The sequence below is a fragment of the Flavobacterium cryophilum genome, assembly GCF_048286555.1.
Classification (GTDB): Bacteria; Bacteroidota; Bacteroidia; order Flavobacteriales; family Flavobacteriaceae; genus Flavobacterium.
Map to the genome: position 1 here is coordinate 173015 of NZ_JBLVPZ010000004.1, position 57671 is coordinate 230685.

The window sequence follows — 57671 nt, forward strand, 5'->3', positions numbered from 1 at the left end:
AAAGGCTCTCTACATTCAACCGATGCTCCCATAGTACAACGGTCATTCCTATCGAGAAGGGAGCATAAATAGGTATGTTGGTCAAAATAAAGTGCTTGTCGGCGTAAATTACCGGGATACAACGATTTAGCCTCTTTGTAGATTTTTTTCCTGTATTCGTTTTTTGGAGGCGTGTTAATTCCGAAAGTCTCTGCAATATCATTTGGATAAATGTTGGAACCATTGAATAGGACCAAGTCAGATTTTTTTACGATTCGGGCATAACGCGTTAATTTTTCGTACCGTGGTTGTTTTGTAAAAACATCCAGATTTCCAATGGTGGCTATAGAATTCAATAAAGATGGATATTGTAAGGCTTTGTACCGCACATACCCTCCCATTAACTCATCCGCGCCTTCACCTGAAAGTAACACTTTTACGGCAGGTTTTGCTATTTGTGAAACCGCTAAAAGATGTGGTTCGCTTAAATGCATGATAGGTTCATCCTGAAAATAAGTGGAATTTATTAACTGTTCATAAAGATTTTGATCTTCTAATTGCATGGTTTGAAATCCATAATCGAATTTTTCTGCCATCATTTTAGCTAAATGTGCTTCATTGTGTTCTTTCTCTTTAAAACCAATATTAAAGGTTTGAATATCTTTATATTTTTGATGGTGTAGTGAAGCTAAAATAGACGAGGAATCCAGTCCGCCACTTAACATAACGCCCACAGGAACGTCGCTTACCATTCGCATTTTTACAGCATCATCAAACGTTTCTCGAAACCACTCTATCGGATTTTTTATTTCCGGTTGGTTTTGAATTTCCTTTTTTAAATTCCACCATTTGGAGGTGGTGGTTTTTCCGCCTTCATGAACGGTCATGATGTGTCCAGGTAATACCTTTTTTACATTTTGATATAACGTATTTTCACCGGCAACAAATCGGTTAAAAATGTATTCTTCCAGTCCGTCGTGTGCCATTTTGAGTGGAACTCCAGCGGTGAAAAGTGCTTTTTGTTCGGAAGCAAAATAAAAAGTGTCGTTGTAAAAAGCGTAATATAAAGGCTTGACGCCCATTCGGTCCCGAACGATGGTTAGCTTTTTTTCTGATTTATCCCAAATGGCGAATGCAAACATACCGTTGAGGCGGTTGAGCATTTTTAAACCATGCAACTGAAATAATTTCATCAAAACCTCGGTGTCCGAAGTGGTTTTGATGTCAAATCCATTGCTTTTTAACTCTGGATAAAATTCTCTAAAATTGTAGATTTCACCATTATAAACCAGTACATATCTTCCATCTTCCGATAGGAAAGGTTGGTGTCCGGCTAAGGAAATATCCAAAATTGAAAGCCTCCTGTGTCCAAAACCAATATTGTTTGCGATGAACAATCCTTTATCATCTGGACCTCGATGTTCCAGCGAATCGCGCATCTTTGTAAGAACACGTTCGTCAACTTTTTTTTGTGATTGTAAATGCAAGATTCCATTAATTCCACACATAGTTAATTGGGGCTATTTGTGCTAATTAATTCGTGGTATTTATTGGCAATGATTTTCATATTTATGTTGTAATCTGCATTTTTTTCTAAAAACATTCTATTTTTTATGACGGCTTCGTTTCGGTGTTTATTGTTTTCAAATGCCCAGATTAATTCGTCTGCCAACATTTTAAAATTATCAACTGTAACCAATTGCCCGTTTTTGCGGTGTTTAATCCAACTCTGATTTCCTGGAATATCGGTTACAATTGGATAACAATTAGTAGCCATAGCTTCAAATAATGAAGCTGAAACACCTTCTGTTATTGGCATGCTAATGTAAATATTAGATTGCTGTAATAGTTTTGGTAACTCAGTATTTGGAATTCTTCCGGTAAAGTTGACTTTATTTTCAATGCCTAAATCTTTTGCTAAATCTTTTAATTTAGAAAGTTGTGTTCCGTCTCCTATAATAGTAAGTACAAAATCTATTCCTTTTTGGTTTAAAATAGCAAATGCTTTTAAAATAATACTATGACGATATTCCGGTAATAAAGAACGAGTGACTATGGCACAAATTTTTTCTGGATTGGCAGTGTTTTGGTTTCCAAATTTAGCCAAATCAATTCCCTTTGGTAAAACCAACACTTTCTTCATGTCCACATTGGCTTCTAGCATCGAAATGGTCATTACGGGTCCCCAAGCATGAATTAAATCTGCTTTTTTAAAAGCGTAATTCTGAATGAGTTTTTTTAGAGGTAATGAAATCGATTTTTCAGGCCATAAATCGGTTTTGCCTTGTTGTGCAATTGCAAATGGTTTTACACCCGATAATGCAGCAAGAAAACCATAACTTGTAGTTCTTTCCGCAATCACCATATCCGGCTGTTGGGCTTTTATTATTTTCCTAATTTTAAAAATAGCTAATTCAAATTCGAAAATCCTTAAAATTCGGTTGTGAATACAATTGCTGGGGGTTTTTAATTCCCAGGTAATAATTTCAAAATCACCAAATTCCTTTAAACCATTCATCCATGTGATGGCATCAGCTCTGTAGGATTCTCCCAGAAAAAGTATTTTCTTTTTTTTCATCAGTGTAAATTATATTTACTCAGAGGTTAAAGCTCGATTTATAAAATCGTTCAGGGGTTTAAGCACAATTAATTTTTTACTCATTGTAGCAACAAAATCTTTTTTTGTCGCTTCTGAAATATCAATTCTTTGAGAAGATTCAAAGCTTTTTAGTTTTAGGAATTCAATCGCTGGATGTTCTTTTTCGAAACCTCGAGGTGGATTTTTCAGCATATTTTTTTCATTGCGATCGAAATCTTTAAATTCCTTTTTGAAATCTTTTTTATTAAGAATGGTTTCTAAATCATCATGGAAATAAGCAATTTCTTTACGCATTTTTTTTAAATCTTCTGGTTCGGGGCAATACAATCCTCCGGCAATAAAACTGGCTCCTTTTTCTAAATGAAGGTAATAACCAGATCGATTCATGCCTTTTGCACCTGAAGAAAGCCAAACGCCCAAGTGCGATTTATACGGAGTTTTATCTTTAGAAAACCGTATATCCCGATTGATTCTGAAGGTGCAATTTTTTACTTCCAGCATTTCCAGCGATGGATCCAGTGGTTTCATAGCATCAAGAAAATCGCCAACCAATTGTTGATAATCTTTCTTGACCGCTTCGTAGCGTTTTTTATTGTCCAAAAACCAATCTCTATTGTTGTTGGCTTTTAAATCATCCAGAAATTGTAACGTATCTTTTGACAGCATTTTGAAGCTATTGTAATTGTTTTTTTAAATCATTTTCACTTATAAAACCAGAATGTTTCCATTTTACGGCTGCGTTGTCATACAATAATAAGGTAGGAAGTTCAATGATTTTCATTTGAGAAATCAAGGTTTTATTTTTATCGGCATCCAATCGAATGATCACCACTTTGTCTGCTAAATCTTTTTGCATCTGTAAAACATAAGGGGTCATTTTTTTGCAGGGCGCACACCACTCCGCATAAAAATTAATCAGCACTTTTTTATCGGTATCTAACAGTTTGTTGTACTCTGGAACGGATAGGCCTATAATTTTATCACTCGGTTTAGCGCGTCCGGAAGCGTCCCATTTTAACATTCCTCCATCTAATTGATAAATGGTTTTGAAACCTAATTCATTTAGTTTTTCAGCTGCTTTCTGACTTCTTCCGCCACTTTTACAATACACAAAAACAGGTTGTGATTTGTCCAGTTTTTCTACTTCGGAAGCAAAGGTGTTTCCTAGCCAATTTATATTTGTAGCATTGTCAATATGATCAGGAGTAAATTCTTCAGGAGTTCGTACATCCAGAATTTGTGGATTTGGAGTTGTTGCAATTTTTTCTGCAAAGGCTTTTGAATCAATTGTTTTGATTTCTTTGGAATTTTGTCCGCTGCAGGATAAAATAGCAAAGCATATGATTGCCATGAATATGGAATGAAATTTCATTGTGATCGCGTTTAAAATTGAATACGCTAAAATAGGTATTTTTTAAATTTTCGAACCCTATAAATTATTAAATAAAAGTTATAAGTTGAAAATTTTATACGTCTGATGCGTGGATTTCACAATGGCTTCCGTGCGTTCCGGATGTGTATCTGAAATAAAAAGCTGACCAAAAGTGTCGCTGTTGACCATTTCGATTATTTTGGCTACGCGACTTTCGTCCAGTTTATCAAAGATGTCATCAAATAATAGAATCGGTTTTACGCCGCTTTGCTTTTTTAGAAACTCAAATTGAGCTAGTTTTAAAGCAATTAGAAATGATTTTTGTTGGCCTTGCGAGCCAAATTTCTTGATTGGATATTGGTCAATTTCAAAGGCTAAATCGTCTTTATGAATTCCCACACTCGTATAATGCAAAGCTCTGTCTTTGTTGATGTTTTCCTGTAATAAAGTCAATAAATCTTTTTCGAATAAATGACTTTCATATACCATCTGAACTGTTTCTTGTGAACCTGTTATGGCTTGGTGATGTGAGTTGAAAATAGGAATAAACTGGTTGATAAATTCTTTTCTTTTTTCGAAAATATAATCTCCAAAACTATTAAGTTGCTCATTATATATGGAGAGCGTGTCGGTATCGAAAACATGATTCAATGCAAAATATTTCAACAAAGCATTGCGTTGACTCATTACTTTTTGATATTGAATGAGTTGCTGTAAATAATGAGAATCCAATTGCGAAATCACGCTGTCCATGAATTTTCTTCTGGTTTCGCTGCCTTCCACGATCAAATCCCTGTCGGCAGGAGAAATGATAACCAAAGGAATAAAACCAATATGATCTGAGAATTTGTCATAGGCTTTTCCATTGCGTTTCAATATCTTCTTTTGCCCTTTTTTCAGACTGCAAATAATTTGTTCATTTCTTTCATTTTTTTCAAATTCGGCATCAATCACAAAGAATTCTTCTCCATGCTTAATATTTTGAACAGCTAATGGGTTAAAATAGCTTTTTCCGTAAGATAAATGATAGATTGCATCAAGCACATTTGTCTTTCCAATACCATTTTTACCTACAAAACAATTAATTTTGCTGTCAAAATCGAAATTTGCTTCCGAAAAATTCTTATAATTGAATAATGAAATCTTTTTTAAATACATCTGTAAGGCTTGCTGGTATTGAGAACTTTGATGTTTTTAAATGAGTTTTTCAAAGTGGGTGCAAATTATTGAAAAATATCGATAAAAATGACGTTTGGCTTTTTTCTATGCTAATTATTTTAGCATTGGAAAGAAAGAACCTCCTATAATTTTTTTTTTGAATATAAAAGCATATTTTTTATGTCGGTTTGAATAAAAATTTTATTTTTGCGATTCACTAAATTAAAAATAAATGGCTACGTACAGTAAAAGAGGATATAAAGCACCAAAAGAAAAAGAAGTAAAAGACGGAGTTGAAGCTGTAGTCATTGACGGAAAAGACAGCACAACGGCAGAAGTTTTTTCTAAATTAGATGAGACTGCTACAATAACCGAGGATTGGGTAGCTAAAAATCAAAAAATTATTATTGGTTTAGTGGCCGCCGCCGCTATTTTTACAATTGGTTACTTAGGATACCAACGATTCATTGCTATGCCGCAACAAGATGAAGCAGCAAATGAAATGTTTGTAGCACAGCAAAATTTCCAAAAAGCAACTGATGGAGTAGCAAGTGACTCTTTATATAAATTATCTTTAAATGGTTCAGAAGGTAAATTCGGGTTCTTAAAAATTGCGGATGAATATTCTGGAACTGATGCAGGAAATCTAGCTAATTATTATGCAGGAATTGCTTATTTGAATACTGGAAAATATACTGAAGCGATCGATTACTTAAGTAAATTTAAATCGGATGATATAGTTTTGGGCGCTTTGGCAAAAGGAGCAATTGGAGATGCTTATTCTCAAAAAAATCAACCGAAAGAAGCTCTAGAAAATTACGTAAAAGCAGCTGAATCAAATAAAAACGATTTTACTACGCCACGTTTTTTGTTAAAAGCTGGAAAAACAGCTTTAGCTTTAGGTAATAAAGCAGATGCTTTGAAATATTTCACAGACATTAAAGACAATTTTGAAGGAACTCCAGAGTATGCTTCAGTTGACGTTTTGATAGGATTAGCACAATAGTAAAAAATGAGATGAGTTTGGTGGTTTAAGATTGTAAATTTTTGATTTCAAAATGCTACCTTTAATATCTGAAATCAAAATTCTAAAATCAAAATTCTAAAATCAAATGGCTACCGTAAATAAAAACTTATCAGAGTACGATAAAAATTCAATCCCAAACGCAAAAGATTTTCGCTTTGGGATTGTTGTTTCAGAATGGAATGATTCTATAACTGAAGGCCTTTATAGAGGCGCTGTTGAAGCCCTTCTGGAAAACCAAGTTCCAGCACAGCATATTATTCGATGGAATGTTCCAGGAAGTTTCGAACTTATATATGGTTCAAAGAAAATGTTGCAAACTCAAAATGTAGATGCGGTGATTGCTATTGGATGCGTAATTCAAGGGCAAACTAAACATTTTGATTTTGTATGCGAGGGCGTAACTCAAGGAATTAAAGACTTGAATGTTCAAACGGATATTCCTGTTATTTTTTGTGTTTTGACTGATAATACGATGCAACAATCCATTGATAGAAGTGGAGGAGTCTATGGAAATAAAGGCACTGAAGCGGCGATAGCAGCTATTAAGATGGCGTATATTCGTCAACAAGCATCATTGTCACATCAAATAGATAATAATCATTTATTGTCGTCAGGAGCCATTCAATTAGCAGAAGGAACACCTTTAGAGTTGAAGGAATAAATAATTGTACACAGTTTTTTTTTAAATATAAACAAAAACCTACTCCGATGGAGTAGGTTTTTTTATGGATTCAAATAAGGATATTAAGGATTCAATTCAGGTATCGTGATAGAACTAAGAAATCGGTTCAAATCGCTTATATAAAGTACAATGTACCAGCCGAAAATATTAGGCTTGTGCGTGCGCTGCATCAAGATTAATCTCAGATAGTGCAATTTCTGTTAACGATACATCTGCATTTTTTTCTTCTTCAAGAGTTTTCGCTAATAAAGCTGCTGCTTTATTTTCGCCGAGTGTCACGGCATAAGCGCGTAACGTGCCATAGGTTGCAATTTCATAGTGTTCTACTTTTTGTGCTGCGGCAATAATTGCTGCATCTCGTACTACTCCTAATTCGGTTTCTTCCATAATGCCATCGGCTTCTTTTAGTAATCCTTCCATTGCATCACATTTTTTGCTGACGGGTTTCAAACCCAAAGATTCAAAAACTTTTTCTAAGCGAACAACGTGTTCTTCTGTTTCTTTTAAATGATTTTCAAAAGCATATATTAGTTTAGAAGAGGTGGCATTTTTCGCCATTTTAGGTAGTGCTTTGGTCAGCGCATGTTCTGCCCACAAAATATCTTTTAATCCGTCTTCAAAAAAATCTCGTAATCCTTGTGCCGCATCTGGTTTTGCTTTTACAGCTCCTTTTTTAGATTCTTCTTTTGCGTTTTCTTGTTTTTCACTGCTCGCTTTCATAATAAATGTTTTTAGTTGTTAACTCGTTTGAAGAAACAAATTTAACTTTTAAACCTGTACAAGGAGTATATAATTTTGTTAAAAAGTTGTAAAATTTTTATTTTATAATCTTGTATATCAGTCATTTGACTTTAAAAATGCGCTTGTTATATTTGATATTTCATTTGGAATTAAATGCAGTTTTTGCACGTGCATTCTGTTTTGGATTATGGCAAAATTAAAAGATTAGGCTGGTTAAAATTAGTTCTGGACAAAGTCGACTATACCGAATTTTTAGGTTGTGTTTTTTTGTTTTTTAAACGTACTTTAATAATAAAACCCAATAGAAATTCATTAAATTTGTGCCACTTGGTTTTAAAAAACCTTAAACTTTAAACCTAAATTTTTTAATGTCGAGTATAATCCAATTACTTCCTGATCATGTTGCCAATCAAATAGCTGCTGGAGAAGTTGTTCAAAGACCTGCTTCAGTTGTCAAAGAGCTGCTTGAAAATGCAGTAGATGCCAGAGCAACGGATATAAAATTAATTCTGAAAGAGGCAGGGAAAGCATTAGTGCAAGTTATAGATAATGGTTTAGGAATGAGTGTTACTGATGCACGTTTGTGTTTTGAACGGCATGCCACTTCTAAAATTCGTCACGCGGAAGATTTATTTTCTTTACATACTAAAGGTTTTCGTGGGGAAGCGTTAGCGTCTATTGCGGCGATTGCTCATGTAGAAATGAAAACCAAACAAGATCAAGAAGAACTAGGAACGCACATTATCATTGAAGGCAGTAGATTCGTATCACAAGATGTTGCTGTTTTGCCAAAAGGAACTTCTTTTGCAGTCAAAAATTTATTCTTTAATATTCCGGCGCGACGCAATTTTCTGAAATCAGATACGGTGGAATACCGCCATATTGTAGATGAGTTTCAACGTGTGGCTTTGGCTCATCCAAAAATACATTTTACGTTTTATCACAATGCCAGTGAAATGTTCAATTTACCGCCTTCTACTTTAAGGCAACGAATTGTCACTATTTTTTCGGGTAAAACCAATGAAAAATTAGTGCCAGTTCAAGAAGAAACTGAAATAGTGATGATTCAGGGATTTGTAAGCAAACCTGAATTTGCTAAAAAAAATCGCGGTGAACAGTTTTTCTTTGTTAACGATCGTTTTATAAAAAGTGGGTATTTGCATCATGCCGTGATGGCTGCCTATGACGGAATCTTGAAGGATGGTGCGCAGCCTAGTTATTTTCTATATTTATCAGTGCCGCCTAATACTATTGACATCAATATCCATCCCACTAAAACGGAGATTAAATTTGATGACGAACATGCGTTATATGCTATTTTAAGAGCTTCAATAAAACATAGTTTGGGTCAGTTTAATGTAGGTCCGGTTTTGGATTTTGACCGGGATTCTAATTTAGATACCCCGTATCATTACAAAGATTTAGCGGGAGCTACACCGACGATTCAGGTGGATGGTACCTTTAATCCGTTTTCTGACGATAAACCCAATAAACATTTTTCCAATTACAAGAAACCAGAATTAACAGCTAGTTGGGAAGGTTTATATGTAGGCCTAAAACAAGATATGGATGAAATAGGACACTTGACTTTCGAAAATGAAGAAGTCACTTCCTCTTTATTTAATGACGAAGAAGTAGAGCATTCCGTTCATAAAACGTACCAAATTCATAAAAAATATATTGTTTCATCGATTAAATCGGGCATGGTAATTGTCGATCAGCAACGCGCGCATCAACGGGTTTTGTATGAGCAGTTTTTAGTAAGTATGACTGTTAATCAAGCGTCAAGCCAGCAGTTATTATTTCCTTTGAACTTGTTTTTTTCGTCAAGCGAAATGAATCTTATCGCTGAATTACAGCTTTCGTTGATGAATACCGGTTTTGTTTTTGAACAAAATAATAGTGATCATATTGTGATTTCAGGAATTCCTGTTAATGTAACGGAGAGTGAAGTTTCTTTAGTTTTAGAGCAATTATTGAGTGATTTGCAGGATGGAATACCGGAAAGCAGTTTCAGTCAGAACGATACTATTGCCAAATCTATGGCTAAAAGTTTGGCGGTAAAAACAGGAACGCACCTTACTGAAAAAGAGCAGGAAAATTTGGTAAACGGACTTTTTGCATGTAAAGACCCAAATGTTTCCCCATTCCATAAACCCACTTTCATCACGATGCGTGTGGAAGATTTAGATAAAAAATTTGCATTATGAGAAACGTAACTGAGACAGTAAAACAATTAATAATTATAAACGTTTTATTTTTTGTTGGTACACTTGCTTTAGGGGGTTTTGATCCCACAAATCCAGCGTATAGAATATTAGCCTTGTATTTTCCTGAAAACCCAAGTTTTCAATTGTGGCAACCGGTGACGCACATGTTTATGCATGGAGGCTTCATGCATATTTTTTTCAATATGTTTGCGTTGTATTCTTTTGGATCTGCTTTAGAGCAAATGTGGGGTAGTAAGAAATTCTTGTTTTTCTACATTTCCTGTGGATTAGGAGCTGCCTTGTTGCACACCGGAGTCAATTATTACCATTTTCAAGATAGTTTGGATACTTTGATCACCAACGGATTTCCAAAACAAGAAATTTTACAACTTTTAAATGAGGGTAGAATAGATACAAGATGGCAACAATTTATATCCGTTTCTGATTTTCAAAATTTCACAAGCGCTTATGTTGGTACTGCAGTAGGCGCATCTGGAGCTATTTATGGAACGATAGTAGCATTTGCTTTTATGTTTCCTAATGCTGAATTGGCTTTGATGTTTATTCCTGTGCCAATAAAAGCAAAATATTTTGTTCCAGGTTTAGTATTAGTCGATTTGTATTTAGGAATTTCAGGAAAATCCATTTTTGGAGGCGGAGGAATTGCTCATTTCGCACACGTTGGTGGTGCTTTGTTTGGATTTATCATTATGTGGTATTGGAAGAAAAATCAGTTCAATAAAAACCGTTGGAATTAAAATTGTACCATCCTTTATAGTTGAACAACGTAAACAGCAGCTATTAAAACCCAAGTAAATTATGAATATTATTGACGACCTGAAATTACAATACAAGATGGGAGGCATTGTGACTAGGCTAATCTACTGGAATGCAGCTTTGTTTGTGTTTCCGTGGTTGTTTTTTGCGCTTTTATCTTTGTTGGGTGTCAATATCGACTATATTCAATATGTAAGTCTGTCCTCTAATCCGGCGCTTTTACTCTGGAAGCCGTGGTCGTTGCTTTCGTATTCTTTTTTTCACGCCGGAATTATGCATATCGTTTTTAATATGATTGTTTTGAATTTTTCGGGCAGATTATTTATGACGTACTTTACTGAAAAGCAATTGTTAGGGTTGTATGTTTTGAGTGCTATTTTTGCTGGAATTACTTATCTAGTGGTATTTTATGTTTTAAATATTAGTGCTCCAATTGTAGGTGCCTCTGCCGCTATTATGGCGATACTAGTCGCAACTACTACGTATAATCCTTTGATGGATCTTCGATTATTAATTATTGGAAATGTCAAGTTATGGCATATAACTGCCGTCATTATAATTATTGATTTGATGCAACTCCGGTCAGAAAATATGGGTGGGCACATTTCTCATCTTTCAGGAGCTTTTTTTGGTTTTATTTTTATTAAATTGATCCAAAATGGTACAGATTTAAGTAAAATTGTATCTCGTGTTTTACATTTTTTTACAAATTTGTTCAAAAAAAACGCGGCTACTCCTTTCAAAAAAGTACATAAAAATTACAATAAGCCGCTCGTAAAAAGCGTTTCAAAAATTGTCGCAAAAGATAAGTCTCAGCAACAGATTGACGAAATTTTAGATAAAATCAGTCAGTCAGGGTATGATAGTTTGACAAAAGAAGAAAAAGAATTCTTGTTCAAAGTTGGCAAATAATCAATGAGATTTTAGCGATTGTCTTAATATAAAATATAGAAAATGAAAAATCTTTCATGGTTTAATAGCGGAATGTTTTTTTTGAATATAGTACTCACTATTGTGACATTTATTGCCTATGTCTTACCTTTTTTGGCGCCAAAATCTTTCCCGCTTTTATCTGTTTTGACACTTTTTATGCCGCTTTTTTTTATCTTAAATGGCTTATTTTTTGTGTATTGGGCATTGCAGTTCAAAAAGCAATTGATCGTTTCGGGGTTGGTTTTATTGATAGGAATTACTTTTATAAATAAATTTTATAAGTTTTCGTCTCCTGAATTTGCCAAAGAAGAAAAAGATTTTACCGTGATGAGTTATAACGTTAGACTGTTTAATGTTTTTAAATGGATTGACAGAGACGACGTTCCTTCCGATATTCTCACCTTCATTAATGATGAAAATCCAGATATATTGTGTATGCAGGAATACTCATCCTCTGCTGATATTGATTTGAAAGTGTATCCTCACCGGTATATTTTTACGGATGGAAACCAAATTAAAACGGGGCAGGCAATTTTTTCTAAATTTCCAATAATTGATCAAGGAAATATTATATTTCCAAATTCCAGTAATAACGTTGTTTTTGCAGATATAAAAAAAGGAAAGGACATTATCAGGGTCTATAATATGCACTTACAGTCCATTAAAATTTCTCCTGATGTTAATGAAATTGATGAAAATATCGACGCAATTAATCAGCAGAAATCACAAATGTTATTTATTAGGATCAGTAAAGCGTTCAAGCAGCAGCAGCAACAAGCAGAGATTTTTATAGCGCATAAGATGAAGTGCCCGTATCCAATTATCATTTGCGGAGACATGAATAATAGTGCGTTTTCTTACGTATATCGCGGCATAAAAGGGAAGTTAAAGGATAGCTTTGAAGAAGCAGGTAAAGGTTTTGGCGCGACGTATAAATTCAGGTATTATCCCGCTAGAATTGATTATATTTTTGCTGACGAAAAAATAAAAGTAAAGAAGTTTAATAATTACCCGAAATTTATTAACTCAGATCATTTTCCTATTATGGCAAGATTGTCTTTTGAATAAAATCGAAATTCGTATTCTATTTTAGAATGAGTTCTTGTTTTTTTAAGTAATCCAACGCATATTTCCCTTCATTAAAGAGCAAATCCAAAACGCTGAGATTGTTGATGAAACCATGTTTGTCATCAAAAACTTGCGTGTAACTTTCGAATAAAGAAAAGTCTTTTTTTCCGTTTACCAAAGCTCTACAATCTGTGATCGAAGTGGTGTCAATTTCAGGAAAGTATTCAGTTGTTTTCGTGTAGTCCAGTTTCAGGCGGAAACATTTTAATAGAATGTCTAAAACCTCAAAATTTAAATCCAGTAAAAAGGCATGTTTTTTTTCAAAAATTGGTCTGATATCATCCTCAAAAAATTCAAAAAAAGGGGAGCTTCTGTATGCGGCTTCCAATGATTTGAAGTGTTGTTTTTGCCAGTCAAAATCGGTTTCAATTTTGATGTCTTTTGTCTTTTGATGGCTTTCTTTCGAATGTTTCACCGGGATATTCAATAACTGAATTCCGTTTGGGCTATAGATGTAAGTGCGGTTGCGATTCGTTTGTTTCTGGAAATTATCTTCTATTTCAAAGGTGATATTGTCCGATTGTACCAGGGCTACAAAATGGCTTGTCGATGGAAAGTAGGTAGGATGGATGAGAATGTTCATGTTTGTCTAAAGTTTTCAAAGTTATAAAGTTTAAAGTCATAAAGCGAGATTAAATAAACTTTATGACTTTAGACCATGAATCTTTTGACTAATTTTTGCTCTCTTTTCTTTTTTTCCAGAAGTAATCTCCAATGAAGAATACTGCTAATACAATTAAGAAATATTTAAAATAAGATTGAGGTTGACCTTCACCGTTCACAGTAGTAAAAACTCTGTCCCAACGTATTTTATTTAACCCCTTACCGTTAGTGTCCCAACTTAACCAGATAAAAATCGGTTTCCCTACAATGTGATTTTCAGGGACAAATCCCCAAAAACGACTGTCTTCTGAGTTATGACGGTTGTCACCCATCATCCAATAATAATTTTGTTGAAAAGTATAATCTTTCACTACTTTTCCGTTTAATCTTATTTCGTTTCCTGTTACTTTAAGGTCGTTTTTATCGCCATTTTCGTTTGTTTCGTAATCCGTAATTATCGTTTTATAAAATGGCAATGATTCCGTTGTTAAAGCGACAGTTTTTCCTTTTTCTGGTACATAAACAGGGCCGTAGTTGTCACTGTTCCACTTATTAAGGTGTGGAAAAACACCTTTCCCATGATTAGAGCGATCTACATCCGTGGCTATTTGTCTGGTAACGGCAGTAATACCGGGTATTTTTTTTAATCTTTCTGCACCGGCAGCTGTCAATGCACTAAAGAATAATGTGTCTCTTTGCGTTTGATCGGTAACCATTACCGGATCAGTTACGTCCATCTCTTTCAGTAAATATTCAAAATCGATTGGCGTTTTTCCATCTAATGCTACTTTATAGGAGAATTGTGGTTTTGCTCTTTCGGGCATTTCCAACAGCTTTCCATCAATATAAATCATGCCGTCTTTTATGGACAAGTTGTCTCCTGGAATTCCAACACATCTTTTTACATAATTCGATTTCTTGTCTACCGGTTTAAAAGCGCGTCTTTGGGAAGTATCAAAAAACCGGTATACAGTGTCAACAGGCCAGTTGAAAACAACAATGTCCGTTCTGGTTATGTTTTGAATTCCCGGTAATCTCAAATAAGGTAATTGCGGCCAAGTTAGGTATGATTTTTTTTGAAATATAGGGATTGAGTCGTGAACCATTGGCAATGCTACAGTTGTCATTGGGATTCTAGCGCCATAATTCATTTTGCTTACAAATAAAAAATCACCTACCAATAAGGATTTTTCTAATGAAGAGGTAGGAATTGTATAAGGTTGAATTAAATAGGTATGGACCAATGTAGCTACGATAATAGCAAAAAGTAAGGAGCTAACCGTGTCAGCTGCTTTATTTTCGGGGCTTAAACTTCTGTCCGCTATGTATTTTAAATCTTGAGTGTAATTGATGTAATAAATGTAAAATCCTAAGGTAATAAGCACTAAAAAAGTATCTAAGCCAGTTCGTTTTCCAAAACTTCTCATCGTTTCCACCCAAATTACAGGAAACATAATTAAATTGATAATTGGAATGAAAAGTAAAATCGTCCACCAAGTAGGACGGCCTATAATTTTCATCAAAACAATTGCATTATATACTGGAATTGCGGCTTCCCAACGTTTCCTTCCTGCGCTTTCATATAATTTCCATGTTCCTATAAAGTGTACGATTTGTACAAGCAGAAAAAATATAAACCATTGATATACTGACATAATTTGTTTATTTGGTTAATCGGTTATTTGTTTATTCTAAAATCAAAAAGTTTTTTGATTTCTAAGGATCTAAAATTCTATTTATTTAATTCTAACACATCCTTCATTGTGAAAATTCCTTGCTTCCCCACAATCCATTCGGCTGCGAGTATAGCACCAAGAGCAAAACCTTCACGATTGTGTGCCGTGTGTTTGATTTCGATAGCATCCACAACAGAATTGTAGGTGACGGTGTGTGTTCCGGGTACGGTCCCAATTCTTTTGGCTTCGATGTGAATTTGTTTCCCCTGTTCGGTATCACTCGTGTGGTTCGTTTCTGGTTTGTCTAAAGTCCAGTTGGTGTACGAACTATTTTCAATTACTCCTTTGGCAAGTGAAATTGCAGTACCACTTGGTGCGTCAAGTTTTTGGGTATGATGAATTTCTTCTATATCAACGGTGTAATTAGCAAATTTTGACATAATTTTAGCCAAATGGTCGTTTAATTCAAAGAAAATATTCACACCTAAACTAAAGTTGGAGCTAGAGATAAAGCCGCTGTTTTTTTCTGCGCAAAGTAGCGCCATTTCATCATAATGTTCTAACCAGCCTGTTGTACCTGAAATTACAGGGACATTAGCATGGAAGCAACTGGAAATGTTATTGACTGCAGCTGTTGGAACACTGAAATCAATAGCCACATCAGCATTAGAAAGACCATCAAAAGTATTGTTTTGATCTTTTTTCAAAACGATTTTATGTCCTCTCTCCACCGCAATTCTTTCAATTACCTGGCCCATTTTTCCGTATCCTAAAAGCGCAATGTTCATTTGTTTATTTTTTAAATTTTGAATAATTTACAATTCCTGCAATTATGAGCCCTATTAAAACCCCAGCACAAAATCCGGAAAAGAAGGTATTCATGCGAATCGAATCAAGTTCTTTAATTTCTGAATAATTTACTAAGGTGATTAATAGTAAAACTGTCGTAATGATAAAAAAATTTTTCTTTCCAATCTTATTAATTAATGACATAATGAACTGTTCTTTCTTTATTAAAGTTTGTAGGCTAATTTTGGATTCTAAAAATTATAATTAAATGTTAGTCCAACATTAGTCTTTAATGTTACATCATTTGGATAAAGAACGGGTCTTACTGATAAGTTTTCATCCACATTGAATTGTATTAAAGCGGCATCCACATTAGCATCTATAATATTTAATGCATAAAATGCCAAGGTTACCAAGGCTGATAAATCTCGATTTCGTTGGTAAAATTTTTGTCCGGCAATCAATCGATTGTTATCTAAGAAAGCCAAATCATCGGTAATATATCCTTCTAATCTGCTTTTGTAAGCATCTCTGTATTGGTGGTATTTCCTGTTGCTGTCAATATAAAAGTAAACGCTGGTTCCTAATGCTCCGTATACGAGCGGTATTTTCCAGTATTTTTTATTGTAAGCCTGACCTAAACCCGGCAAAATAGCCGAAAAAAAAGCTGCTTTTGCAGGAGTCAACGGATCAATGTCATTTGATTTCAAAGTATCTGTAGCGACAAGCACTGCTTCTGTTTCCGTTTGGGCAAAAACAGTAGTATTTCCTGCAATTAAAATAAATAGACCTATGAAAATAATTTTATGCACTACTGGTTTATTAATTTAATAATTCTGTTGAAGTCTTCTTCAGAATGAAATGGAATAGTGATTTTTCCTTTACCGTTTCCCGCTACTTTAACATCAACTTTGGTTCCAAAATAATTTGTAAAAGTGCTTTTGTGAGCTTCAGCAATTTCAAATGAAGCTGCTTTTGGCTTGCCGGCAGGTTTTGGTTTTAAACTTTCCTGATAGTTTTTGACTAACGCTTCCGTATCTCGAACAGATAGGTTTTGACTGACTATCTTTTGATAAATATCAGTCTGAATATCTTGATCTTCAATATTAATTATCGCACGACCATGACCCATACTGATAAAACCATCTCGAATTCCAGTTTGGATTATTGGATCCAGTTTTAAAAGTCTCAAATAATTAGCGATTGTAGACCTTTTTTTGCCTACACGCTCACTCATTTGTTCCTGAGTCAGCTGAATTTCATCAATTAAACGCTGGTACGATAGTGCAATTTCAATTGGATCTAAATCATGGCGCTGAATATTTTCCACCAAAGCCATAATCAATGATTCGTTGTCATTTGCAATACGAATGTATGCAGGAACTGTTGTCAATCCCACAAGAGTCGACGCACGAAGACGACGCTCACCAGAAATCAATTGGTATTTATTGAAGTCTAATTTACGCACGGTAATAGGCTGAATAACGCCTAATTCTTTGATAGAAGTCGCTAATTCTCGCAATGATTCCTCATTAAAATTGCTTCTGGGCTGAAACGGATTTATTTCAATCGCATCAATTTCTAGCTCTATAATATTGCCTACAACCTTATCGGCATTTTTATCGTTTACGGATTTTATATCGTTTTCCGGATCTTTCAATAACGCAGATAATCCTCTTCCTAAGGCTTGTTTTTTTATTGCTTTTGCCATAAAACTATTTGCTGTTTTTCTTTATAACTTCTTGAGCCAGATGCAAGTAATTAGTAGCTCCTTTGCTTGTTGCATCGTAATTTATTATACTTTCTCCAAAGCTTGGCGCCTCGCTCAGTTTTACATTTCTTTGAATGATCGTGTCAAAAACCATGTCGTTGAAATGTTTTTGAACCTCTTCAACTACTTGGTTTGATAGACGTAATCTCGAGTCAAACATGGTCAAAAGCAACCCTTCGATGTCTAAATCCGGATTGTGAATTTTTTGGATGCTTTTTATCGTATTTAATAATTTCCCTAAACCTTCCAGCGCAAAATATTCACATTGAATAGGAATAATCACAGAATCAGCAGCAGTCAAGGCATTTAAAGTAAGCAATCCAAGAGATGGTGCGCAATCGATGATGATATAATCGTAGTCGTCTTTGACACTCTCCAATGCTTTCTTAAGCATATATTCCCTGTTTTCTTTATCGACTAATTCGATTTCAATAGCAACCAGATCTATATGGGATGGAATAATATCCACATTTGGGGCGGAACATTTTATGATGGCCTCCTTCGGCGTATGACTATGTTCCAGAATTTGATATGTACCAATCTCAACTGATTCAACATCAATACCTAATCCTGAAGACGCATTTGCCTGTGGATCAGCATCGATAAGTAATACTTTTTTTTCTAAAACACCCAGTGAAGCGGCAAGATTAACTGACGTTGTAGTCTTTCCTACTCCACCTTTTTGATTAGCAATCGCAATGATTTTGCCCATTTATTTTTCTAAATTTTGAACCGTAAAAATACAATTATTTATGGTTTCTAAAAATCTATTTTGTTAACATTTGTTAAAGCTTGATTAGTCGCTATTTGACAAATCCCATTTCTAAAACAGATTTTATTTTAAAGTAGCTATTCCAGAGGTATGCCACAAATTCTTGAGCTACTCCCAGTTTTTTATAGAGTCTTTAATGGAGCTTCCATTAGTTAGGCTTTTCTGTCAAAAAAAAATTGAGAGCAGCTCGAAGAAGCTTTAAATTTCCTTATAGGCTGGGGGAGTTGTTGTTGACTACGCCGTGAAAAAATAAATTATTTTACAGCTGACCCTTGATTTTCAAAACAAATAAATTTCGTTATTAATTTGGGAAATAGTTTTGCATAAGCCAAAAATAGTGGTATATTTGCAGCCGCTTTCGGGGTGTAGCGTAGCTCGGTTATCGCGCCTGCTTTGGGAGCAGGAGGCCGCAGGTTCGAATCCTGCCACCCCGACTAAAAATCCTTTCTGTCTCAACAGAAGGGATTTTTTTATTATAGAATAACAAAAACTGATTATTCAGGTTCTATACTACAGTAATTATGACTTATTTTTGCACTGTTAAAAATTATATATAATCGTAACTATGTCAGATACAATCGAAAAAATTAAATGTCTTATTATAGGTTCTGGTCCAGCAGGTTATACTGCCGCAATATATGCCGCCAGAGCAAACATGAATCCTGTTTTATATCAAGGAATTCAGCCTGGAGGCCAACTAACAACGACTAACGAAGTAGAAAACTGGCCAGGAAATCCTGTAGGAATAACTGGACCTGAAATGATGGTGCAATTGCAATTGCAAGCACAACGATTTGGTACTGATGTGCGGGATGGTTGGGCAACTAAAGTTGATTTTTCAGGTGACGTTCATAAAGTTTGGATCAATGATACTAAAGAATTACACTGTGAGACAGTTATTATTTCTACTGGAGCATCAGCTAAATATTTAGGTTTACCATCAGAACAACACTATTTGAAAATGGGTGGCGGAGTTTCTGCTTGTGCCGTTTGTGACGGTTTTTTCTATAGAAATCAAGAAATAGTAATCGTTGGAGCAGGAGATTCAGCTTGTGAAGAAGCACACTATTTATCAAAACTTTGTAAAAAAGTAACCATGTTAGTGCGTAGCGAAAAATTCCGAGCTTCTAAAATTATGGAAGAACGCGTGCGTAAAACAGCGAATATTACCATATTAATGAATCACGATACGATTGAAGTATTAGGAGATGAACAAGTAGTGACTGCGGTTAAGGCTTTAAATAAAACTACAAACGAGGTTTTTAACATTCCCGTAACTGGTTTTTTCGTAGCTGTTGGTCACAAACCAAATACAGATATTTTCAAAGATTATATCGCGTTAGACGAAACTGGATATATTATCAATACTCCAGGAACATCAAAAACAAATGTTGATGGCGTTTTTGTGGCGGGTGATGCTGCGGATCATGTGTATCGTCAGGCCATAACTGCAGCAGGAACAGGTTGTATGGCTGCTCTTGATGCCGAACGCTATTTGGCTTCTAAAGAATAAAATTAATTTAATTTTTTTTAAGATAAAAGATAGGTTGCCGAACGTTCTGTTGGTTAACTTTTCAAAAGGAAAAAGTCCCATTTGCTTTAGCAAGTGGGACTTTTTGTTGGTTAATAGACCCCTTAATCAATCCATTTTTTACTAGCTCGTCTTTGTAGCGAGTGAGGGAGAGGATTTTCTATTTCAACTTTTTTATCAATTTTGCTTCATCTACAAATTTTCTGATTTCAATTTTTGGAGCGCCCACAAGTTGGATCTCTGATTTATCAGCAGCGTCTATGATAACTGTTGTTACTGCATTTACGCTGCAATTGGAATAACTTTCTGTAGTTACATCAACATTTTTTACAACTAACTTATTTCCTGTGAAGCTCGAGTTATTATCTGTTCTAATTATGGCATTCGTCGCATCTCCTTCAATAGTTGCCTCTGATTTCTGGTATAAATCCACTTTCAAATCAGTTGTGGCAACCAAGGCTTTCAAAGATGCATTTTTACTTAATTCGATGGTAGTATTTTCGGATTTTAAATTGAGTTCTATTTTTGATTTATCATCAGATTGTAACACAAAGTTTTTAGCACTCACATTCAAAAATAGTTTGGAAGTATCGTATGTTCTAAGTGTCAAATCATTCAATAAAATTTCCTGAATTGCATTCACAGTCGCTTCATTTTTAGATGTAATCAGGTTTAAATCATTGCTGTAAGTTACTCTAATAATTAGTTTCTTGTAATTGGCGGCTTGTTTTGTCGTGTAAATACGAAGCATATTGTCTCTTAAATCCAGTGAAATTATATTGTGCAAATTTTCATCAGCTTCGATTTTTAGTTCGGTTTTTTCACCTCTTTCCAAGTGTACTTCGAGATTGTCTTCAACGGTAAGCGACTCAAAATTCCCAACTTCCCTATGTTCTATAGTTACGGTTTTGGAGCCTTTTATTTTTTCTTTTTTCTGTGCAAATGTGAATGTGGTTGATAAAAGGAGCAGGAGTATAGCAGTGTATTTTTTCATAATCATTTGGATTAGTGTCGGCACAAATATAAAAAAATCATCCACTTGTGATGGATGATTTTTTTATTTTAGTAAAGAGTTGTTATTCTTGACGAATACTTCCTCCGGAATTACTTTCTTTTCGAAGTGATTTTGGGACTTTATTGTAGCTTATACTTCCTCCGCTTGAGGCTTCGGCATCTAAACTTACAATGGGATGAGTACGTATGGTGGCGCCACTGGAAGCTTCGGCATTAACTTCATTCGCCATTAAGTTTTCAGCTTCAATTGCACTGCCACTTGATGCATTAGCTTTCATTTTTAATCCCATTCCACTGATGTTTATGGAGCTTCCGCTACTTGAATCACAGGTAATATCATCTGATTCTAGACTCAGGTTAATAGTTCCGGCACTAGAAGTATTTAGTGTGATATTTTCTCCTTTTATAGTGTTTATGCTTGTTATTGATGCACTGCTATTGGCCTCTAATTGATCGATAACAGGCATTTTTACGGTTACTTTCTTTGATTTCGTATTGATAAAAGAATTTTTATCACAAGAAATAATCAGTGTGCCATTTTCAACTTTGGTAAGAATGTGTTTTTGTAAATTATCATCAGCCTCAACTACTATTTCAGTTACGTCTGATTGTTCAATGACAAGATCGATGGCATTACTGACTTCTATGCTTTTGAAATCACCTTGAACAATTCTTTTTTCGGTGGTAACATTCCCGCTTCCTTCAATTGATCGTAAATTTAAGGTATGGTTACACGATGCGAATAGTAAGGCAGTTAAGGCAACCAGAATAAATTTTGTAATTAATGTAATGATTTTTAACATAGCTTTAATTTTTAATGATTACACCGTTTTTACTTATGGATAAGCCTTTTTTGGTTCCAGCTTCATTTACAGTTACCGTTTCACCGTTTACTTTTACTGTAGTTGCAGTAACACTGTCATTTTCTGTTACTTTTCCAGTAATGTTTACTTCAACACTATCTTCATCTGTTTCAACATCATTATACTCGTTTTCATCAGCAGGGCAATTTAAACATTTTATTTGAGAATTTTCTACTTTGTAAATGTAATTGTCTGAACTGTAGTGTAAGTTGAAAAAGGAATCATCAGATCTGTCGTAATTTTGTACCGATGAATCTGGTTTTATAAGTGTCCCAACCGGCAAGTATAAAAACACTTCTACTTCCTGATCACGGAATTTATTTTTGAAATCAGTTAATAAATAGTTGTCTAAAATCAATTGGTTTCCAATAATTTTATATCCATATTGAATTTTTTCAGCTGTTTTTTTAGCTTCCGACAATGATTTTCCTTTGGCTTGTTTTTCAATTTGAAGATAAGGCATCTTTTCATCCGTTTTCATGATATGAATGAGAACTTCATTCGAATAAATCACTTTGGTATTCGTAGAATCTTCAGTAATTATGAAATCGTGATGATCATCTACATTTTTTGAAAAATAATCATTGTGTACAAATTTTATACGCAAGGTATCATTTTCTTTCAATGGGATTGTTTCCTTATTTACAACTCTGCCATTAGCTGAAAACTCTGCTATTTGTTTTACACCTATTGATATTAATAATGCAATTGAAATTATCCAAAGTGCTAATAGGGTATATTTAGCAATATTTCCAATAGATTTCATATTTGGGGCTAATAATTTGAAACCCAAAAGCATTAAGAAAAATGCCGGAATACTCACAGCGGTGTAAAATAAAACTCCAAAAAACCAAATAGGATAGTCAGTGAAATTTCCGGATTCAATAAAATCGTGAAAGGGGAAATTAGTGAAACCCGTTGAACCTAGCGATAAAACACCAATCAAAAATACAATTAATATTGCTAAACTGGACATAATCAAAATCACACCCAGAAATTTCGCAAAAATCTTGAAAACAGTCAAGATGAAATCACCAAAAGAGCTTCCTATTTTCCCAGCACTCGTTTTTATTTGATTGCCATATTTGTCATAATCGACATTTTTTAATTTTCCAGAAACACTTTCAAACTCTTCCCGTACTTTTTTTTCGATATTCGAAATATTTACCGGTTCCCCAGTCATTTCTAATTTTTCGGAGGTAGTGATGGCCTCTGGAGTTACAATCCAAAGAATGATATACGCTAAAATTCCAGTTCCAAATCCAGCAAAAACTAATAAAATTAGAACGATTCTGATCCATACGGAATCAATTCCAAAATAGTGGCTCAATCCTGCTGCAACACCACCAATCATACCTTTTTCTTTATCGCGGTATAATTTTTTTGTTCTTGTGCTTGAGTACTCATTGAAGGATTGAGAACCTTTTAACTCATCTTCAATAATGTAGTCTTCAGGCTGTCCCATTACGGCAATAACTTCATCTACATCTTTTAAACCGACAACATGTTTGTCGCTTATTTGTTTCTCATTCAATAATTCTGAAACGCGCATTTCGATATCTTTTATGATTTCATCGTGTCCAGATGAATTAGATAAAGAACGTTTTATAGCATCAAAATATCGCGTTAATTTTTGGTATGCATCTTCATCGATATGAAAGAACATTCCGCCTAGATTTATATTTACAGTTTTGTTCATGACTATTGTTTTTGGTTGGTTATAAGGTTTACGGCATCGGATAATTCAGTCCAGGTGCTACTAAGTTCTTTTAAAAATGTTTGTCCTATTTCAGTTAGACCGTAATATTTTCTTGGTGGTCCGGATGTGGATTCTTCCCAACGGTAGTTGAGCAATCCATCATTTTTCAATCGGGTTAGCAGCGGGTAAATAGTTCCCTCCACGACTAATAATTTTGCGTTTTTTAATGTGTCCAATATTTCCGATGTGTATGCATCTTTTTCTTTTAATACGGATAAGATGCAAAACTCGAGAACACCTTTACGCATCTGGGCTTTTGTGTTTTCAATGTTCATAATTTCTTTGTTTTGATTTTGTGGTGATTAAACGGTTCATTTTCTGATTGATGATTGATTTTTTTTTTGGAGCTAATTCCTGCTTTCCATTTCAATCTTTTTTATTTTTAAAGGAAAAATAAAAAAGGATTTCCATTTCAATCAGGGCTATTTGGTTCGTTTTATTTATTACGTCTATTCTCTTTTAATCGATTTTATTTTTTCCTACTTAATAAACGGAATAGTTATAGGATAGTTATATTTTTCACCATTTGAGGTCTTGATTGATGCATAAATGATTAAAAAGAATTCAGCCACTTTCAAAAGGCCAAAAATTAAAACAGCAACTAGACCTACTGTTAACATTCCAATGTTTCCTTCAAAGCTAAAATTTCTAAAAACAAAATCGTGATCATTGATTACCGCTTCTAAAGGAACATTTTTAAACAGTGTAATTAAAAATGTTGGAACAGCAATTAGGATCAGCACTAAAGAATACAAGAATAAACTCAATTGAAAATTAAGTACTTGTTTTCCGTGGTGATCCACAAATTCAGAACTTTCCTTTTTTGAAGTCCACAGTATTATTGGAAAAATATAATTTCCAAACGGAATAAAATATTGAGTCAATGCACTCAAATGAGTAAATGTAGCGGTGTTTTTTTCGGTTGTTGTTTCCATGATTAAAAGTATATAGTAATTTCTTATGCAAATATATATCTAAAAGATAGTATCTTGTTTCGCATAGTACCAAATATTAACATAAAATTAACGAATAAATTTAATATGTACGCATAGTATTTTTTTGTATTTTAGCAAAAAAGCTTGCAATAATGGAATCGCAATATAGATACCAGATTCCTTTAAAAAACAAATAGTAGCTACGTATGAAACTTACAGTGTCAAAACTTAATAAATTTCTCTTGTTTAAATTACCCTCTGCATTTATCTGTGGTGTGCGTGTAAACGAGATTACTGAAAATAAATGTGTGGTATCAGTAAAACACCGCTGGATTAATCAAAATCCATTTAATTCGATGTATTTTGCCGTGCAAGCCATGGCTGCTGAGCTTTCTACAGGTGCTCTAGTAATGTTCCAAATTCAAAGTAGCGGGAGGAAAATATCAATGCTTGTCGCTAATAATAAAGGAAATTTTACCAAAAAAGCGACGGGAAGAATCACTTTTACCTGTAAGGATGGTCATTTAATTGAACAAGCGATTCAACAAACAATTGCTACCGGAGAAGGACAAACCTTCTGGATGAAGTCTCTTGGAACGGATGAAAAAGGAGTTCAAGTTTCTGAAATGGATTTTGAATGGAGTGTTAGAGTTAAATAAAAAACGCTAAATTGTTTGTAAAAACAGAAAAACGCCTCCGAATCTAGAAGCGTTTTTTTAAGGAAATTAAAATTTATATTTGTTAGATTAACACTTTTTTCCACTTGTTTTTGCGGCTGGCGCATCACATTTTTTTCCTTCGGCCTTGCATTTTGCTTGGCATTTTTCTATTTCATCAGCACTCATTGCTTTTGATTTTGAATCTTTTTTAGCACAGCAAGATTCTTTTTTAGCTTTTTCTGTTGTAGTTGTTTTACTTTCTTGCGCACTAAGATTCATTGTTAAAAATGCGATTGCTATGCATGCTATACTCTTTTTCATTTTTATAAATTTAAATGGTTTTTCTTTTTTTTGCTTTGATTGCAAATTCGAAATTATAATTCAAATATAAAAAATAATTCAAATCAATTATTAAAATTCGGATTAATATTTACTTAATTGAAGCCGTTTCTATTGCTGGAAATATACAATTTATTTGATAATGATTTTTTTACTGTACGCTCCTTTTGAAGTTTTTAGTTTTACGATATATACACCTGAACTTAAATTTTTAATTGGAATTTGAATTTTGCTTTGGTTTTCATTTTTCACATCCCAATTAGCCACAGCTTGTCCTAATAAATTGAAGAGACTCACCTCATTCACACTTGAATCAAGCATTTTATTTTGAATAATTAAGACTTTATAATTGTTGGAATATAGAACTAGGAGTCCGTCATTTAAATTATTTTCATCAACATCAAGTGTCTTATTGGTGAATTGAAGAGAGAAACGTTTTCTATATTCCCCAGAGGCTAATGAAATCGTAAAATCAGCAGTACGAATGTTATGATACATTCCCGTTACGTTATCATAGATGTAAATTTCAGTTGACCCAGATATATTTTCGAGAGCATCAATTTTAATCGTCAATTTACCTTCGTTTCCTACAGTAAGCCCTAGAGGAATAATTTGATTTTCATCAAAATTTGCAATGGCTTGGATCACATATTCAATATTATTAATTTCCCAAAACATATCATCTACGCTCAAGTCAAACATTGGGGCATCATACCCGATGTCAAAAACAGAGGTTGTACCACTATCGGCTCCAAGTAATAGTTGTCGATGCACACCAACTGAAGAATGAAAACCAAGTCTGATTTTTGATCTTGTATCGATTTCTGCATTTGAATCTTTTGTACTTGATTTAATTGTTCCACCTGTTTTCATAAAGAGAGAGTTTCCTGAACTTTCTTTGACAAATACTCTTTGGCTATTTTTAAAAGTTAGTGTGCCACCATTAACTACAGTTGGAATTTCAGGCCCTGTTAATCCAGAGTCTAGATTAGCGTCAACAAAAAATCCTTGTGCTACGGGGATGTATCGTTCCGGTATTTTTGTACCAGTTCCAGTGGCAGTTAAAGGACTGTCAGCAATGCCAGCGACTCCTCCCATTAACGTGTAGGTTGCATAACCACCTTCATATTCAGCTAAATAATGGTTGTTAGATAAGCCAAAATGATCCCAAAAATACAGAGCACCATTAAACACATTGTCAGTGTTAGTGCAGCCTGTACAATCTCTGAGGTTATCTTTTATGAATTTATTGGCGTCAAGAGCTGATGGGTATGGATTTCCTACTAAATACGTTTGGTCAAAAGGTAAAGCTAATGTAATAGTCCCAGAATTAGGTTTGCCGACAAAAACATAGTTTTGCAGTGATGTGATTGGAGCTATACCACCAGTTCCTTTCATGGTAAATCCTTCCCCCACTTTTATAAATGCCGTACTTCCAATATATTTCCATTGATAGTAATTTAATAAAGGGTCTGATAATGCAGGCGAATTAAAGGTCCATAACCAACGGTTACTTATGTTTATGGGAATTGAAAGGGATCCGTCGGCACTAAATGCACCTTCAACAAAATTAATAATATTTGTGGGACTAGTGCTCGGACCAAAATTAGATACATCTGCAAAATTATTTGTAATTGATGTTCCATCTCTCAATACGGTTCCAATGGAATAATTTATATTATTGGGACTTACTGGTGATGACCAATAATTGTAATTGAAACTATTTTTTTGACCTTGTTGGTCTCTTAAAAGTTTCCCGGTACTGCCTATGGCGATAGGATTTGCTAAAATCCCACCCTGAATTAATTGGGCTTCCCCTGTCAAACGTAAATCGCCACTTAGTAACGATACAAAGTTTGTAACCGTTAATTCAAACCCATCGAGGAGACTTATACCTTTGGCTCCAGCCGAATTATTTGTAGTTAAATTATAGAAAGTTTCATCAGTTTTTATTCCTGCATTTATAGTCTGAATTTGATTTGCTGTAGCACCGTTAAAAGTTACTGTTCCAATTCCCGGAATAAAAGAGCCACTATTTTTCCAGTCGCGACTAATTTGCAAATTTGAAACACCACTGGAAGCCATCGCAACCGTGGCTCCGCTTGCAATAATTAGATCTTGTGCGCTTGCAATATTGCTATATGCTGTTGCAAAAGCAGAGTTTGTGGGATCTATTAATGGCATATTTGGTTTTCCAGCATTAATGACTGCATTGATGGTGCTTGAAGGTAATCCCTGTTCCCAGTTTTTACAATCAAACCAATCAGTACTTACCAGTCCTGTCCAGATACCTGCTGTTCCGGTCGAAACGGTAACTGTTGCGGATCCAGTGAGATCTATTGATTGTGAGATACATTTAGCATCACTCAATGATGTGATAATATAAGTTTTATTTGTTGTGATATTAGGAATAGTAAATACAAAGGGATTTGCATTGATATTGTTAACCGTGGTTGCTGTTGTGCCATCACTATAAGTTACACTCCAAGGGGCAGTTCCTGTTAAAGCGACGGAGCAGGTGGCGGTACCATCATAACAGATGGTTTGTGATGGTCCTATGTTTGCCGTAGGTCTCGGATTTACTGTTATCGTTACGGTTTTTACCGTTCCAACACATCCTTTCGCTGTTGGTGTAATGCTATAAACTGCTGTTCCGGAATTTGCACCTGTTGCTGTCAATATTTGTGCAATTGTATTTCCGCTTCCTGCACTAGCTCCAGTTACATTCGTTTGAAGTACTGTCCATGCAAATGTAGTTGCTAGTTCAGTACTTGTCAGTGGAATATTAGTGGTGAAATCTGAGCAAATTATCCCAGGAGGAGCGGTTACTACAGGTATTTGATTTACTGTTACTGTCACATAAGTTGTTCCGTCAGGGCCAAAACTAGTACAGCCATTAAGATAAGATGTTACTGCGTAGGTAGTTGTTGCAGTTGGTGAGACGGTTGCATTTGTTGCATTGGTATTACTTATAATAGCACCTGTAGTGGTATTAACCCATTGCGATGTTAGCACTCCTACAGGTGCTTCAGGGATTTCTATGTTATCAATTGCCCATGAACTTCCTACTGTGCCTTGGTAGTTAAATCGAATTTTTAAGTTGGTTTGCCCCAAATAAGCACTCAAGTCGATACTCATATTAGTGCTAATATTATATGGAAGTTGAGTACTTGGCCCATTATATTGAGCCAAAATAGTGTTGTATGTGGCACCATCATCTATAGAAATTTCAACTTTTGCCGATGCACCTGCCAATAAATTATAGGCATGATCAAAATGTAAACTTGCTGATGTCAGCCCTAATGTATTAAAAACGGGCGTTTGTAATATGGAGTTAAAATTGCCATTTGCAATGACAAATTTTCCAGTTGAAGTATAATTTATGCCGGAATACGTACCTCCATTGGTAGCACTTTCTTGAAATGGACCGGGATTTGTATTACTGCCACCAGCAGATAAACAATTTCCACAACCATCCACCAACCAGTCTTTCGGATTAGCAGTATCAAAAGCACCGCCAGAAGCTAAATTTTGGCTGGTGGCATAACCGCTTTGTGAAGACAGAGTTGTTGAGTCACCTGCACATATTGTTGATGGTGTGGCTGTTACTGGAGAAGGTTTGATATTTGGAATCACGTTAACTATTGATGAGGCGGAATATACTTCCGGACATAATAATGATCCGTTATCTATTACAGCTCTAAATATTGTGGTTGTTGCTATATCTACATAATGATATGTTGCAGTAGTGTTTGCTATTGAGGTCCATGTCGCACCTGTTGTTGTAGATGATTCCCATCTAATAACGTTACCCTTATAACCATTTAAGGATAAATCACCTTCAGCAAGGTGACAAACAGTGGTAATATTGAAAGGGGGATTTACTGGAAGAGGAAAAATAGTAACTTCACCTGCTTGATAAGCTACTTCAACTACGACCGTCGCTGTTATTGATGAACCAATACAGCCATTTGCGGTTGGAGTTATGGTAAAAGTTATCGTTACTGGGGCATTGGTGGTATTGGTTAAGGCTCCGCTTATATTTCCGCTTCCGCTAGCTGCAATTCCGGTTACGATTCCTATGTTATCTCTGGTTCAATTAAAAGTGGTTGAGGCTATACTACTGGAAAGAGTCATCGGTGTAATTGAACTTCCTGAACATATGGATTGTGATGCTGGTGTTGCAGAGGCTACAGGTGTTGGAGTTACAGTTATCGTATAAGTGTGTGCTGTTCCCGGGCAGCCATTTACGGTTGGAATTACAGTTATGGTTGCTGATATAGGAGTTGCACCCGCATTCGTTGCTAGGAAAGCAGCGATGTTTCCTGTTCCTGAAGCAGCTAGTCCTATAGCTGTATTGCTGTTTGTCCAAGTAAATGTGCCTCCTGCGGGAGTGCTTGTAAAACTGGTTACAGGAACAGTAACCCCTTTGCAAACGGTAATGTTTGATGGCACGGTTACCGTTGGTGGTGGATTAACGGTAATGATATAAGTGTTTGCTGTTCCCGGGCAGCCATTTACGGTTGGAATTACAGTTATGGTTGCTGATATAGGAGCTGCACCCGCATTCGTTGCTAGGAAAGCAGCGATGTTTCCTGTTCCTGAAGCGGCTAATCCTATAGCTGTATTGCTGTTTGTCCAAGTAAATGTCCCACCTGCTGGAGTGCTTGTAAAACTGGTTACAGGAACAGTAACCCCTTTACAAACTGTAATGCTTGATGGTACGGTTACCGTTGGCGTTGGATTAACGGTAATGGTATAAGTGTTTGCTGTTCCCGGGCAGCCATTTACGATTGGAATTACAGTTATGGTTGCTGATATAGGAGTTGCACCCGCATTCGTTGCTAGGAAAGCAGCGATGTTTCCTGTTCCTGAAGCGGCTAATCCTATAGCTGTATTGCTGTTTGTCCAAGTAAATGTACCTCCTGCCGGAGTACTTGTAAAACTGGTTACAGGAACAGTAACCCCTTTACAAACTGTAATGTTTGACGGTACGGTTACCGTTGGCGTTGGATTAACGGTAATGGTATAAGTGTTTGCTGTTCCCGGGCAGCCATTTACGGTTGGAATTACAGTTATGGTTGCTGATATAGGAGCTGCACCCGCATTCATTGCTAGGAAAGCAGCAATGTTTCCTGTTCCTGAAGCGGCTAATCCTATAGCTGTATTGCTATTTGTCCACGTAAATGTGCCTCCTGCGGGAGTGCTTGCAAAACTGGTTGCGGGAATAGTAGCTCCATTACAAACTGTAATGTTTGATGGTACGGTTACCGTTGGCGTTGGATTAACGGTAATGGTATAAATGTTTGCTGTTCCCGGGCAGCCATTTACGGTTGGAATTACAGTTATGGTTGCTGATATAGGAGTTGCACCCGCATTCGTTGCTAGGAAAGCAGCGATGTTTCCTGTTCCTGAAGCGGCTAATCCTATAGCTGTATTGCTGTTTGTCCAAGTAAATGTCCCACCTGCCGGAGTACTTGCAAAACTGGTTACAGGAACAGTAACCCCTTTACAAACTGTAATGTTTGATGGTACGGTTACCGTTGGCGTTGGATTAGCGGTAATGGTATAAGTGTTTGCTGTTCCCGGGCAGCCATTTACGGTTGGAATTACAGTTATGGTTGCTGATATAGGAGCTGCACCCGCATTCGTTGCTAGGAAAGCAGCAATGTTTCCTGTTCCTGAAGCGGCTAATCCTATAGCTGTATTGCTGTTTGTCCAAGTAAATGTACCTCCTGCTGGAGTGCTTGCAAAACTGGTTACAGGAATAGTAGCTCCATTACAAACTGTAATGTTTGATGGTACGGTTACCGTTGGCGTTGGATTAACGGTAATGGTATAAGTGTTTGCTGTTCCTGGGCAGCCATTTACGGTTGGAATTACAGTTATGGTTGCTGATATAGGAGTTGCACCCGAATTCGTTGCTAGGAAAGCAGCGATGTTTCCTGTTCCTATAGCAGCTAAACCTATAGCTGTATTGCTGTTTGTCCAAGTAAATGTGCCTCCTGCGGGAGTGCTTGCAAAACTGGTTACAGGAACAGTAACCCCTTTACAAACTGTAATGCTTGATGGTACGGTTACCGTCGGCGTTGGATTAACGGTAATGGTATAAGTGTTTGCTGTTCCCGGGCAGCCATTTACGGTTGGAATTACAGTTATGGTTGCTGATATAGGAGTTGTACCAGCATTCTTTGCTAGGAAAGCAGCGATGTTTCCTGTTCCTGAAGCGGCTAATCCTATAGCTGTATTGCTGTTTGTCCAAGTAAATGTACCTCCTGCTGGAGTGCTTGCAAAACTGGTTGCGGGAATAGTAGTTCCATTACAAACTGTAATGTTTGATGGTACGGTTACCGTTGGCGTTGGATTAACGGTAATGGTATAAGTGTTTGCTGTTCCCGGGCAGCCATTTACGGTTGGAATTACAGTTATGGTTGCTGATATAGGAGTTGCACCAGCATTCGTTGCTAGGAAAGCGGCGATGTTTCCTGTTCCTGAAGCGGCTAATCCTATAGCTGTATTGCTGTTTGTCCAAGTAAATGTGCCTCCTGCGGGAGTGCTTGCAAAACTGGTTGCAGGAATAGTAGCTCCATTACAAACTGTAATGTTTGATGGTACGGTTACCGTTGGCGTTGGATTAACGGTAATGGTATAAGTGTTTGCTGTTCCCGGGCAGCCATTTACGGTTGGAATTACATTTATGATTGCTGATATAGGAGTTGTACCAGCATTCTTTGCTAGGAAAGCAGCGATGTTTCCTGTTCCTGAAGCAGCTAATCCTATAGCTGTATTGCTATTTGTCCAAGTAAATGTACCTCCTGCTGGAGTGCTTGCAAAACTGGTTACAGGAATAGTAGCTCCATTACAAACTGTAATGTTTGATGGTACGGTTACCGTTGGCGTTGGATTAACGGTAATGGTATAAGTATTTGCTGTTCCCTGGCAGCCATTTACGGTTGGAATTACAGTTATGGTTGCTGATATAGGAGCTGCACCCGCATTCGTTGCTAGGAAAGCAGCGATGTTTCCTGTTCCTGAAGCGGCTAATCCTATAGCTGTATTGCTGTTTGTCCAAGTAAATGTCCCACCTGCTGGAGTGCTTGCAAAACTGGTTACAGGAATAGTAGCTCCATTACAAACTGTAATGTTTGATAGTACGGTTACCGTTGGCGTTGGATTAACGGTAATGGTATAAGTATTTGCTGTTCCCGGGCAGCCATTTACGGTTGGAATTACAGTTATGGTTGCTGATATAGGAGCTGCACCAGCATTCGTTGCTAGGAAAGCAGCGATGTTTCCTGTTCCTGAAGCGGCTAATCCTATAGCTGTATTGCTATTTGTCCAAGTAAATGTCCCTCCTGCTGGAGTGCTTGCAAAACTGGTTACAGGAACAGTAACCCCTTTACAAACTGTAATGTTTGATGGTATGGTTACCGTTGGCGTTGGATTAACGGTAATTGTTCCTCCCATAGTTGCCGCTGGACAACCGCCTGATGTGGTTACGGTATAGTTAAAAGTTCCTGCTACCGTTGGGGTTCCACTGATAATGAAAGAATTCTGACTTGCTTTGTAAACCCCTATCACCCCTGCAGGTAATCCAGATACAGAAGCACCAGTTCCAGTTCCGCCTACATCATATTTAATATCTGTACTTGCAGTATTAATACAAAGTGTTTGACTTGTGGTTGCTGGTATTGATGTTAAAGTAAGAGTTGGCAATGGGTTAACTATAATTGTATACGTTGCCGTTGCTGTTTGTGGGGTACACGCATTGTTGCTGGTCACAGTCATTGTCAATGTAACAGTAGTTCCGGCATCTGCTGCTGTTGGGGCATAAGTTGGTGTTAAGGTTGTTGCTCCGGCTGTTATGGATCCCGCTCCGTTTTCTGTCCAAGAAATTGTTCCGTTTGTTGAATTAGTTCCACTTACAGTAGCAGTTGCGTTGGAACAAATGGTTTGACTTCCTCCTGCCGTTGAGGTTGGCAATGGGTTAACAATTATTGCATAGGTCGCAGTTTGAGTTTGTGGCGCACAAGCGTTGGTGCTGGTTACTGTCATTGTCAAAGTAACAGAAGTTCCAGCATCGGCCGCAGTTGGTGTATAAGTAGGAGTTAGCGTTGTAGCCCCTGCGGTTATATTTCCTGCACCATTTTCAGTCCATGAGATCGTTCCGTTTGTAGCGGAAGCACCACTTACGGTTGCTGTTGCATTTGAGCAAATGGTTTGTGTTCCACCGGCAGTTGCAGTTGGTAACGGATTAACAATTATTGCATAGGTCGCAGTTTGAGTTTGTGGCGCACAAGCATTGGTACTGGTTACTGTCATTGTCAAAGAAACAGAAGTTCCAGCATCGGCCGCAGTTGGTGTATAAGTAGGAGTTAGCGTTGTAGCCCCTGCGGTTATATTTCCTGCACCATTTTCAGTCCATGAGATAGTTCCGTTTGTAGCGGAAGCACCACTTACGGTTGCAGTTGCATTTGAACAAATGGTTTGTGTTCCACCGGCAGTTGCAGTTGGTAACGGATTAACAATTATTGTATAGGTCACAGTTTGAGTTTGTGGCGCACAAGCATTGGTGCTGGTTATGGTCATTGTCAAAGTAACAGAAGTTCCGGCATCGGCCGCAGTTGGTGTATAAGTAGGAGTTAGAGTTGTAGCCCCTGCGGTTATATTTCCTGCACCATTTTCAGTCCATGAGATCGTTCCGTTTGTAGCGGAAGCTCCACTTACGGTTGCTGTTGCATTGGAACAAATGGTTTGTGTTCCACCGGCAGTTGCGATTGGCAATGGGTTAACAATTATTGCATAGGTCGCAGTTTGAGTTTGTGGCGCACAAGCATTATTACTGGTTACAGTCATTGTCAAAGTAACAGAAGTTCCAGCGTCGGCAGCAGTGGGAGTATACGTGGGAGTTAGGGTTGTAGCCCCTGCGGTTATATTTCCTGCACCATTTTCAGTCCATGAGATAGTTCCGTTTGTAGCGGAAGCACCACTTACGGTTGCTGTTGCATTTGAGCAAATGGTTTGTGTTCCACCGGCAGTTGCAGTTGGTAACGGATTAACAATTATTGTATAGGTCGCAGTTTGAGTTTGTGGCGCACAAGCATTATTACTGGTTACAGTCATTGTCAAAGTAACAGAAGTTCCAGCATCGGCCACAGTTGGTGTATAAGTAGGAGTTAGCGTTGTAGCCCCTGCGGTTATATTTCCTACACCATTTTCAGTCCATGAGATCGTTCCGTTTGTAGCGGAAGCTCCACTTACGGTTGCTGTTGCATTGGAACAAATGGTTTGTGTTCCACCAGCAGTTGCAGTTGGTAACGGATTAACAATTACCGTGTATGTTGCAGTTTGAGTTTGTGGCGCACAAGCATTATTACTGGTTACATTCATTGTCAAAGTAACAGAAGTTCCAGCGTCGGCCGCAGTTGGTGTATAAGTAGGAGTTAGCATTGTAGTCCCTGCAGTAATAGTTCCTGCACCATTTTCAGTCCATGAGATAGTTCCGTTTGTAGCGGAAGCTCCACTTACGGTTGCTGTTGCATTGGAACAAATGGTTTGTGTTCCACCGGCAGTTGCAGTTGGTAACGGATTAACAATTATTGTGTATGTTGCAGTTTGAGTTTGTGGCGCACAAGCATTGGTACTGGTTACTGTCATTGTCAAAGTAACAGAAGTTCCAGCGTCGGCAGCCGTGGGAGTATAAGTAGGAGTTAGCATTGTTGCTCCTGCAGTTATATTTCCTGCTCCGTTTTCAGTCCATACGATTGTTCCGTTAGTCGCGGAAGCTCCACTTACTGTTGCCGTTGCATTTGAACAAATGGTTTGTGTTCCTCCGGCAGTAGCAGTTGGTAAGGAATCTACTGTAAAAATTCCTGAACTGGAAGCAGTTCCTAAAGGAGTAACTACTGAAATAAATCCAGTTGTAGCAGTTGCACTTAGTATTGCAGTTATTTGGGAGTTATTATCGATAGTAAAAGAAGTTGCTGTTATACCATTAAAGGTAACTGAAGTCGCTAGGCTAAAACCGGTTCCAGTTATGATAACTGAAGTGCCAGAACCAGTACAAGCGCTAGTTGGAGAAAAACTCGATATTGATTGGGCAAAACTATCCACACTGAATAGAAAAACTATCAAAAAAACAAAAAGATATGTTTTCGAATTTTTTAATACAAAAAAAGAATTAACATTGAATCTAGAGTAGTTTTTTTTCATAATAGGCACACTTTTTAATCAAATAATTAATGATTTTTGTAAACTAGACACAGTATAATCCATGACTGGTTCATAAGTAAAATAAAGTTTATTGTAGTGATATTATTTGCAATGAAAAAACAAACCAAGCTGTTGTCATTTTATATTTTCTTTATTAGAAATGATATTCAAAAAATGATAATAACTGTGATTGACTTCGGATTATATATATTGTTTTTTTTGATGGATTGTGTTAATAAACTTAAAATTAGTTATTTATAAGGGAGTTTGGATGAAAATAATCTTTTTTTCGATAAAAGGATTTTATCTCCCGACAAACTACTCATTTTAAAAAATTAAACTTAAAAAGTTTTTCTTTTCTTTTTTTAGAAAAAAGAAGACATAAAAAAAACTGTCTTTTCAGACAGTTTCTTCTTTTTTACGCGTAATAATTCAAAGATTATTTGATGATTATTTTTTTACTGAGTTCTCCTTTTGAAGTTTTAAGTTTTACAATATACACTCCTGAACTTATTTTTTTTATTGGAAGCTGTATATCCTGCTGTCCTTGATTTTCAATCTGCCAAGTGGTGATTAATTGTCCACTAATATTAAATAAAGTAACTTCCTGAACGTTGGTATCTATTGCATTATTATTAATTATCAGTAGGTTTTTACTTTGTGAATGAATGATTTTCATTTCATTATCAATATGAATTTTATCTTTAATATTCAAAGTTTTGCCTTTGAATCGTAATGAAAAACGGGAATGATGTTCGCCCGCGGTAAGATCGATTTCAAAAGCTTCATTTTGGATGTTATGGTATATTTTAGTCTCGTCATCGTATATAAAAATTGGCTGGTCTGCTTCAAAATTTTCTAAAGCATCAATTAGGAATTTTACTTTGCCTGCAGCATCCGTTTTAACTCCAATAGGATAAAAAGCTTTGCGGTCAAAAAAACCTTCTCCTTGAATTACCAATTCATTTTCGCCATTCAAAAAATACATATCATTAGGAAAGTCATCGATATTTAAACCATCATAACCGTAGTCCATGGCGCTTGTCGCTTTGTCATCCATAAATCCTAGCAATACCTGTCTGTGATGATTATCATGGGAATTAAATCCCAATCGAATTTTTTTATACGTGTCCTTTATGACAGGATCATTATTATTGTTATCCCAGGTTTTTTCTTTCGTGGATGTAGTTTTGTACATCACATTGGAGTTCAAAGCATCATTTTCTTTATGAAATCCTCTTTGGTTATTGTTAAAAACGATAGTCCCGCCAGCCCCAATTTTTCCATTTACAAAAAAGCCTTGGCCTACTGGAACAAATTGGTTGGGAATGCCTCTAGAAGGAGTTCCTGCCTGACTAATAAAATCTACGCCAGCCGCCGATGGTGCAAGTCCTCCAGTTAAGTTTCGTACTGCATATCCGCCTTGATAATCGCGCAAAATATGCGTTTTATTGCTCGCATAATGTTCCCAAAAATATAAAGTGCCATCTGTAGCAGGATTTGAATTTATGTTGGCATTTATAAAAGCATCGGCATCCAAAGCTGAAGGATAAGGATTGCCGGTTAATAATAATTGATCAGGACCTACATAATTTGTTGTTATAGATCCATTATTTGGTTTTCCAATGAAGGTGTAATTTTGAGTTCCTAAAGCACTGCCGCTACCTTTTAAAGTAAATCCCTGACCTACACGGATAAAACTATTTTCAGTAATTTGAAACCAATTCGCATAATCATGGGTATAATTGTCAAATTTATAAAGCCAATATCTGGCCAGACTAATAGGCGATGTTGGAGCTCCGTCGTACCCGCCGATCCAATTTATCGCTATCGGTGTTGCTGGATTGGTTCCGTCTTTTAAACTGCCAGAAACGGTATAATTAGTGTTATTTGTAGTTGTATTTATTGGACTGACCGGAGAGCTCCAATAATTATAATTGTATAAATTAGATTGTCCTTTTTGATCTCTTTCAATATATCCGGAGCTTGTAACGTCTAAATCACTTTCAGCTGTTTGCACTAATTGTGCCATGCCTGCTAAATCTATTTTTCCGTCTAATTTCAAGTACCAATCATTTTGTAACTTGGTATCATCATTCATGATAATATTTTTCCCTGCATCTACCAGCATCCCTAAGTCAATATTGTTCGCCGTTTCTGTAATGTCATGTTTTACATGTACGATTGACCAGTTTTGTTCCATGATATCTTCACCTCTTATTTCTTTCGTAGGGCTGTTTACCGCAGTTGCGAAGCTTCCATTTCGTTCTGTTAAAAATGGCATAGGGGCTTGCTGAACATAGATGTTTTTATGGTTGTATATTTTTGTCCCCATAATATCAATTGCAGGAGTGGTTAGGTCATCAATGATATCATCTTTGTAAGTATCCATTCTATAATACCGAATCAAATTACTAAATGGCAAAGCGGAAGGAGCAGAGGCTACATTTTTTGGTACAATAAAGCCTCTAATTTGGGAATTTACATCTTGAATTTCCTGATACACCATTCTTTGTAATTGGGATTCGGTCAAAGCCAAATTGAATATTCGTACTTCGTCGATTTTTCCCTTAAAATATTTTGTATTAGTGCTTGGATCTCTTCCTAAAGTAAGCAACGAGGCATCTGTCGAAATACTTCCTGTTTTAGCTTGGCTTTTCGCCAAAGTACCGTTCAAATATAATTTAATATTTGATCCATCATAAATTACGCCGATGTTGTACCATTGTGATACATTTAAAGCTGTATCAAAAAGGGTAGAAGTTCCATTAACGACTGCTTCTAATTTTCTGGCAGCAGTAATTCGTATTTGGAAATTATTTTGTCCGACTATAACTCCTTCCGAGATAAAGTTGGGATTTAAATTAATCCAAGCCATGAGTGATGCATTGGCTAAACCACCAAGAATAGCGGAGCTTTGTCCATAATCATTTCGTCCATCAAAATCTAGAAATAGTTTGGTGCGGATGTCTCTTGGCGAACCATATAAAGCCGTATTAGTATCAAATATGTCCAAAATTCCGTCTTTATCTATATCAGTTGTACCGTCAACAATACCATCATTGTTGGTGTCGAAAGTTTTATAATTATATAGTACTATTGTGTTTGCAATATCAAATGTACTTCCATTAGATTTCACATCAAGGTAATCGGGAATTCCATCTGCGTCTGTGTCTTTGAGATAAGTAGTGGCGGGATTTGCAGTTGCAGTTCCTTGCCCTAAATTTCCATATTGATTGATTCCGGTACCATAGTCATAAATGTCTAATATTCCGTCGCCAAAACCTTCAGCACTCCCGTCTCCATTGATGTCTTTTTTTCTAAATGTTTCGGATTCCGGTCCATCACCAACACCGTCTCCGGTAATATCACCATCTCCATTTTGATATCCAGAAACGGCATTTGTATTTCCGGATCCTGACTCATCCACATCAAAAAGACTGTCATTATCACTATCTAAATCGATATAATTTGGAATGCCATCTCTATCGGAATCTAATGCGGGTAATGCCGCGCTTGTTTCGGCATTGTTATGCAATCCATTTGCGTTTGCATCGGCCCAAGCCGTAGCAATTTTACCTTTACCATCACTTAAATTTCCTAACCCCACTTCAATAACATCTTCAATACCATCATTATCAGCATCTAAATCGAACATATCAGCAACTCCATCATTGTCTAAATCACATAAAGTTTGTGAAATCAGGATGTCATCCAACGCGAGATCATTACCGTTACCACCAGGAGCATTATTTTTAAAACGAATTGTAAAGGCATTTACATTTCCTAAGTTGACACTAGTGGTAAATTTTTTCCAAACGCCCTGAGCACAAGTGTTATCTGTAGTAATTCCAGAACATCTGCCGATATCACCCGTGTTGAAAGAATTTAGAAGATTGTTTGACAAATCATAAAATTCTACAGTTACATTGGGTAAAATTGAATTTGGAAATGTATTTTGTGCCATAATATTTAAAACCCAAAAACTATAGGTTATTGGTAGATTTGACAAAATTCCGGTAATTGTAGTTTCATAAAATGTACCGGGAGTATAACTGGCATTAAAAACCGCCATTCTTCCCGCTGTATCTCCTATAGTATGATCTTCTCCATTGTACCATGCTAAATCCCCGTGAATGTTATCAGGGTCATCCGCTGTTGTTCCTGTTATTTTAGAAACTACAGTATATTCCCCGTCGTCCAGTATTTTTGTTGATTGTGAAGGGCATTCGGCGGTATTAGTACCAACAATTCCGTCTTCATAACAATAGGTTGTTGTTGCTTTGTAGGCCTCAGTAAATCCTCCAGTTCTGCCGCCCGTTCCAAAGGTTTCGTTCAAGAATTTATAATCTACTTTACGACCATTTGAGTTGTTGCAATTTACCTCTTCGGTGGCATCAAGGATACCGTCGTTATCATCATCAATATCAAAATTGTCATAAACTCCGTCTTCGTCGCTATCAAAAAAGGTTTGGATTCCAGTTCCCTGAATGGAGAAGTCATAAGGGTTCTCGTTGCTGTCATCGTTCACAATCGAAAGTGAGGCCGTTTTTAAACCTAAAGTCGTAGGATTAAAGCTTACTGAAAATGTAGAACTGCCTCCGGGAGTAATTGAAGCACTCGGATTTGTTGTAACTGTGAAGTCACTTGCAGAAGATCCTAAAATAGTAATGGATCCGATGGATAGGGGTGCGGGACCAGTATTTTGGATGGTATATGTTTTTGCGATGTTTCCCGTACTGGTTTCCATTGACCCAAAAGTTGTCCAATCTGTAATACTTGGAGTTGCGTCACCATCAACAATTGAAGTAGCATTTCCCACAATATTTATTTCGGGGAAATTTACAGTTGCTGTGACGGCAATTCTTGGAGAAGAAGTACAAGAAGCATTGGTAGTTTCAACATAATAAGTTGTTGTTGTTGTAATCGTGGGAGTTGTAAAACTTGATCCTGTAGCTAAGGCGCTTCCGCCATTTGAGGTAGAAAACCAAGAAATTGTTCCTGCAGAAGCAGTCGCTCCTAACAGAACTGTTCCGGAACCTGTTCTAGAATTAGGAGCCGTACTCGTAATAGTTGGAACAGCATTTACCGTTATGTTTGCCGTATTATTTATGCTAATGATAGAACTACAATTGTTTGGAGAGGTACCTCCACTAGTTAAATTAGTAATTGTTAAGGTTGTTATACCATTATTAGGTAATGTAATTGTGGTAAAACTTCCCATGCCAGCAGTTGTTATGGTCATGGTTGCCGTATTTCCTGTTGCTGAATTTGGAGCAGATAAATTATAAGTTACTGTATAAATACCAATAGGCAAGTCAGTTCCTATAGCAGAAACAGCAACATTTGCACTGTTAGATGAGCATACAGTACTAGCAACTGTTGTGGAACTTAATTTGTATGCAGTAGGGCAGGTCCAAGTAATTATAACTTTTCCATTAGCTCCATTAGCTCCGTTGTCATTATTTTTTCCACCACCACCACCACCACCTGGTGATGAACCAGCAACTGCTGCTGCACCTGATGATCCATTTCCTCCATTTCCTCCATTTCCTCCACCGCTGGGAGCTAAAGCTCCGTTTAAATTAATTGCGGTCACTCCATTCTGAGCAGTTCCTGCTGAAGACCCACCACCACCGCCATCTGTTCCCGCATCTGCACCAGCACCTCCGGAGAGCTTGACAGCACCTATTCCTAATGTAGAAAGGCCTCCAGTAGCACCAGTGCTATTATTATTATTAGAGACACTATTTCCTCCTTTTGCTATTACAGAAGTTTCACTGGAAAACCATGAATCTCCACCCGGCGAAGTATTACTACTGCTTCCAATCCCTACCGTCACAGGATATGATACCCCGGCAGTAACCGTTACAGTATTTTTTGAATAAGCACCTCCCCCTCCACCTCCATAAGTGCCATTTCCATTAGATTTAGAACCTCCTTTTCCACCACCTCCCCAAACCTCCACCTGTACGGACGTTACGCCGGCAGGAATAATAAAATTCCCTGAGGAGTTATAGGGTTGACTTGTTTGTGAAATTCCATAGAATGTTATAAAAAGAAGGCTAACCGTAAAAACTAACTTTTTATTTACTAAAGTAATTTTCTCCATAATCTAAATACTGCATTTAATTAAACTTCAGTTTTTTACCTTTTGATAGGAATGTATTTGAATAATTTTTTTCTAATGCTATAAATTTAAATTTATTATTGCAGTAAATCGGCTTAAGTACGTATAAAATCGGCAAAATACATTTTTATTTAAATAATGTAAGTTAATTAATATAAATAGTCAAATTTTTAATGATGTTTGCACAAGGATAAAATAACTGTGATCTAAATTTTGAGTTATTTCTAATTAGAGAAAAATTGTCATTATAAATGGTTGCTGCTTTAAATACGTGATTACTAATTTGACTGAGATTTTTTAATGGGAATATTTGGAAAAACAAAGGACTAACTGCGAAAATTGCTTTTACACCATACTTTCGCACATTTTAAACTGCTTTTGGTAGCAGTTTGATTCATTCACGTAATACTTCAATTGCCGCTGTTTGTTAATATAATCACATAAGAAAGAACACGGACTGAAATGAAATTTTGTTGCGGAACTACCTTCTAAAGAGACCTAAAGTTACATTTTAAGACACAAAAAAAAGGAGTAGAAAAATTCGATTCCTACTCCTTTTTTTATTAGTGAATTATTCTTAAAAAAACTTTTTCAGTGGCCTCCATAATTGGGAAGTCTTTTTTGAATTGCTTTACATTAAATTATTTGATAATGATTTTTTTATTAATACTTCCTTTTGAGGTTTTCAATTTAACAATGTAAACCCCTGATATTTTGTTTTGAATTGGGATTTTAATGCTGGTTTGTTCCTTTTCGGATACATCCCATGTAGACATTAATTTTCCCTGAATGTTGAAAAGTGAAACGTCAAGAATGGTAGTGTCATTTGCATCATTTTTTATGTTCAAAATATTATTAGAACGTGTAAACACTACTTGAATACTATTCTGATAAATTTCATCAGTAACGCCAAGTGTTTTATCCGCGAAGCGCAATGAGAAACGATCCGTAAAGTATCCTTTAGGAAGCGCTACTTCATAAAATTTGTTTTTTATGTTATTATATGTATCTGTTTCTTTATCGTAAATGAAAACATTTTGACTTTTATCGAAGTTTTCTAAGGCATCAATACCAAAGGAAACTTTTCCAGCAGCTTCTGTTCGTATAGCGATAGGGAAGGAGGCTTTTTCATCAAAATAGCCTTCTCCTTGTATTGCTAATTCGTTTTCTCCATTCAATAAATACATATCGCTTGGCGAATCATCAATATTGAAGGCATCGTAACCATCATTCATCTCATTATTTGCTTTTTCATCCATAAAAGCTAAGAGCACTTGTCTGTGGAAGGTTTTGTTGATGACATTAAATCCTAGACGTATTTTTTTATGGGTATCATTTTCAATTGCAGCATTGCTGTTGTCTGTCCAATGACTGAACCCTTTTGGACTAACCGGAATTCGATACGTTGCTTGCGAAAGTGCAGCATTGCTTTCTGTAATAAACTCTCTTTGGCTATTATTAAAAGTTACGGTTGCTCCTACAGACCCAGTTTTTCCAATCACAAAAAAACCTTGTCCTACTGGAATGTATCTTTCTGGAGCCGATTTTAATGAAGTTCCAGATCCACTTATGAAATCTACACCAGTAGAACTTGGGATAACTCCGCCGGATAAATTTCTAATTCCATAGCCGCCCTGATAGGCTGCTAAATAATGGGAGGAATTAGTTGCATAATGTTCCCAGAAATATAAGGCGCCATCAATTGCCGGATTTGTAGTTGCTGTTTTTATAGGATTAATGTTATCACTTATAAATTGATAAGAGTCTAATGCAGATGGATATGGATTTCCTATTAACAACAATTGATCTGCTCCTATAGTATTTGTTATAGTACCATTATTAGGTTTTCCTATAAAGGTTAGATTTTGTGTTGCAGGAGTAGTAGTAGGAGATGCACTTCCTTTTAAAGTAAATCCTTTACTGGCGGATAATGAACCTGTTTCGCCTATTTGAGTCCAATTGGCATAATTATTTCCTAAATTATCAAATTTATAAATCCAATAACCTGCTAAACTAAATGGAGTTGTTGATCCGTCATATCCCGGAATCCACTTTATCAATCCGGGATTTGCAGGATCTGTTCCGTCTTTTAAAACTTCGGCAACTGTAAAGTTAGTGTTGTTTGTGGTGGTACTGATAGCTCCAACAGGTGAGCTCCAATAATTATAATTGTACTTGTTCGCTTGCCCTTGTTGGTCTCTTTCTAATGAACCTGAACTGGTTACATCTAAGTCGCTGCCAAGTTTTTGTATTAATTGTGACCTTCCTATTAAATCAATTTTTCCATCTAGTTTTAAGTAATGTGAAACTTCAATTTTAGTTCCGTCAATTTTAGTTCCGTCAGTTTGTAATCCTCCGGTTGTTGTAACAATTAAATTGGCGTTTGGTTCAACAAATAACCCTAAAACCTTTTTGTTTCCAACAGAAGTTATAGTATTATTGCTCTTTATTTTTACAATATTCCAATCTATTGTTACCGGAATTGTTGGGTCTTCTATCGAGATGCTATATGGTAAATCTTGTACGGCACTATTTGCCCACGTTCCTAAAGTTTCCCAATTATTACTACTTACAGACTCGTAAGGTAATGGTGCTGTTTGTAAGTCTACAGTTCTTAAATTTTTTAATGCCGCCGTAATATTGTTACTCGAAATATCTTTTGTATTTGTATAGGTGTAGGTAGACATAGGGTAATATACACTCAAATTTGTCCAGTCCACAATTCCAATCTCGTTGAGTGGTATACCGGTTGGCAGTACAACTCCTTTGCTTTTGGTTGCGTCTTGCAAAATTTCCTGATTCATAATATAACGAAACTGTGCTTCAGTTAGCGCTACTTTCCAAACCCGCACCTCATCGATAAAACCATTAAAAAATGATGTTGGGTTTGTGCCATCCGCAGCAGCTATTAAGAAAGATTGGGTTGTAGCGGTTGGTATTCCTGTCATTGTAGTACTACTTATCTTGTTTACACCATCGATGTACATTTTGGCTGTTGTACCGTCAAATGTTACACCTACATGATGCCATTTTCCTAGTGGAATAACTGCATTAGAAATAATTGTATGTTTGTTGGCTCCAACATACCAACTCATTTCTGCTTTTCCTGCACTATTAATGCTTAAATCATAACCTTGAGAGAATGTACTATTTCTTTTTGAAAGAATGGTTTTATTTTTATCATATGTATTGATCCAAGCTGAAACGGTAAAGTTAGGGCTTAAGTTGAGTTGTTTCCCAGCGTCCATATAATCTGTAGTACCGTTGAATTTGATGCTCCGCACAAAGGTTTTCTCTGGAGCATATCCAAAAGTGATGTATTTAGCACCGTTAAAGTCATAAGTAGTTTCTAAATTACTTCCGTTAGCAGTCATAATTCTGTATTCAGCTGTAGAATTAAAAACGGGAGTATCTGATATAAACATTAAATAATCGCCACGAGTCGAAATAGTTGCGGTAAGCATTGTCAGAGGAATAGATACCTTAACGGTAGGAATATTTCCGCCAGTTTCTACTACTTTCCAAGTACGTCCTACAGAAACAAAACTAACATTTGTTGTTAATGTCGATGGTGAAGTTATTCCCGAACTTAGATTAACATTTACTGCATCTCGGGCAGCGAGCGTACCTCTATTATTACCCCAAACTAAGAATTTTGTGCCTGAATCAAAGGTGTTGATATTTGCGGTATTTGTTGCATAAATATCAGCTAAACCTATTGTGATTTCATCAATTGTATTGACACTTTTCGATTGTTTTTGATTAAGTTTAGATAAATCGTCTCGACCTATTCCCGCAATATCAAAATTATAGCCGATAGCTGCGGCGTCCCAAATAATACTTCCTTCAGAGTTGGTGTAGTTTACTGAAGTTCCGTTAACTCCCAAAGTAATTCCATATTTTATAGCTAAATAACTGCGAATGTTACTTCTTTGTATGTCCGTGGTTCTTGAACTATAAGTAATGACTTCCGCAACTCTTCCATCTAGGCTTCCTGTCCATCCCTCACTTCGCCCAATCCAGTATTGGCTATTGGATACATTAACGAACGATCCAATATCTGATGTAAAGTTACCTACGTCTTTAGCGTTGAAGAAGAGTTCCTGTGCCGTTCCAGCAGCATTATTTCTTGCGCTTATTATTCCCGCAGAATTGTAAGATGATGTTGTTTTATCTGCAATTCCGTACCCAATTCCGAGCCCGGTAGAAGTACCTAATGCGTAAGTTAAAACCTCATCACTTATTCTACGGGTATAATCACCATAGCCAATTCCTGTTATATCAGTTTCTTGAATTACTGAATTTTTATCTCCACAAAAGATATCCATGCTCTTCAAAGTGGATGTTACAGCGACATCGGGAATCAGCACTACAAAAAGATCCTGACTGTAAAAGCCTGATATGCCTTTTAAATACTGTCTTGATGCATCAGTATCGGTATATATTTGAGATGGAGAACTAGTTAAATTTGTGAAATCTACTACGGAGTTAAAATTAATATTAGCAGTTGGATTATTTTTATATATTGGAGCGCCAGTTGCGGCAGGCTTAGTTGCATTGTCACCTAAAGCTTGTGTTTGCCATGTTGTTACGGGACTATGATCAGGCATTGTTGTGGTACCGTCAAGCAAGTCAGAGCGCAACCACAGCTGTAAATTATTTGTTACTCCTCCGGGACCATTTGGTAATAACATTGTAATAATTATCGCTCCATGCTGACCTGATCCAGCGATTATTACCCACCCTTTACCGTTGAGATCGCCAGCACCCCCACCACCGCCGCCATAACCTGTGGTAGATCCGTTAAAACCATTGTATCCATTATCTCCACCATTACCTCCTGCGCCACCAAAATTATTCTTTAAAGCGCCTCCATCTCCCCCAGTAAAAGTTGTAGATGGAGTTAGTCCATTGTTACCAACACCAGTGCTTCCACCACCACCACCACCACCACCACCAGCGCCACTACCACTACCACCGCCATCGCCCTTACTACCACCGCCATTCCCTCCAGCAAACAGCACATCTCCTTTACTATCTTTTACTGTTCCTCCTACACCTCCAGTTGCATTAGTACCAGGCAAACTTCCAACCGAACCGCCTGCCGCAATAATAGTAGTTGATCCAAATGTTGCAGTTGAAGCAGCGCCTGAAGTAGAATATGCACTTACACCGCCAACAGTAATAATGTATTGCATTCCGGGTATTACAGTAACTGTGTTAAATCTAGCATATGCACCACCACCACCGCCACCACCCGTAATTCCTTTATCGGGTCCATTGTTTCTTCCTCCAGCACCAGCTCCCCAAGCCTCTACTTTTATCGAAGTAACGTTAGCTGGACAAGTCCAAGTTCCATTAGCCGTAAATACAGCAGTTGTCTGTCCATTCATAGTGTTCCCGAAGAAAAACATCAAAAACAAGCTAAAAAAAGCAATTATTGGCTGGATTTTAATGTGTTTCTTTTCAACACCAATGAACGGGGAATTAACAATAACAAAAGTAAATTTAAAATTATAGGTATTTTCGAATAAGTATTTTTGGTCCAAAGTAGGTATGAGTTATATGGGTTTGATAAAATCGAAATAAAATTATTAAAATACCGATAATGTGACAAAAAAACCCGACAAAAAGCATAAATAGTCGTTGTAAAGCATTTTTAATCGATAAAGAGCGGTGCTTTTTTACGAATTGTTTTTTATTTTCAATTATTGTTGGCCATTTTGTAAAATTAAAACCAATCAATGAATTTAGGAATTCAAATAGAGACTCTCCATTAAAAAAAATAAGTCACCGTAAATGAAGACGTTTAAATAAAAAAATTTTAATTTTCTTTCTTCCAAAACTCAGTTAATTTCAGAATGAAACTAATGCCTGAATTACTATTTTAGTTATTTCAGGTTAATAAAGGAAATGAGCCAAACGGCATGATGTGATTTGAAATAGTAGAAAAAAAATCCTTTTGAGACGTTGATTGTTCCAGTTTGCGAATGTCACTAAGTCGGATATTTTATTAGTACTTTGCTCCGTAAATCACTAAAATTTACACCATCTCAAATGTTTCTAATTGTCACTAAATATTTAATTCGCAAAGGTTATCGTGGCTTGGCTGCGTTTCCATTTGTATTTGTAGAATGTAGGGCTGATAAAGAAAATATGTTTTTTTTAAATTATGAAAAAACCCATTTTCGGTAACAATTGGAGTTATTAGTGCTTCCCTTTTTTATTTCGTCCCCACCATATGTAGCAGCCGGATATGGGAAGACTTGCAATGAGTAAACTAAAGAAACAGGCAAATATTTTCCCCGGTAATCCCAATACCGCTCCAGTGTGAATATCATAATTCATTTTCGTAATGGTATCTGCCACTTTATCGTCATTTTTCCTGCCCCAAATATGGGAAACCGTCATTTCTTGCAAGCTGTATTGATCAAAATACCGATAGTCAATTTTCCAATACGTTCCTTTGTCACTATTAGCATTGGCGGCTATTGGGGACCGATTGTTTTCCGGCGGATGAATTTCAATGGATTTAGACAAAGGATACGCTCTCTGCATTTGAAGCCAAACCGCGTCTAGAGGTTTTATGATGGTATGGGCTGGCCTATTCAGGTTTATTTTCGAAAGCGGTTCTTCATATAATAGAGATTTTTCACCACCGGACACTTTATAGTAGGTATATGCAAACCATTGAAATCCCCATACTAATCCGGTAACGGCAAAAATAATTCCGATGATTAAGATGTAAAAACCCGTGACATTGTGTACGTCATAATTTTTTCTTTTCCAATGCGTTCCTTTTTTCCATTTGAACCAAAAACGTTGTTTCGCGGCACTTTTATTTTTCGGATACCAAAGGATTAAACCCGAAATCAACAGTATCAAAAACACCAATGTTGCTGCAGCAGCAATAGGTTGTCCAATCGCAGGAGGCAGCCAAAGATAGAAATGTCCGTCGAGTATAAAAGGAAAAAAACCTTCCTTATTATTGATCGTTTTTAGCACTTTTCCTGTATAGGGATTCAGGTATGTCGTATAATGATAACTGGGTTCGTAATAAAAAAATATCGCTTCTACGGCATTGTTTTTTTCGTTGTATTTGATGGCGTGAAGCACTTTATTAGGAACTTCTTTTCTCGCGATGATTTCCAACTGAGATGGAGGCAGAAAGGATTTATTTTGCGTTTCCACAAAGCGATATTCTTCTGTGACGTCTTGTATTTCCTGCTGGAAGGCATACACGCATCCCGTGATGGCAATTATAAAAATAATGATACCTGAGGACAAGCCAAGCCAAAGATGAATTTTTCGTATTGCTTTTTTGAAGTTATTATTTTTCATTTATAAAGGATAAAACGCCGCACTGAAATGAGAAGTTTAGTTAAATAAAACCAATTATGAAATTTAAAATTTATAGGTTAAACCAGCTGTGACACTTCTCAATCGCTGAGGTGTTACAGTAGACCAACCTGAATAATATTTTTCGTTTAAGACATTATTTAATTTCAATGAGATGTTGAATTTATCACTCGAATACGACAAAGCCGAATTTAATACGGTATAATTTGGCAAGGCAAAAGTGCCGATATTAGCTCTGTTTAAAGTTTTGTATTCACTGGCATAGTTTCCACCAAATCCTATTCCGAAACCTTTCAATTTCCCAGAAGTCAACGTGTAATTTGCCCAAAAATTTACTAGCGTTTCCGGTCCTGCTTCTTCGGGTCTTAATCCTAAATAACCATCTCCAGGATTGTCTTTTGTTACTTCACTTTTATTGTTGCTGAATCCAGCAATAATGTTAAATCCTTTCATTGGATTAGCCGTGAAGCTGATCTCAAAACCTTTACTGTTTACTTCTCCACCTTGAACAGCATTGTTGATATTATTGGGGTCCGTCATTAATCTGTTTTTTACATCAATGTTGTAATAACTGATTGATGCCGAAATAATATCCTTGTATAAGTTTGTTTTTAATCCAAATTCATATTGATTGGCTTGCTCCGGGTCAAAAGATTTCATCCTTGGATTAGAACCATCCATTTCAGTAACTTCTCGTGGCGTTACGTTTACAAAACCATTCATATAATTTGAAAAAACAGAAACTTTATCTTTAACCAGCATATAAACTAGACCAAATTTTGGTGAAACAGCTGCTTGACTGTTTTCTTCGGTCGCAGTTGTAGATTTGAAGTTATCAATTCTCAAACTTACCATGGCAGATAATTTATCGGTGATATTCAACACATTTGAAGCATAAGCACTAATAACTTCGGTTTCCGCAGTTGTATTTCCTTCAAACGAACCTACTAAAAGGTTATCCACTCCCGCTTGGGTCAAATCTCCGGTATCAGATCCATCGATCAATGAAACAATTCCGTTTCCAACCCAACCGGTGCTTCCGTTTTGAATACTTGATTTATAATAATCAAACCCAGCGACTAATCGGTTTCTTAAATTTCCTATTTTGAAGTCTCCTATGAAATTCTGCTGAAGATCAGTTGCTAAGGTTTCCCCGTTTCTTTTAGAAATGAATCGTGTAAAATCATTTCCGTTTGACGCGTCAAATAAATAGGAATAATAACCGCTGGTTTTACTGTTGCTTCTGGACAATACCGTTTGGGAAGTCCATTGATCTGACAATTTGTAAAACATTTGTGCTTGTAAACTATAGGTTGGATTGCTAATGGATAGTTCGTTTGAAGTAAACGATTTTTTATAATTTCTTTCGAATAATTCCATTGAATCAAAGGACAAGGTAGCGTATCTGCTCAAGAAAAGCATGGGTGCATTTGCCGAATTTCTATTGGTAAATTCGGTATTGATTAAAAACGAAAGTTTATCGTTTACTTTATAACTCAAAGAAGGCGCAAAGAAAAAGGATTTGCCAAAACCGGCATCTTGAAACGAATTTTCTTTTTGGTAGGCTGTATTTATTCGTAAGGAAACATCGGAGTTTAAAGGCAAATTGATGTCGGCCGTGAGGCGGTCCATTCCATAAGAGCCGGCATTATAACTGATTTCTCCTCCAAATGACGAATAGGGCTTTTTAGTTATGATGTTTATTAAACCTCCGTAAGAAATCAAACTGCTTCCAAATAAGGTTCCTGAGGGTCCTTTAATCACTTCAATATTGTCCACATTCGCCGGATCGATACTTCCATTATTGATTCCGGGAAGACCATTAATCATGGTAGGTTGAACTGCAAAACCTCTCATGGAAAAATATTCTGCACCATCCCCGCCGCGGCCCGTCGATTCCCAAAGACGTGTTACGCCAGTTGCATTTTTTAACGCGTCGCTGAAATTAGTAACCACTTGCTCTTTCAGTAACTCGCTGGTAACGGTATTGTAAACTTGAGGGTTTTCAATATTGTTCAAAGGCATTTTAGCAACCGTAGTGCTTTTTTCTCTTTTGTACTTGTATTTGTTAGTGTTAATTATAACTTCTTTCAGAGTTGTAACTGAATCTTTTTCTTGCTCTTTCTTTTCTTGAGCGCCAGCTGTGATACCAATTAATAAAACGGACAAGTAAAATGTATTTATGAATTTCATTTATTTAGATTAATTAAAAATAATCTTGCAAATATAACAGCGGTTTTTACTTTTACAAAACTTATTTAGACTAATTAAAAATAAATTTACAAAAAGATTTACAGCTGGTTGAAATTCAATATTTTAAGGACGTAAAAAAAACCTTGCTTTAACAGCAAGGTTTTGATTTAAATATAAAATGTTAAAATTTTTATTTTATTTTTTTCATCGAAAATTCCTCGGAGCTTGGTTTTCCTTGTTGAATTCCCGATATTTTAGCAACCAAACTGTCAGAGGTAATTTGGGTATAGCTTATTTTTTGAGGATAATCGTGTTTTAAGTTTTCAAAAACCAGTTGTTTAGCTGTTCCGGTTTTCAATTTGAAAGCAACCGCTTGGTCATTATTTTGACCCTTTACAGCTGCATTATAAGTTAAGTATTTTCCTTTTTGTTGTAATGTTATAGATTCAAAATGCAAGGTGTCTTTCTCTTTTATATAATAGGATTGTGCTTGAAAGGTGCTGTCGTTTAGTTCCACCCAATTTTCCGTTAGGCTACCGTCAGCTGATTTATTCTCCCAATTACCCAAAAGCCAATTTGCCGCTTTGATTTTTTTATCTTCATTTGCGTCAGATTTTTTGCAAGAAACAATTGCTAATACAAACAGAATAAGAGTCATTTTTTGAAACATTGGTGTAAATATATGATGTTATTTCGAGTAGGCTAAAGTATGAAAAAATAGAATAGTGTACCTTTTTTAGTTTTGGAATATCCAAAAGGAGTAAACTATTGAATTAATGGTTCATTTTGAATAATGAAGTGATCAGGCTAAAATAGTGATCAGATTCAGTTGGGTAGAGTTTTTTACCACATAGAGGCATAGTATTTAAAAAAGAGTTTGATAGATATTTTACTTTTCACACAGTCAAAGTATGTAAAAAACAGTATTATTTTCTATTATTTCTCTAATTAGGAGTTTTATTTCTATGTGGTAAAAAAATATTTTTTTTGAATGTTCTTAAATACTTTCTTTCAAAATAGCATATACTAATTCTTTGGTTGGTTTTTGATCTTTTAGTTTAGTTCTGACCACATCAAAAGTGACTTTGAAATCACAACCCAATTTATAATCGCTGCAACCATAAGCGGTTTTTCCTTTCAAAACAGTTCCTTTTTGGCATTTTGGACAAACTAATTCGTCTGGAACGGCTTTCTCCAAAGTTTTCTTAGGTTCTAATTTCAGTTTGAAATTTTCGTCAAAGCGAAGCAAGCCTTCCACAGTGCCGGCATCGGTTTTAAAGTCTTTCAAGTTAACGGTAGACCCTTTTTGGAGCAAGCGCAAGTATTGGTTCTCTGATATTTTTTTCTCGGCAAAAGTATAGGGCAATAAAAACGTGCAGCCGGCTTTATAATCGCCACAACCATACGCTGATTTCCCTTTAATAAGCGTCGCTTTTTTACATTTCGGACAGGCTTCCGCCAAAATTCCTGCCGCTTTCTTTTTCTCGACAACAGCTTCTTTTTTCTGGACACTTCCTGCATGCGAAATATTGGCGCGCCTGGTTTCACTTCGCACTTCATACACCAAGGCTTCTACCATGCGTTTCATGTTACTAATAAACGAACCGGCGGTAAAAGTCCCTTTTTCAATATCTTTCAATTGCTTTTCCCACGAACCCGTAAGTTCAGCTGACTTTACCAAATCATTTTGAATAGTATCAATAAGCTGTATTCCCGTTGGCGTTGGCAATACCTGTTTCTTGTTCCGAACGATGTATTGGCGTTTAAAAAGGGTTTCAATAATATTGGCTCGTGTGGATGGACGACCAATACCGTTTTCTTTCATCAATTCGCGTAAATCTCCATCGTCCACCTGTTTGCCCGCGGTTTCCATGGCGCGCAATAGAGTGGCTTCCGTAAACTGATTGGGTGGCTTGGTTTCCTTTTCTAAAAACGAGGGTTCGTGTGGTCCTTTTTCGCCCACAATAAAACTTGGTAATATATCGGCTTCTTTTTCATTGGTGTTTGTGTCTTCAAAAACTATTCGAAATCCTTTTTTTAAGATTTCTTTTCCGGTAGTTTTAAAATGTACATCCGCCGCTTTCCCAATTACGGTGGTATTGGCAACCAAACAATCGTCATAAAACACCGCAATAAAACGCTTGGTAATTATGTCATACACCAATTGCTGATTGTATTGCAAATTGGTTTGTATCCCCGTTGGAATAATCGCATGGTGATCGGTTACTTTTTTATCATTGAAAACTTTAGTCGATTTTTTAATCTTTTTTCCTAAAAGCGGTTGCGTCAACGCGGCATAATTGGTCAACTTTTGCAAAATACCAGGCACTTTTGGATAGATATCATTCGGCAAAAACGTGGTGTCGACTCTAGGATACGTGACTACTTTTTGTTCGTATAAAGTCTGTACAATTTTAAGCGTTTCATCTGCAGTAAAGCCAAACTTGGTATTGCAATACACTTGTAAGCCTGTTAAATCAAAAAGCTTAGGAGCAAACTCATTGCCATTCTTTTTTTCGACAGAAACAATTTCAAACTCACTTTCCTTGACTTTATTGGCCAAAATTTCGCCCTCTTCTTTTTTCAAAAAACGCCCGTCCTCATAGCTGAAAAGCGTTTCTCTGTATAAAGTTTGTAACTCCCAATACGGTTGCGGCTTGAAATTCTCAATTTCTTTGAATCGGTTCACGACCATCGCTAATGTTGGCGTTTGTACCCGTCCGATAGACAATACTTGTTTGTACCCGCCATGTTTTACGGTATACAAGCGGGTAGCATTCATACCCAGTAACCAGTCGCCTATGGCTCTAGAAAAGCCTGCATAGTATAAATTATCGTAGTTGGCAGATGGTTTTAAGTTTTCAAAGCCCTCTTTAATGGCTTCGGTGGTTAGGGATGAAATCCACAAGCGTTTCACTTCGCCTTTGTAATTGGCTTCGTTCATCACCCAGCGCTGAATGAGTTCTCCCTCTTGCCCAGCATCCCCGCAGTTAATGACTAGCTCGGCTTTGTCAAACAGGCTTTTTATGATTTTGAATTGCTTTTGAATCCCCGAATTCTCGACCACTTTGATTTCGAATTTGTCAGGAAGCATGGGCAGGTTATTCAAATCCCAGCTTTTCCAGTGGGGTTTGTAATCGTTCGGTTCTTTTAAGGTGCATAAATGTCCAAAGGTGTATGTTACCTGGTAACCGTTGCCTTCGTAATACCCGTCGTGTTTGGTATTGGCTCCTAGAACTGATGCAATTTCGCGTGCTACACTTGGTTTTTCGGCAATACAGACCTTCATTTTTCCCTGTTGATTTAAGGGTGCAAATTAGGAATTTAGAAATTGGTATTAAAAAGAAATTGTATGGAGTTATGAACGGGTAGGGTATGCCGCTTTTTAGGAGCAGAACGAATGGTTTTTTCGAGGACGAAATTTCCTGCTGTCCGCTGTATCTCTTCGCTTCGCTGCGAGGATGCCGCTTCCATCAGGGCTATTTATTGCGTTTGATTTTCATAATAACCGAAGCAACAGATTCTGTAGATTGTTATTTATTTTCTCCTCGAATGTATTTGTGTGAGCCGTCACAGTTGGGCATTTTTTTAGATAATCCGCAGGTGCAATCGTTTATTCCTTTTCCGGAAAGAATTCGCGGAATGTAATTTTCTATTCTGGTTTCCCGAGTTTTGGATTGTTTGGCAGCCCAAAAATACAAGTTGTAGGCTCGTTGTCGTCCCGGTGTTAAGGCTTGAAAAGCAGTTTTTAAAGAAGGGTTTTTGTCTAAAGCAATATGTAATTCTTCCACCAATTCAAGTTCAGTATTGCTTTTAAAAATTACTTTCAAGCCCGCTTTTTCTACCTCAATGGCTTCATAAATATAGGCATTGATTATCGATTGCTGTTCTATGATTTGTTCCAGATTGGTAAACTTAAAAAAACGCACGGCCTGACTGTTTTCTCCGGGTTTGGTGAGAATTCCATTGCTGTCTTGCAGTAAAGTTCCTTTAAAAAAGCTAAGCGTACAAAACGCTGCAAAACTGCCTATAAGAACAACATTATTTCCCTGAAAAGTGTAACAAGGATTTCGCCACTTGAATTCTTCGGTTAGCCCGCAATCGAGCAGAAATAATCGCAATTGCTTTATTTCAGATTGCCATTTTGTGGCATTGTTTATAAAGGCATCAACTTTGGGATTCATTTTATTAGATTTTTAAAATAAAGGAAGTTTGGTTTTATAAAAGTAGTAAAATAAATGCGTTGCAAAAAGTATGTTATATTATGACAAGAACTTCAGAATAATTAATTGATAATTAATTTGGTGCTGACTTTATTGTCGTTCGAAAGAAATGTCTTTAATAAATAGATGCCTTTAGGTATTGAAATGGTATTAAATTTAAGTTCTTTTGATAGGTTTTCATTTAGTTGACTGTGAATTTTTTTTCCAGTAATATCAAATAATTCAAAACTCATAATCTGAGAATCAGTAAGCGATTTGATGGTTACCGAATTACTCGTACGGTTGTGATAAACAATTATAGACCTGATAGTATTTTCATTTGAATTAGAATTATCAGCAATATTTAATGTTGAAAAATTAGGTGTTGTTATATATAATTCTTTTCCGCTATTGTTAGTATGAGCACTAAAGTATAAATTAGTGTCAGTTGTTGCCAGTTTTTCAATAGCATTATATCCTTCTAAATTTTGACCGTTTAAAACATTTATATCCAATTGTAATGGCTTAGCAAGGGTATTATTCGTTATCCATATTTTATGAGGAAAAAATTCTGCTAAATATAGTAAGTTACTGTTAAAACATGTCAGGTCTCTTATGTTTAAAAAATTTGCTGTATCTGGGCCAGCTATTTTTTCTGTTGTAAGTCCGTTGGTTCTCCATAACTCTTTGTCAATACCATCGTAAGTTTGTACTAGGAAATATACGTAGTCTCCACATGTTGTTATGGTATCAATATCAAGGTCTGGAATTATTGGGTGGGATGCTCCATCAAATACTAATTTAGTTCCATCAATTGTACCATTTGATTTATAAATTGCTTTTCTATAACTATCAGGACTCTTAGCGACAAAATATAATTCATCATTCAAAACGCTTGTGAATTGAATATCGCTATCTATATTATCTCCAAAAGTTTTCAAATGAACTGTGCCATAGGTTGTGCCGTCTGAAGCCCATAAATCATGCGGTCCATAAGAAGTTCCGGATGTTTCAGCAATTATAAATAATTTATTTTTGACTGCTTTCAAAACGCGCATATCATAAAGATCAATTATTTTTATAGTACCCGCTTCTGTGCCATTAGTTTTCCACAATGAGGAACCTGCAGTACTGTTTGCAATAAAATAAATTGTACCATTAAGCAAAACAAATTCTCTGGGATAACTGCTGTAATTATAATTTGACCCACTGTTGATGTCTTTTATCATATAAGTTCCTGTTTCTGAACCATCACTTCTCCACAGTTCAAAACCATGTACACCGTCATTTGCATAAAAATAAAGAATGCTGTTTATCACAGTAAATTGTTGTGTATGATTATAATTTTGCATGCTGCTGCTATTACCGGGATTTATATCTTTAACAAGGACAGTACCGTTTTCTGTACCGTCACTTTTCCAAAGTTCATATCCGTGAGTACCATCAATTGCACTAAAGAATAAAACACCATTTATACTTTTCATTTCTGAAAGATCATCTATACAATTATTACCGTTATTAATATCTTTAATTAATTTAGTTCCAACTGCAGTTCCATTGCTTTTAAACAATTGATTACCATATTTTTTTTCATTTGCTCTAAAAAATAAAGTATTATTTACAGTAGTGAACTTCGATGGATTTCCATTATTTGAATAATTTAGATCTGCAAAAAATCTTGTTCCAGAAATAGTTCCGTCAGTAATCCATAATTCATTTCCATGGATTTCATCTTCAGCTGTGATTATCGTCGCATTGTTGGTAGTGACAAAATTCTGTTGTAATCCAGAAATGTCATTATCCCTAATTTTTGATAATTCAAAAGTACCTATTGATGTTCCGTCGCTAGCCCATAATGTTTTGTCAGTTGAGTTTGCAGTTGTTGTGAAAAATAAAAGTTTGTTGTTAACTTCATCAACATGTAATTTTTCTAACCATGAAGAGGCACTTCCATTATTAATGTCTTTTACTAATGTGGTTCTATCAGATGTTCCATCCGTTTTCCATATTTCATTTCCATTAATGCCATCATCCGCTAAAAAATAAACTGCATTATTTAATTTTACATAATTAGGGGTATTATAAATACTGCCAACACTCTTTTTGTTTATATCTTTTATCATTGTTGTTCCAGCCTCAGTTCCATCACTTTTCCAAATTTCAATGCCATTATTTCCATCATTGGCTTCAAAAATTATTAAATTATTGAGCTGACTTCCTTTTAAAACATATGAACTTGAATTATTTCCAATTCTTAT

Annotated in this window: 36 protein-coding genes, 1 tRNA gene and 1 pseudogene (2 of these 38 running past the window's edge); 9 read left to right on the top strand and 29 right to left on the bottom strand. The window is 36.2% G+C overall.

Annotated features, from left to right (window positions below; translation table 11 throughout):
- The 5 genes from asnB to recF all read right to left on the bottom strand — a co-directional run.
- Positions 1 to 1487: the 5' portion of an asparagine synthase (glutamine-hydrolyzing) gene (asnB, locus tag ACNQGJ_RS08695; RefSeq protein ID WP_417973803.1), read on the bottom strand. Its footprint begins 361 nt before the window's first position; the window shows 1487 of its 1848 coding nt (coding positions 1-1487); the start codon lies at positions 1485 to 1487; its stop codon lies beyond the left edge, outside the window.
- Positions 1488 to 1489: 2 nt separating this feature from the next.
- Positions 1490 to 2557, bottom strand: a complete 1068-nt coding sequence (locus tag ACNQGJ_RS08700; protein ID WP_417973805.1) for a glycosyltransferase — start codon at positions 2555 to 2557, stop codon at positions 1490 to 1492.
- 15 nt (positions 2558 to 2572) lie between these two features.
- Positions 2573 to 3244 (bottom strand): DUF2461 domain-containing protein, encoded by a 672-nt coding sequence (locus ACNQGJ_RS08705; protein WP_417973807.1) that lies wholly within the window; start codon positions 3242 to 3244, stop codon positions 2573 to 2575.
- A gap of 7 nt (positions 3245 to 3251) precedes the next feature.
- Entirely contained in the window at positions 3252 to 3950 is a 699-nt protein-coding gene (locus tag ACNQGJ_RS08710) for a thioredoxin domain-containing protein (RefSeq protein ID WP_417973809.1), read from the bottom strand.
- A 78-nt stretch (positions 3951 to 4028) separates the two neighbouring features.
- Positions 4029 to 5108 (bottom strand): DNA replication/repair protein RecF, encoded by a 1080-nt coding sequence (recF, locus tag ACNQGJ_RS08715; protein WP_417973810.1) that lies wholly within the window; start codon positions 5106 to 5108, stop codon positions 4029 to 4031.
- A 232-nt stretch (positions 5109 to 5340) separates the two neighbouring features.
- Between recF and ACNQGJ_RS08720 the strand changes: the two genes are divergently transcribed.
- Positions 5341 to 6114 carry a tetratricopeptide repeat protein gene (locus ACNQGJ_RS08720; RefSeq protein WP_417973813.1) on the top strand — a complete coding sequence of 258 codons (774 nt, stop codon included), beginning with the start codon at positions 5341 to 5343 and terminating at the stop codon, positions 6112 to 6114.
- A 106-nt stretch (positions 6115 to 6220) separates the two neighbouring features.
- Positions 6221 to 6796, top strand: a complete 576-nt coding sequence (gene ribH / locus ACNQGJ_RS08725) for a 6,7-dimethyl-8-ribityllumazine synthase (RefSeq protein WP_417973815.1) — start codon at positions 6221 to 6223, stop codon at positions 6794 to 6796.
- A gap of 168 nt (positions 6797 to 6964) precedes the next feature.
- Here ribH and ACNQGJ_RS08730 read toward each other — a convergent pair whose 3' ends face one another.
- On the bottom strand, positions 6965 to 7537 hold the full coding sequence (locus ACNQGJ_RS08730; RefSeq protein ID WP_417973817.1) for a YciE/YciF ferroxidase family protein: 573 nt from the start codon (positions 7535 to 7537) through the stop codon (positions 6965 to 6967).
- A 389-nt stretch (positions 7538 to 7926) separates the two neighbouring features.
- Between ACNQGJ_RS08730 and mutL the strand changes: the two genes are divergently transcribed.
- The 4 genes from mutL (at position 7927) to ACNQGJ_RS08750 (ending at position 12546) form a co-directional block, all read left to right on the top strand.
- Positions 7927 to 9768 (top strand): DNA mismatch repair endonuclease MutL, encoded by a 1842-nt coding sequence (mutL, locus tag ACNQGJ_RS08735; RefSeq protein ID WP_417973819.1) that lies wholly within the window; start codon positions 7927 to 7929, stop codon positions 9766 to 9768.
- Positions 9765 to 10526 (top strand): rhomboid family intramembrane serine protease, encoded by a 762-nt coding sequence (locus ACNQGJ_RS08740; RefSeq protein ID WP_417973821.1) that lies wholly within the window; start codon positions 9765 to 9767, stop codon positions 10524 to 10526. The genes mutL and ACNQGJ_RS08740 overlap by 4 nt, the downstream gene beginning before the upstream one ends.
- Positions 10527 to 10587: 61 nt before the next feature.
- Positions 10588 to 11457, top strand: a complete 870-nt coding sequence (locus ACNQGJ_RS08745; protein ID WP_417973823.1) for a rhomboid family intramembrane serine protease — start codon at positions 10588 to 10590, stop codon at positions 11455 to 11457.
- Positions 11458 to 11499: 42 nt separating this feature from the next.
- On the top strand, positions 11500 to 12546 hold the full coding sequence (locus tag ACNQGJ_RS08750; protein ID WP_417973825.1) for an endonuclease/exonuclease/phosphatase family protein: 1047 nt from the start codon (positions 11500 to 11502) through the stop codon (positions 12544 to 12546).
- Positions 12547 to 12562: 16 nt separating this feature from the next.
- Here ACNQGJ_RS08750 and ACNQGJ_RS08755 read toward each other — a convergent pair whose 3' ends face one another.
- The 6 genes from ACNQGJ_RS08755 to ACNQGJ_RS08780 all read right to left on the bottom strand — a co-directional run bounded on the left by ACNQGJ_RS08755 (position 12563) and on the right by ACNQGJ_RS08780 (position 18157).
- Complete coding sequence (locus tag ACNQGJ_RS08755; protein WP_417973827.1) at positions 12563 to 13189, bottom strand: WbqC family protein; 627 nt, start codon at positions 13187 to 13189, stop codon at positions 12563 to 12565.
- Positions 13190 to 13277: 88 nt separating this feature from the next.
- Positions 13278 to 14864 (bottom strand): signal peptidase I, encoded by a 1587-nt coding sequence (gene lepB, locus ACNQGJ_RS08760; protein ID WP_417973829.1) that lies wholly within the window; start codon positions 14862 to 14864, stop codon positions 13278 to 13280.
- A 77-nt stretch (positions 14865 to 14941) separates the two neighbouring features.
- Complete coding sequence (gene dapB / locus ACNQGJ_RS08765; RefSeq protein WP_417973831.1) at positions 14942 to 15673, bottom strand: 4-hydroxy-tetrahydrodipicolinate reductase; 732 nt, start codon at positions 15671 to 15673, stop codon at positions 14942 to 14944.
- A gap of 252 nt (positions 15674 to 15925) precedes the next feature.
- Positions 15926 to 16486: a DUF5683 domain-containing protein gene (locus ACNQGJ_RS08770; RefSeq protein WP_417973833.1), complete on the bottom strand. Its 561-nt coding sequence runs from the start codon at positions 16484 to 16486 to the stop codon at positions 15926 to 15928.
- A complete protein-coding gene (locus ACNQGJ_RS08775) occupies positions 16486 to 17385 on the bottom strand; it encodes a ParB/RepB/Spo0J family partition protein (RefSeq protein WP_417973834.1) in 900 nt (299 codons plus the stop codon). The genes ACNQGJ_RS08770 and ACNQGJ_RS08775 overlap by 1 nt, the downstream gene beginning before the upstream one ends.
- Before the next feature lie 4 nt (positions 17386 to 17389).
- A complete protein-coding gene (locus ACNQGJ_RS08780; protein WP_417973836.1) occupies positions 17390 to 18157 on the bottom strand; it encodes a ParA family protein in 768 nt (255 codons plus the stop codon).
- A 419-nt stretch (positions 18158 to 18576) separates the two neighbouring features.
- Here ACNQGJ_RS08780 and ACNQGJ_RS08785 point away from each other — a divergent pair.
- Together ACNQGJ_RS08785 and trxB are read left to right on the top strand one after the other, a co-directional pair.
- Positions 18577 to 18651 (top strand) — tRNA-Pro (locus ACNQGJ_RS08785).
- 131 nt (positions 18652 to 18782) lie between these two features.
- Positions 18783 to 19730: a thioredoxin-disulfide reductase gene (gene trxB, locus ACNQGJ_RS08790; protein ID WP_417973838.1), complete on the top strand. Its 948-nt coding sequence runs from the start codon at positions 18783 to 18785 to the stop codon at positions 19728 to 19730.
- Between the two features lie 178 nt (positions 19731 to 19908).
- On the opposite strand, the gene ACNQGJ_RS08795 is transcribed toward trxB, so the two are convergent.
- From ACNQGJ_RS08795 to ACNQGJ_RS08815, 5 genes are all read right to left on the bottom strand, one after another.
- Positions 19909 to 20742, bottom strand: coding sequence for a GIN domain-containing protein (locus tag ACNQGJ_RS08795; RefSeq protein ID WP_417973840.1), 834 nt, complete (start codon positions 20740 to 20742; stop codon positions 19909 to 19911).
- Between the two features lie 82 nt (positions 20743 to 20824).
- On the bottom strand, positions 20825 to 21565 hold the full coding sequence (locus tag ACNQGJ_RS08800) for a head GIN domain-containing protein (protein WP_417973842.1): 741 nt from the start codon (positions 21563 to 21565) through the stop codon (positions 20825 to 20827).
- A gap of 4 nt (positions 21566 to 21569) precedes the next feature.
- A complete protein-coding gene (locus ACNQGJ_RS08805) occupies positions 21570 to 23324 on the bottom strand; it encodes a PspC domain-containing protein (RefSeq protein WP_417973844.1) in 1755 nt (584 codons plus the stop codon).
- Between the two features lie 2 nt (positions 23325 to 23326).
- Positions 23327 to 23659: a PadR family transcriptional regulator gene (locus tag ACNQGJ_RS08810; protein ID WP_282717246.1), complete on the bottom strand. Its 333-nt coding sequence runs from the start codon at positions 23657 to 23659 to the stop codon at positions 23327 to 23329.
- A 204-nt stretch (positions 23660 to 23863) separates the two neighbouring features.
- Positions 23864 to 24319, bottom strand: a complete 456-nt coding sequence (locus ACNQGJ_RS08815) for a DUF4870 domain-containing protein (protein WP_417973846.1) — start codon at positions 24317 to 24319, stop codon at positions 23864 to 23866.
- Positions 24320 to 24525: 206 nt separating this feature from the next.
- Here ACNQGJ_RS08815 and ACNQGJ_RS08820 point away from each other — a divergent pair, with 206 nt between their 5' ends.
- Entirely contained in the window at positions 24526 to 24978 is a 453-nt protein-coding gene (locus ACNQGJ_RS08820; protein ID WP_417973848.1) for a DUF4442 domain-containing protein, read from the top strand.
- A gap of 87 nt (positions 24979 to 25065) precedes the next feature.
- Here the strand turns inward: ACNQGJ_RS08820 and ACNQGJ_RS08825 are convergent, their stop codons facing one another.
- The 12 genes and pseudogenes from ACNQGJ_RS08825 to ACNQGJ_RS08880 all read right to left on the bottom strand — a co-directional run.
- Positions 25066 to 25299 carry a hypothetical protein gene (locus ACNQGJ_RS08825; protein WP_417973850.1) on the bottom strand — a complete coding sequence of 78 codons (234 nt, stop codon included), beginning with the start codon at positions 25297 to 25299 and terminating at the stop codon, positions 25066 to 25068.
- 150 nt (positions 25300 to 25449) lie between these two features.
- Positions 25450 to 28953, bottom strand: coding sequence for a PKD-like domain-containing protein (locus ACNQGJ_RS08830; protein WP_417980343.1), 3504 nt, complete (start codon positions 28951 to 28953; stop codon positions 25450 to 25452).
- Positions 28954 to 29256: 303 nt separating this feature from the next.
- Positions 29257 to 29400, bottom strand: a pseudogene (locus ACNQGJ_RS08835) (PKD-like domain-containing protein); the annotation flags it as partial.
- A 12-nt stretch (positions 29401 to 29412) separates the two neighbouring features.
- Positions 29413 to 35529, bottom strand: a complete 6117-nt coding sequence (locus tag ACNQGJ_RS08840) for a PKD-like domain-containing protein (protein WP_417980344.1) — start codon at positions 35527 to 35529, stop codon at positions 29413 to 29415.
- Between the two features lie 439 nt (positions 35530 to 35968).
- Complete coding sequence (locus tag ACNQGJ_RS08845) at positions 35969 to 41641, bottom strand: choice-of-anchor D domain-containing protein (protein WP_417973854.1); 5673 nt, start codon at positions 41639 to 41641, stop codon at positions 35969 to 35971.
- Positions 41642 to 42300: 659 nt separating this feature from the next.
- The gene (locus ACNQGJ_RS08850; RefSeq protein ID WP_417973856.1) at positions 42301 to 47208 is read right to left on the bottom strand and encodes a DUF8202 domain-containing protein; all 4908 of its coding nucleotides are present in this window, start codon (positions 47206 to 47208) and stop codon (positions 42301 to 42303) included.
- Positions 47209 to 47866: 658 nt separating this feature from the next.
- Positions 47867 to 49000 carry a PepSY-associated TM helix domain-containing protein gene (locus ACNQGJ_RS08855; protein ID WP_417973858.1) on the bottom strand — a complete coding sequence of 378 codons (1134 nt, stop codon included), beginning with the start codon at positions 48998 to 49000 and terminating at the stop codon, positions 47867 to 47869.
- A gap of 63 nt (positions 49001 to 49063) precedes the next feature.
- On the bottom strand, positions 49064 to 51211 hold the full coding sequence (locus ACNQGJ_RS08860) for a TonB-dependent siderophore receptor (protein ID WP_417973860.1): 2148 nt from the start codon (positions 51209 to 51211) through the stop codon (positions 49064 to 49066).
- A 190-nt stretch (positions 51212 to 51401) separates the two neighbouring features.
- Positions 51402 to 51869: a DUF6265 family protein gene (locus ACNQGJ_RS08865; RefSeq protein WP_417973862.1), complete on the bottom strand. Its 468-nt coding sequence runs from the start codon at positions 51867 to 51869 to the stop codon at positions 51402 to 51404.
- Between the two features lie 339 nt (positions 51870 to 52208).
- Complete coding sequence (locus ACNQGJ_RS08870; RefSeq protein WP_417973864.1) at positions 52209 to 54500, bottom strand: type IA DNA topoisomerase; 2292 nt, start codon at positions 54498 to 54500, stop codon at positions 52209 to 52211.
- A gap of 244 nt (positions 54501 to 54744) precedes the next feature.
- Positions 54745 to 55395, bottom strand: coding sequence for a YdeI/OmpD-associated family protein (locus tag ACNQGJ_RS08875; RefSeq protein ID WP_417973866.1), 651 nt, complete (start codon positions 55393 to 55395; stop codon positions 54745 to 54747).
- A 101-nt stretch (positions 55396 to 55496) separates the two neighbouring features.
- On the bottom strand, positions 55497 to 57671 hold the 3' portion of the coding sequence (locus ACNQGJ_RS08880; RefSeq protein WP_417973867.1) for an ELWxxDGT repeat protein. The gene runs 822 nt beyond the window's last position; 2175 of the gene's 2997 nt are visible here — the last part of the coding sequence; its start codon lies off the right edge, out of view; its stop codon occupies positions 55497 to 55499.

What these genes read in the sequence shown, in the direction of transcription:
- ACNQGJ_RS08700 (WP_417973805.1), bottom strand. Translation starts at nt 2,557, where the DNA reads ATGAAAAAAAAGAAAATACTTTTTCTGGGAGAATCCTACAGAGCTGAT.
- ACNQGJ_RS08705 (WP_417973807.1), bottom strand. Translation starts at nt 3,244, where the DNA reads ATGCTGTCAAAAGATACGTTACAATTTCTGGATGATTTAAAAGCCAAC.
- ACNQGJ_RS08710 (WP_417973809.1), bottom strand. Translation starts at nt 3,950, where the DNA reads ATGAAATTTCATTCCATATTCATGGCAATCATATGCTTTGCTATTTTA.
- recF (WP_417973810.1), bottom strand. Translation starts at nt 5,108, where the DNA reads ATGTATTTAAAAAAGATTTCATTATTCAATTATAAGAATTTTTCGGAA.
- ACNQGJ_RS08720 (WP_417973813.1), top strand. Translation starts at nt 5,341, where the DNA reads ATGGCTACGTACAGTAAAAGAGGATATAAAGCACCAAAAGAAAAAGAA.
- ribH (WP_417973815.1), top strand. Translation starts at nt 6,221, where the DNA reads ATGGCTACCGTAAATAAAAACTTATCAGAGTACGATAAAAATTCAATC.
- ACNQGJ_RS08730 (WP_417973817.1), bottom strand. Translation starts at nt 7,537, where the DNA reads ATGAAAGCGAGCAGTGAAAAACAAGAAAACGCAAAAGAAGAATCTAAA.
- mutL (WP_417973819.1), top strand. Translation starts at nt 7,927, where the DNA reads ATGTCGAGTATAATCCAATTACTTCCTGATCATGTTGCCAATCAAATA.
- ACNQGJ_RS08740 (WP_417973821.1), top strand. Translation starts at nt 9,765, where the DNA reads ATGAGAAACGTAACTGAGACAGTAAAACAATTAATAATTATAAACGTT.
- ACNQGJ_RS08745 (WP_417973823.1), top strand. Translation starts at nt 10,588, where the DNA reads ATGAATATTATTGACGACCTGAAATTACAATACAAGATGGGAGGCATT.
- ACNQGJ_RS08750 (WP_417973825.1), top strand. Translation starts at nt 11,500, where the DNA reads ATGAAAAATCTTTCATGGTTTAATAGCGGAATGTTTTTTTTGAATATA.
- ACNQGJ_RS08755 (WP_417973827.1), bottom strand. Translation starts at nt 13,189, where the DNA reads ATGAACATTCTCATCCATCCTACCTACTTTCCATCGACAAGCCATTTT.
- lepB (WP_417973829.1), bottom strand. Translation starts at nt 14,864, where the DNA reads ATGTCAGTATATCAATGGTTTATATTTTTTCTGCTTGTACAAATCGTA.
- dapB (WP_417973831.1), bottom strand. Translation starts at nt 15,673, where the DNA reads ATGAACATTGCGCTTTTAGGATACGGAAAAATGGGCCAGGTAATTGAA.
- ACNQGJ_RS08775 (WP_417973834.1), bottom strand. Translation starts at nt 17,385, where the DNA reads ATGGCAAAAGCAATAAAAAAACAAGCCTTAGGAAGAGGATTATCTGCG.
- ACNQGJ_RS08780 (WP_417973836.1), bottom strand. Translation starts at nt 18,157, where the DNA reads ATGGGCAAAATCATTGCGATTGCTAATCAAAAAGGTGGAGTAGGAAAG.
- trxB (WP_417973838.1), top strand. Translation starts at nt 18,783, where the DNA reads ATGTCAGATACAATCGAAAAAATTAAATGTCTTATTATAGGTTCTGGT.
- ACNQGJ_RS08795 (WP_417973840.1), bottom strand. Translation starts at nt 20,742, where the DNA reads ATGAAAAAATACACTGCTATACTCCTGCTCCTTTTATCAACCACATTC.
- ACNQGJ_RS08800 (WP_417973842.1), bottom strand. Translation starts at nt 21,565, where the DNA reads ATGTTAAAAATCATTACATTAATTACAAAATTTATTCTGGTTGCCTTA.
- ACNQGJ_RS08805 (WP_417973844.1), bottom strand. Translation starts at nt 23,324, where the DNA reads ATGAACAAAACTGTAAATATAAATCTAGGCGGAATGTTCTTTCATATC.
- ACNQGJ_RS08810 (WP_282717246.1), bottom strand. Translation starts at nt 23,659, where the DNA reads ATGAACATTGAAAACACAAAAGCCCAGATGCGTAAAGGTGTTCTCGAG.
- ACNQGJ_RS08815 (WP_417973846.1), bottom strand. Translation starts at nt 24,319, where the DNA reads ATGGAAACAACAACCGAAAAAAACACCGCTACATTTACTCATTTGAGT.
- ACNQGJ_RS08820 (WP_417973848.1), top strand. Translation starts at nt 24,526, where the DNA reads ATGAAACTTACAGTGTCAAAACTTAATAAATTTCTCTTGTTTAAATTA.
- ACNQGJ_RS08825 (WP_417973850.1), bottom strand. Translation starts at nt 25,299, where the DNA reads ATGAAAAAGAGTATAGCATGCATAGCAATCGCATTTTTAACAATGAAT.
- ACNQGJ_RS08840 (WP_417980344.1), bottom strand. Translation starts at nt 35,529, where the DNA reads ATGAAAAAAAACTACTCTAGATTCAATGTTAATTCTTTTTTTGTATTA.
- ACNQGJ_RS08845 (WP_417973854.1), bottom strand. Translation starts at nt 41,641, where the DNA reads ATGGAGAAAATTACTTTAGTAAATAAAAAGTTAGTTTTTACGGTTAGC.
- ACNQGJ_RS08855 (WP_417973858.1), bottom strand. Translation starts at nt 49,000, where the DNA reads ATGAAAAATAATAACTTCAAAAAAGCAATACGAAAAATTCATCTTTGG.
- ACNQGJ_RS08860 (WP_417973860.1), bottom strand. Translation starts at nt 51,211, where the DNA reads ATGAAATTCATAAATACATTTTACTTGTCCGTTTTATTAATTGGTATC.
- ACNQGJ_RS08865 (WP_417973862.1), bottom strand. Translation starts at nt 51,869, where the DNA reads ATGACTCTTATTCTGTTTGTATTAGCAATTGTTTCTTGCAAAAAATCT.
- ACNQGJ_RS08870 (WP_417973864.1), bottom strand. Translation starts at nt 54,500, where the DNA reads ATGAAGGTCTGTATTGCCGAAAAACCAAGTGTAGCACGCGAAATTGCA.
- ACNQGJ_RS08875 (WP_417973866.1), bottom strand. Translation starts at nt 55,395, where the DNA reads ATGAATCCCAAAGTTGATGCCTTTATAAACAATGCCACAAAATGGCAA.